Source organism: Cupriavidus cauae (assembly GCF_008632125.1).
In the GTDB taxonomy this organism is placed as follows: domain Bacteria; phylum Pseudomonadota; class Gammaproteobacteria; order Burkholderiales; family Burkholderiaceae; genus Cupriavidus; species Cupriavidus cauae.
On record NZ_VWRN01000031.1, the window covers coordinates 57,672 to 115,342 of the forward strand.

Annotated in this window: 45 protein-coding genes, 1 tRNA gene and 1 pseudogene (1 of these 47 only partly in view); 18 read left to right on the forward strand and 29 right to left on the reverse strand. The window is 66.2% G+C overall.

Translation table 11 applies throughout. The annotated features are described in order from the left end of the window. The first annotated feature begins 375 nt into the window (after positions 1–375). Together F1599_RS11235 and F1599_RS11240 are read left to right on the forward strand one after the other, a co-directional pair. Positions 376–654 carry an HU family DNA-binding protein gene (locus F1599_RS11235; protein ID WP_006579334.1) on the forward strand — a complete coding sequence of 93 codons (279 nt, stop codon included), beginning with the start codon at positions 376–378 and terminating at the stop codon, positions 652–654. 295 nt (positions 655–949) lie between these two features. Then, on the forward strand, positions 950–1,993 hold the full coding sequence (locus F1599_RS11240) for a DUF2272 domain-containing protein (RefSeq protein WP_149317451.1): 1,044 nt from the start codon (positions 950–952) through the stop codon (positions 1,991–1,993). A gap of 36 nt (positions 1,994–2,029) precedes the next feature. On the opposite strand, the gene dinB is transcribed toward F1599_RS11240, so the two are convergent. From dinB to F1599_RS11255, 4 genes are all read right to left on the reverse strand, one after another. Further along, positions 2,030–3,241 carry a DNA polymerase IV gene (gene dinB / locus F1599_RS11245; RefSeq protein WP_150083149.1) on the reverse strand — a complete coding sequence of 404 codons (1,212 nt, stop codon included), beginning with the start codon at positions 3,239–3,241 and terminating at the stop codon, positions 2,030–2,032. An 11-nt stretch (positions 3,242–3,252) separates the two neighbouring features. After that, positions 3,253–3,426: a hypothetical protein gene (locus F1599_RS25835; protein ID WP_190286341.1), complete on the reverse strand. Its 174-nt coding sequence runs from the start codon at positions 3,424–3,426 to the stop codon at positions 3,253–3,255. 16 nt (positions 3,427–3,442) lie between these two features. Beyond that, a complete protein-coding gene (rarD, locus tag F1599_RS11250) occupies positions 3,443–4,333 on the reverse strand; it encodes an EamA family transporter RarD (RefSeq protein ID WP_150083151.1) in 891 nt (296 codons plus the stop codon). A 95-nt stretch (positions 4,334–4,428) separates the two neighbouring features. Next, entirely contained in the window at positions 4,429–5,574 is a 1,146-nt protein-coding gene (locus F1599_RS11255; protein ID WP_149317448.1) for a TRAP transporter substrate-binding protein, read from the reverse strand. A gap of 551 nt (positions 5,575–6,125) precedes the next feature. Here F1599_RS11255 and F1599_RS11260 point away from each other — a divergent pair. Then, a complete protein-coding gene (locus F1599_RS11260) occupies positions 6,126–7,913 on the forward strand; it encodes a carbohydrate porin (protein ID WP_223819580.1) in 1,788 nt (595 codons plus the stop codon). Here the strand turns inward: F1599_RS11260 and F1599_RS11265 are convergent. From F1599_RS11265 to F1599_RS11305, 9 genes and pseudogenes are all read right to left on the reverse strand, one after another. After that, positions 7,897–8,766: an MIP/aquaporin family protein gene (locus F1599_RS11265; protein WP_223819581.1), complete on the reverse strand. Its 870-nt coding sequence runs from the start codon at positions 8,764–8,766 to the stop codon at positions 7,897–7,899. The two genes, F1599_RS11260 and F1599_RS11265, sit on opposite strands and share 17 nt — an antisense overlap. 335 nt (positions 8,767–9,101) lie before the next feature. Next, complete coding sequence (locus F1599_RS11270) at positions 9,102–10,226, reverse strand: WD40/YVTN/BNR-like repeat-containing protein (protein ID WP_149317446.1); 1,125 nt, start codon at positions 10,224–10,226, stop codon at positions 9,102–9,104. Between the two features lie 166 nt (positions 10,227–10,392). Next, a complete protein-coding gene (locus F1599_RS11275) occupies positions 10,393–10,662 on the reverse strand; it encodes a MoaD/ThiS family protein (RefSeq protein ID WP_150083155.1) in 270 nt (89 codons plus the stop codon). 493 nt (positions 10,663–11,155) lie between these two features. Then, on the reverse strand, positions 11,156–12,553 hold the full coding sequence (locus tag F1599_RS11280; protein ID WP_223129677.1) for a sigma-54-dependent transcriptional regulator: 1,398 nt from the start codon (positions 12,551–12,553) through the stop codon (positions 11,156–11,158). Further along, entirely contained in the window at positions 12,543–14,549 is a 2,007-nt protein-coding gene (locus F1599_RS11285; protein ID WP_190286342.1) for a sensor histidine kinase, read from the reverse strand. The genes F1599_RS11280 and F1599_RS11285 overlap by 11 nt, the downstream gene beginning before the upstream one ends. Before the next feature lie 283 nt (positions 14,550–14,832). Then, entirely contained in the window at positions 14,833–17,046 is a 2,214-nt protein-coding gene (locus F1599_RS11290; RefSeq protein WP_223819582.1) for a DUF6351 family protein, read from the reverse strand. A gap of 313 nt (positions 17,047–17,359) precedes the next feature. Then, a complete protein-coding gene (locus F1599_RS11295; RefSeq protein WP_149317442.1) occupies positions 17,360–17,686 on the reverse strand; it encodes a helix-turn-helix domain-containing protein in 327 nt (108 codons plus the stop codon). Next, positions 17,667–17,924: pseudogene (locus F1599_RS26185) on the reverse strand (type II toxin-antitoxin system RelE family toxin); the annotation flags it as partial. The gene F1599_RS11295 and the pseudogene F1599_RS26185, both read right to left, overlap by 20 nt. A 107-nt stretch (positions 17,925–18,031) precedes the next feature. Beyond that, the gene (locus F1599_RS11305; protein ID WP_150083159.1) at positions 18,032–18,859 is read right to left on the reverse strand and encodes a DUF2243 domain-containing protein; all 828 of its coding nucleotides are present in this window, start codon (positions 18,857–18,859) and stop codon (positions 18,032–18,034) included. Between the two features lie 1,044 nt (positions 18,860–19,903). Here F1599_RS11305 and F1599_RS11310 point away from each other — a divergent pair. From F1599_RS11310 to F1599_RS11345, 8 genes are all read left to right on the forward strand, one after another. Next, a complete protein-coding gene (locus tag F1599_RS11310) occupies positions 19,904–21,229 on the forward strand; it encodes a tyrosine-type recombinase/integrase (protein WP_150083161.1) in 1,326 nt (441 codons plus the stop codon). A gap of 259 nt (positions 21,230–21,488) precedes the next feature. Beyond that, entirely contained in the window at positions 21,489–22,253 is a 765-nt protein-coding gene (locus tag F1599_RS11315; protein ID WP_150083163.1) for a hypothetical protein, read from the forward strand. A 236-nt stretch (positions 22,254–22,489) separates the two neighbouring features. Next, positions 22,490–22,699 carry a DNA-binding protein gene (locus tag F1599_RS11320; RefSeq protein ID WP_150083165.1) on the forward strand — a complete coding sequence of 70 codons (210 nt, stop codon included), beginning with the start codon at positions 22,490–22,492 and terminating at the stop codon, positions 22,697–22,699. Continuing rightward, positions 22,699–23,163, forward strand: a complete 465-nt coding sequence (locus F1599_RS11325) for a helix-turn-helix domain-containing protein (protein ID WP_150083167.1) — start codon at positions 22,699–22,701, stop codon at positions 23,161–23,163. The genes F1599_RS11320 and F1599_RS11325 overlap by 1 nt, the downstream gene beginning before the upstream one ends. Further along, entirely contained in the window at positions 23,163–25,148 is a 1,986-nt protein-coding gene (locus tag F1599_RS11330; protein WP_150083169.1) for an AAA family ATPase, read from the forward strand. Before F1599_RS11325 ends, F1599_RS11330 begins: the two co-directional genes overlap by 1 nt. Before the next feature lie 569 nt (positions 25,149–25,717). Beyond that, positions 25,718–27,304, forward strand: a complete 1,587-nt coding sequence (locus F1599_RS11335) for a class I SAM-dependent DNA methyltransferase (protein ID WP_150083171.1) — start codon at positions 25,718–25,720, stop codon at positions 27,302–27,304. Then, entirely contained in the window at positions 27,294–28,607 is a 1,314-nt protein-coding gene (locus F1599_RS11340; RefSeq protein ID WP_150083173.1) for a restriction endonuclease subunit S, read from the forward strand. Before F1599_RS11335 ends, F1599_RS11340 begins: the two co-directional genes overlap by 11 nt. Beyond that, positions 28,604–31,726 carry a type I restriction endonuclease subunit R gene (locus tag F1599_RS11345; protein WP_150083175.1) on the forward strand — a complete coding sequence of 1,041 codons (3,123 nt, stop codon included), beginning with the start codon at positions 28,604–28,606 and terminating at the stop codon, positions 31,724–31,726. Before F1599_RS11340 ends, F1599_RS11345 begins: the two co-directional genes overlap by 4 nt. A gap of 431 nt (positions 31,727–32,157) precedes the next feature. Here F1599_RS11345 and F1599_RS11350 read toward each other — a convergent pair whose 3' ends face one another. The 12 genes from F1599_RS11350 to def form a co-directional block, all read right to left on the reverse strand. Further along, the gene (locus F1599_RS11350) at positions 32,158–32,781 is read right to left on the reverse strand and encodes a hypothetical protein (protein ID WP_223819583.1); all 624 of its coding nucleotides are present in this window, start codon (positions 32,779–32,781) and stop codon (positions 32,158–32,160) included. 248 nt (positions 32,782–33,029) lie between these two features. Continuing rightward, positions 33,030–34,004 carry a hypothetical protein gene (locus tag F1599_RS11355; RefSeq protein WP_150083179.1) on the reverse strand — a complete coding sequence of 325 codons (975 nt, stop codon included), beginning with the start codon at positions 34,002–34,004 and terminating at the stop codon, positions 33,030–33,032. Continuing rightward, positions 33,997–34,671, reverse strand: a complete 675-nt coding sequence (locus F1599_RS11360) for a DUF6932 family protein (RefSeq protein ID WP_150083181.1) — start codon at positions 34,669–34,671, stop codon at positions 33,997–33,999. Before F1599_RS11360 ends, F1599_RS11355 begins: the two co-directional genes overlap by 8 nt. An 835-nt stretch (positions 34,672–35,506) precedes the next feature. Further along, positions 35,507–35,582: transfer RNA gene (locus F1599_RS11365), tRNA-Phe, on the reverse strand. 66 nt (positions 35,583–35,648) lie between these two features. Beyond that, the gene (locus F1599_RS11370; protein ID WP_149317440.1) at positions 35,649–36,341 is read right to left on the reverse strand and encodes a response regulator; all 693 of its coding nucleotides are present in this window, start codon (positions 36,339–36,341) and stop codon (positions 35,649–35,651) included. Positions 36,342–36,397: 56 nt separating this feature from the next. Next, on the reverse strand, positions 36,398–38,857 hold the full coding sequence (locus F1599_RS11375; RefSeq protein ID WP_150083182.1) for a sensor histidine kinase: 2,460 nt from the start codon (positions 38,855–38,857) through the stop codon (positions 36,398–36,400). Beyond that, the gene (locus tag F1599_RS11380) at positions 38,854–39,849 is read right to left on the reverse strand and encodes a DUF4390 domain-containing protein (protein WP_395895447.1); all 996 of its coding nucleotides are present in this window, start codon (positions 39,847–39,849) and stop codon (positions 38,854–38,856) included. The genes F1599_RS11375 and F1599_RS11380 overlap by 4 nt, the downstream gene beginning before the upstream one ends. 22 nt (positions 39,850–39,871) lie before the next feature. After that, on the reverse strand, positions 39,872–41,257 hold the full coding sequence (rsmB, locus tag F1599_RS11385) for a 16S rRNA (cytosine(967)-C(5))-methyltransferase RsmB (protein ID WP_150083184.1): 1,386 nt from the start codon (positions 41,255–41,257) through the stop codon (positions 39,872–39,874). Positions 41,258–41,616: 359 nt separating this feature from the next. Further along, entirely contained in the window at positions 41,617–42,477 is an 861-nt protein-coding gene (gene htpX / locus F1599_RS11390; protein WP_149317436.1) for a zinc metalloprotease HtpX, read from the reverse strand. Positions 42,478–42,662: 185 nt separating this feature from the next. Next, the gene (locus tag F1599_RS11395) at positions 42,663–43,313 is read right to left on the reverse strand and encodes a LysE family translocator (RefSeq protein WP_150083185.1); all 651 of its coding nucleotides are present in this window, start codon (positions 43,311–43,313) and stop codon (positions 42,663–42,665) included. Positions 43,314–43,395: 82 nt separating this feature from the next. Continuing rightward, on the reverse strand, positions 43,396–44,400 hold the full coding sequence (gene fmt / locus F1599_RS11400) for a methionyl-tRNA formyltransferase (RefSeq protein WP_150083186.1): 1,005 nt from the start codon (positions 44,398–44,400) through the stop codon (positions 43,396–43,398). 141 nt (positions 44,401–44,541) lie between these two features. Continuing rightward, positions 44,542–45,048, reverse strand: coding sequence for a peptide deformylase (gene def / locus F1599_RS11405; RefSeq protein WP_149317433.1), 507 nt, complete (start codon positions 45,046–45,048; stop codon positions 44,542–44,544). A 371-nt stretch (positions 45,049–45,419) separates the two neighbouring features. Here def and F1599_RS11415 point away from each other — a divergent pair, with 371 nt between their 5' ends. The 4 genes from F1599_RS11415 (at position 45,420) to F1599_RS11430 (ending at position 50,466) form a co-directional block, all read left to right on the forward strand. Next, positions 45,420–45,788 (forward strand): hypothetical protein, encoded by a 369-nt coding sequence (locus F1599_RS11415; protein ID WP_150083188.1) that lies wholly within the window; start codon positions 45,420–45,422, stop codon positions 45,786–45,788. A gap of 21 nt (positions 45,789–45,809) precedes the next feature. Continuing rightward, entirely contained in the window at positions 45,810–47,006 is a 1,197-nt protein-coding gene (gene dprA / locus F1599_RS11420; protein ID WP_150083189.1) for a DNA-processing protein DprA, read from the forward strand. A gap of 138 nt (positions 47,007–47,144) precedes the next feature. After that, positions 47,145–47,570, forward strand: coding sequence for a thioredoxin family protein (locus F1599_RS11425; RefSeq protein ID WP_149317430.1), 426 nt, complete (start codon positions 47,145–47,147; stop codon positions 47,568–47,570). Between the two features lie 202 nt (positions 47,571–47,772). Next, positions 47,773–50,466, forward strand: a complete 2,694-nt coding sequence (locus F1599_RS11430) for a DNA topoisomerase III (protein WP_150083190.1) — start codon at positions 47,773–47,775, stop codon at positions 50,464–50,466. A gap of 134 nt (positions 50,467–50,600) precedes the next feature. Here the strand turns inward: F1599_RS11430 and F1599_RS11435 are convergent, their stop codons facing one another. Beyond that, entirely contained in the window at positions 50,601–51,557 is a 957-nt protein-coding gene (locus tag F1599_RS11435) for a LysR family transcriptional regulator (protein ID WP_149317428.1), read from the reverse strand. Positions 51,558–51,749: 192 nt separating this feature from the next. Here F1599_RS11435 and F1599_RS11440 point away from each other — a divergent pair, with 192 nt between their 5' ends. Then, positions 51,750–52,016, forward strand: a complete 267-nt coding sequence (locus tag F1599_RS11440; protein WP_149317427.1) for a hypothetical protein — start codon at positions 51,750–51,752, stop codon at positions 52,014–52,016. A gap of 534 nt (positions 52,017–52,550) precedes the next feature. Here F1599_RS11440 and F1599_RS11450 read toward each other — a convergent pair. The 3 genes from F1599_RS11450 to F1599_RS11460 form a co-directional block, all read right to left on the reverse strand. Then, a complete protein-coding gene (locus tag F1599_RS11450; protein WP_149317426.1) occupies positions 52,551–53,033 on the reverse strand; it encodes a hypothetical protein in 483 nt (160 codons plus the stop codon). Between the two features lie 280 nt (positions 53,034–53,313). Then, positions 53,314–53,517, reverse strand: a complete 204-nt coding sequence (locus F1599_RS11455; protein ID WP_006579436.1) for a YbdD/YjiX family protein — start codon at positions 53,515–53,517, stop codon at positions 53,314–53,316. Between the two features lie 58 nt (positions 53,518–53,575). Beyond that, positions 53,576–55,648, reverse strand: coding sequence for a carbon starvation CstA family protein (locus tag F1599_RS11460; RefSeq protein ID WP_150083191.1), 2,073 nt, complete (start codon positions 55,646–55,648; stop codon positions 53,576–53,578). Between the two features lie 391 nt (positions 55,649–56,039). Between F1599_RS11460 and F1599_RS11465 the strand changes: the two genes are divergently transcribed. After that, positions 56,040–57,479, forward strand: a complete 1,440-nt coding sequence (locus F1599_RS11465; protein WP_149317423.1) for a cache domain-containing protein — start codon at positions 56,040–56,042, stop codon at positions 57,477–57,479. Further along, positions 57,476–57,671, forward strand: the start of a protein-coding gene (locus F1599_RS11470; protein WP_150083192.1) for a response regulator. It continues 479 nt past the right edge of the window; only the first 196 of its 675 coding nucleotides appear in the window; its start codon is at positions 57,476–57,478; its stop codon lies beyond the right edge, outside the window. The genes F1599_RS11465 and F1599_RS11470 overlap by 4 nt, the downstream gene beginning before the upstream one ends.

Below are 57,671 nucleotides of genomic sequence, written 5' to 3' on the forward strand. Positions count from 1 at the left end.
CCCAAGCCGGCAGCGGCCGGGACGCGACCGGAAGGCTTCGGAGCCCCTCAGAGGCCTTCAGAGGCCGGTTAACGCCCTGGACGGCACATGGCACGTCCGGGGCAAGCCGAGGCCGCCACGGGGCGTATACGGCCCCATGGACGACAGCGTATACGGCAGCGCATAGGGCGGCTTGTGCCGCCCGTAAACCGTCGCGATCCCCCCTCCCACCCCGGCAGGCCTTGTCCAGCCAAGGGTTGCTGTAACAATGTCGCGCGGGGACCGGCCGGCGTGACACGGTATGATGTGGCCCGCAGCGCCTTTTCCGGGGCCACGTCCGGCACACCGGGCGGGCGGGAAGGCAATGTGTTTTTTCAACTCGATACGGAGTGAAGCATGACGAAAACCGAACTGATCGACGCGATCGCCGCGGGTGTGGATGGTCTGACCAAGGCCAAGGCCGAGCAGGCACTGAACGTGACCCTGAACGCCATCATGGACGCCGTTGCCAAGGGCGACACCCTGAGCCTGATCGGCTTTGGTACGTTCAGCCAGGGCGAGCGTGGCGAACGCATGGCCCGCAACCCGCGTACCGGCGAAGAGATCAAGGTCGAAGCCGCGAAGACGGTCAAGTTCAAGGCCGGCCAGAAGTTCAAGGACGCCGTCAATCAGTAAGCTGTCAGGCGGTACCGACAAGCCCGGTTCTGCATGGTCCCGCCGTGCCGCCGCCCGTCGCCGCAAGGCGAGCGTGGGGCACTGGGCGGGAAATGTTATCCACAACGTAGCCGCAAGGCTTTTCCCCGTTTTTCCACCGGCATCGGCCCCTGGGCCGTGCGGCGCCCGATGCGGTGCCGCGAAGCCTGCCGCGGCGTGCCGGTTCCGCGTTCTTTCCCGTGTTTTTCCCGCATTCCACGGGCCTTGCAGCGCCATTGCGCGCCAATTACTCGTCGTAGCCCGCCGTTTTCAGGTCATGCCGATGCGCGCCTTGCCACCCGGATTTCCACAGCGTTATTCACATCGTTTCTCACATGATTTTCCACAGCGCTCCGCGGGTTTGGCGGGACGTGCGTTGACCGTGCTGCGTACCCGTTTTTCCGTGCTTGCCGGCACGGTTGCCGCCTGCCTGCTGACCGCGTGCGCGACGCCCCCTTCCCAGCCGCCCTCGCCGCCGCCGACCGCGCGGCCGCAGGCGATGCCGTTGCCGCAGGCCCAGGTACAGGCGCCGGCACCGATGCCGGGCGCCACGCCGCGCCAGCGCATCGTGCAGATCGCGCTGCAGGAATGGCAGCGCTGGGGTGGCCAGACCATACGCATCGGGCGCGACGACACCGCCTGCGTGGTCAGCAGTCCGCTGCCACCGCCGCCGCCGGCGCTGCCTGACGGCATCGAGGAGCTCCTGCAGAACGGCTCGCTGAACGCCTCGTCGGCCGATACCGACGAGAGCTTCGGCACCACCGCCGCGCCCGGCTGCGCCGGCTTTCCGGACGGCACCGGCATGGAAGCGACCCCGCAGGGCTGCGCGCTGGCGCAGCGTTATTGGGCGATCGTCGGCAAGGAGGTCGATTGCCAGCAGATCACCGAGGGACGATGGGCCTGGTCCGCGGTGTTCATTTCGTGGGTGCTGCGCCAGGCCGGGCTGAACGAGCGCCAGTTCCTGACCGGGCAATCGCATTCGATGTATGTGGTGGACGCGCGCGACGGCATCCTGCCTGCGCCGGCCTTCCGCCTCGAGCCGCTGCCGGCCATGCCGCGCCCGGGGGACATCCTGTGCGCCGGCCGCGGCCGCGACAAATACCTGAGCGGCGTCGACGAAATCGGCTTCGGCACCACGCCGATGCACTGCGATATCGTGGTCGAGATCGATGCCACCGCCCGCGTGGTCAAGACCATCGGCGGCAATCTGCAGCAGTCGGTGTCGATGGAACTGATCGAGCTGGGCGATTCGGGAATGGTGGATGGCTTCACGAATTCGCACGCGCCCTGGCTGGTGCTGATGCGCAACCAGTTGCCGTAAGCCGGGACGGAGGCGGCGGGCCTCGGATGCCAGGCGTCAGCGGCGTTCGTGCCAGTCGCCGCCTCTGTCTCCGTCTCCATCGCGGCCGCCGCCCTCACCCCCGTTCTCGCCCTCACCGTCGTTGTCGTCGATCTCTGAATCGACATCCCCATCGACATCCGCATCGACATCGGCCAGATCGCGGAACAGGTCCAGCTGCGCGGTGTCAGGATCGCTGGTCGCCACGCCGACGCCCAGCAGCCGTACCGGCAGCCGCCTCCGCGCATGGCCCTCGGCCAGCAACCGCGCGTAGACGGCGCGGTCCGGCATCTGCCCGCGGCATTCGACCGTGGTCTGGCGAAAATCCGAGAAACGCAGCTTGACCGTGAGCTTGTGGATCACGTGCTGGGCGCCGGCCCGCGCGATGCGGGCCTCCAGCTGCGCGATCAGCGGGTCGAGCTCGGCCAGGCACGCCGGCAGGTCGGGCAGGTCGTCGGCATAGGTCTCCTCGACGCTGATCGACTTGCGCTCGCGCTCGGGCGACACGCGCCGCTCGTCGATGCCGCGGCACAGGTTGTAGAGCCGGCCGCCGAAACTGCCGAAGTGCCGATGAAACAGGTCCGGCGTCCAGGCCCGCAGATCGGCGCACGTCTTGACGCCGAGGCGGTTGAGCTTGGCCGCGGTAACCCGCCCGACGCCATGGATGCGCTCGACCGGCAAGGCGGCGACGAAGGCGTCGACCGCTTCGGGCCGCACCACGAACAGGCCATCGGGCTTGTTCCAGTCGCTGGCGATCTTGGCGATGAACTTGCTCGGGCCGACGCCGGCCGAGACCGTGACGCCGACCTCCTCGCGCACGCGCCGGCGGATCTCCTCGGCAATGCGCGTGGCGCTGCCCTGGTGCTGGCGGCACGCGCTGACGTCCAGATAGGCCTCGTCCAGCGACAGCGGCTCGACCAGTTCGGTGTATTCGCGGTAGATGCCGAAGATCCGGCGCGACGCTTCCTTGTACTTGTCCATCGCCGGCCGCAGGATCAGCAGCTCGGGACAGCGCTTGACCGCCTGCGCCGACGACATCGCCGAGCGCACGCCATAGGCGCGCGCCTCGTAGTTGCAGGTCGCGATCACGCCGCGCCGGTCCGGCGAGCCGCCGACTGCCATCGGCCGGCCGCGCAGCGAGGGGTCGTCGCGCATCTCGACCGAGGCATAGAAGGCGTCGCAGTCGCAATGGATGATCTTGCGCAGCGGCGGGACCGGCGTGCTGGTCATTGGGCGTTCGACTATTCGTGGCAATAATCAAACGCTGCCGAGCAGGCGCCGGCCACATCCGTCGCATCGATGAAAACGCATCGATTCGTTCGAAGTGCCGGCATGGCGATCGTCGCGGCCACCCGCTCGATAGGCAAAATCATGATGCCGAGGAATGATCGAGCTTCGTCGACAAGGCGGTTCATCGATACCGCCGATGGATCACTCCACCGCCACCGCGGGCGAACGGCGCCGCGACATCCAGAAACCCTCCAGCGCATAGAGCGCCAGCGATACCCAGATCATCGCGTAGCCCAGCTGCTTGTCGGCCGGGAACGGCTCGTGATACAGCCAGACGCCCAGCAGCAGCTGTAGCGTCGGGCCGGTGTACTGCAGCAGGCCCAGCAGCGACAGCGGGATGCGCCGCGCGGCCGCGGCGAAGAACAGCAGCGGCACCGCGGTGACCGGTCCCGCCATCGCGACGAGCAGCTGCACGCCCAGGCTCGCATGGGCAAAGCCCGCCTGACCGGTGGCGAACATCCACGCCAGCGCGCCGGCGGCGAACGGGAACAGCAGCAGCGTCTCCAGCGACAGCCCCTCCAGCGCGCCCAGTGCCGCGGTCTTGCGCAGCAGGCCATAGCCGCCGAAGGTGCCGGCCAGCGCCAGCGCGATCCACGGCAGCTGCCCGGCGGCGAAGGTCAGCCACACCACGCCGGCGGCCGCCAGCGCGATCGAAACCCATTGCGCCGGCCGCAGCCGCTCGCGCAGGAACACCACGCCGAGCAGCACGCTGAACAGCGGATTGATGAAGTAGCCCAGGCTCGCGTCGACCACGCGGTCGTTGGACACCGCCCAGATATAGAGGAACCAGTTGCCGCACAGCAGCGTGGCGCTGGCGACGAAGCCGAGCAGCAGGCGGCGATCGGACCAGACCGCGCGCAGCCAGTTCCACTGCCGGCGGATCGCCAGGATGGCGCCGAGCAGCACGAGCGACCACACCATCCGGTGCAGCAGGATCTCGAGGGGCGCGATGCCGTGGAGGGATTTGATGTACAGGGGCAGCAGGCCCCAGATGATGTACGCCAGCAGGGCGTAGAGTATGCCGGTCTGCATCGGAGAATCCTCTCAGAAGCAGGGGATTCTACCGGTGCGGACCGAGCCTTGCAGGCGGCGTGAAGCCGCCCGCAAGGAAGACAGCGGAACGCCGATTACAGCTTGCGGGCGAAGCTGAACTGCGCGAAGCCCTGCTCGGCGACGTTGAACCACGCGGCCTGGTTGTTGCGGAACACGCGCCAGTCGTCGTAGATCTTCTTGAACGACGGGTTCTTGGCGTTCTCCTCGGCGTAGGCGTCCTGGGTCGCCTTGAAGCACGCCTCCATGATCTCGCGCGAGAACGGGCGCAGCTTGACGCCGTTCTCCAGCAGGCGCGCCAGCGCTTGCGGGTTGACGGTGTCGTACTTGGCCATCATCGTGGTGTGCGCTTCGAAGGTCGCGGTCTCCAGCGCGCGCTTGTACAGCGCCGGCAGCTTCTCGAATTCGCTGGCCGAGGCGTAGAACGACAGCTGCGCACTGCCTTCCCACCAGCCCGGGTAGTAGTAGAACGGCGCGACCTTGAAGAAGCCCAGCTTCTCGTCGTCATACGGGCCGACCCATTCGGCGGCATCGATGGTGCCCTTCTCCAGCGCCGGATAGATGTCGCCCCCGGCGATCTGCTGCGGCACCACGCCCAGGCGCGACAGCACCACGCCGGCGAAACCGGCGACGCGGTACTTCAGGCCCTGCAGGTCGGCGACGGTGCGGATCTCCTTGCGGAACCAGCCGCCCATCTGCGCGTTGGTGTTGCCGCCCAGGAAGTTGACGACGTTGTATTCCTTGAAGAACTCGCGCATCAGCTTCATGCCGTTGCCCTGCACCATCCACGCGGTCTGCTGGCGCGCGGTCAGGCCGAACGGGATGGTGGTGTCGAAGCACAGCGTCGGGTTCTTGCCGAAGTAGTAGTAGCCGGCGGTGTGGCCGATCTGCACGGTGTTGTTCTGCACGGCGTCCAGCACCTGCAGGCCCGGCACGATTTCGCCGGCGGCGAACACCTTGATGTTGAACTTGCCGTCGGTCAGTTCCTTGACCCGGTTGGACAGCGTCTCGGCGCCGCCGTAGATGGTGTCGAGCGATTTCGGAAAGCTCGACGCCAGGCGCCATTCGACGGCCGGATTGCTGCCGACCACGGCAGGCGCGGCGGGCGTTCCGGGCGCGCTGGCCGGGGCCGGGGCGGCGGCCTGCTCTTGCTTGCCGCAGGCGGCCAGGGCACCGGTGGCGGCCACGGCCGACGCTTTCAACAGAAAGGAACGACGTTCCATCGACTACTCTCCTCGTTTTCGAATTTTGATCCGGCCGAAGGCGAGAGAGTGCGTCGACTCCAGCGCTGGCCGGGGACGCGCGGCAAGCCGTGGTACGACAGCGCGCAACAACGGGCCTGTTACCGGCGCACCCGCCGACGTGGCAGCTTGCGCCGATAACAGGCCCGGATTCACCCCTTGGTTGCCCGCTCATACCCGTTCCAGCAGGCTGATCGATTATAGCGGTGCCCAATTCGCCACGGGGCCGCGCCAGTGTCCGGGTTTTCGCTAGGAAAGTGCGGTATGACGCGCCCTGGCGGGCCGCGATTCGCGGCTGATTCCCTGCCCCTCCACGACCGATCCGCGCCGGTCCGCCGTGTTTGCCTCCGTGGCCGACCGTACGCTTTCGTTACCTGGAGTGCACGGCCGATGGATTTTGTAACCTCTCTTGCTGTCCAATCAGGCCGGCTGATAAAACCGTCGGTCCGGCACGGCCGAAGCCCGTAGCCTGCCGTTGTACGTTGCCGCTGCACCTCACCGTTGCACTTTTGCCGCTGTCCTGTTGTCACCGCATGCCGTTGTCCGCGTCGTCTTCCTCTCGCCGTCGTTCGCTGAACCGGTCCACCCGCCGTTCGTCAGTCCGATCGCCCGTACTGCCGCGTCCGCGCTGGCTGTATCTGGCCGGCCTGGCGGCCTGGGGTATCGCCGCCTGCGCGCAGACGCCGCCGGCGCCGGAGCCGATCGCGCCGCCGGTGTTTGCGCCCACCGCCCCGGTGCCCGCGGTGGCGCAGCTGTCGAGCTGGCCATCGAATCCGGCGCAGCATCCAGCGCGGAACCAGACGCAGCACTCATCGCAGAATCAAACGCAGACCAAAACGGACAACCAGCCGGCCGCTGCGGCGCAGGCGGCAAGCCCCGCACCCGGGCAGCCGCCGGCTGAAGCGGACCCGCTGGCGGGCCTGCTTCAGCGGGAAGCGCAGGCGACCGCCCCGGCCGACGCCGCCACCGAAAAGCTGAACCTGCCGCCCGCCGATACCCCCGAACAGACCGCGCTGGCCGAGCTCGACCCCGGCGTGGTGGGCCCGCCGGAGCCACTGCCCCCCGCGCCGCCGCCGGTGGTGCTGTTTCCCAACCGGCTGGGCGAGTTCATGCCCGAGGCCATGGCTTCGGCGGGCGGCGATGCGACGCCGAGCGATGCGCCGCCGGTGTTCGCCTCCAACCTGCCGAGCACCGAGCCGGCCGAGGAGACCGTCTGGAGCCTGTCGTACAGCGGACGCGCGGCCTACGAGGACAACACCCATGCGATGCGGGCCTGCCCGGGCGGCAGCCTGTCGACTGGCATCGGCCTTGGCGTGGCCTGCCAGAGCAGCGGCGAGGTCAAGCTGCGCGAGCAGCTGTATACGCTGGACGGCGGCGCTGCGATCGAGGTGGTCGCGCAGGCGCGCGGCACCAACACCACCACCATCGACGGGCGCCCCGCCCCGGTCGATCCCTATCAGCTGATCCCGCAGTTCTATACCGCGGTCAAGGGCATCGCCGCGCTCGACGGCGCCACCATGTGGGCCGGGCGGCGCGATACCTCGCCGTTCCTGATGTCGTCGGGCCTGCTGCCGCCGACCTCCAGCGCGCTGCGTTTCGGCGTCGACGACGCCAAGCTCGCCGGTGTCGGCCTGAGCTACCAGTACACCGCCCGCAACGACACCAACGGGCAGCATCTGCCCAGCTATCACTCGGTGCGCACCTCACCGATCGGCGTGAACGACAAGGGCACGCTGCAGCTGGGCTTCACGCGCGTCGAGGCCGACGCGCTGGCCGACGCCGCCGGCAATGCCTGGTGGGCGTCGGCGATGCACGAGCAGAAAGGCGTGCTCGCCGGCACCAACCGCTTCGGCCTGCAATACGGCACTGGCAGCCGTACCGCGATGACCGGCTACTCGGGCATGGGCGACACGCTGTCGCGCGTGCGGGTCGCCGAATCGATGGAATGGAAGGGCCGCTCGGGCCTGATCGGCTCGGTCGAATCGAGCCTGCAATACGACCGCTCGGCGCTGGGCACGCTGCAATGGATGACCACGCGCGTGCGCCCGGCCTACGCGCCGACCGAGCGCTTCCGCCTGAGCTTCGAGGTCGCGCACGACCAGATCTCGTCGGGCTTCGGCGTCAGCGGCCAGCGCACCGCGCTGACGGTGGCGCCGACGCTGACGCTGGGCAAGGCCGCCGGCAACGCCAATCTGCGCGCCTTCTACACCTACAGCCGCGCCAACGACGTCGACGGCATCAGTTTCGCGGCGCCGGCCGACGCCTGGGCCTCGCAGGCCTCGGGGTCGATCTTCGGGATCCAGCTCAATCGGCGCTGGTAGGGGCGGCGCTGCTGGCGGGGCTGCCGATGCGGCCGTCGACGGCGCCGCTGACGGGGCGGCGGACGGGACCGCGGACCGGACTGATCTCCGCGCGATCAGCGGCACTCGCGGCGGCACTAGCGGCGGCGCAACCGGCCCCGGTTCGGGTCGCACTGCGGCGCGGTGCGGGCCGCAGCAGCCAATGGAACACCAGCGTCGCCGTCAGCGCACCGGCGCATTGCGCCAGCACGAAGCCCGGCACATCGATCGCGCGGATACCGGTGAAGGTCGCGGTCAGCGCGCACGCCAGCGTCAGCGCCGGATTGGCGAACGAGGTCGAGGCGGTGAACCAGTAGCCCGCGGCGATATAGCCGGCGACCGCGAACGGCAGCAGCGCGGGCCGGGCGTGGGCGGTGCCCATCGCCACGCCGATCAGGCCGAAGGTCGCCAGGAATTCGCTCCACCACAGCGGCGCGCCGGTGCGCGCCTGCTCCGACCAAGCCAGCAGCGGCTCGCCGAACATCAGATGGACCGCCACCACGCCGGCGATCGCCCCCACCAGCTGCACGGCGACATAGCGCAACGCCTCGCGCGCCGGCAGCATGCCGCGCAGCCAGGCCGACAGCGTGACCGCCGGATTCAGATGGCCGCCCGACATGCCGCCGAAGGCCAGCAGCAGCGCGGCCAGGCCCGCGCCGCTGGCCAGCGAATTGACCAGCAGCGCCAGCGCGACATTGCCCGCCGCGAGCCGCTCGGCGCGCAGCCCGGAGCCGATCACCACCGCGATCAGCAGCGCCGTGCCGATGCCCTCGGCGACCAGCCTGCGCGCCAGCGGGACGGTCGCCTCAACCGGTGCATCAACCCGTGCATCCACCGGTGCATCAACCCGTGCATCCACCGGTGCATCAACTGGTGCATTAACGGGTGCATTAACGGGTGCATCGGCCCGTGCATCGACGGAGGCGGCATCTGCCGCGGACATGGCGCAAGGACGGCGGGTGGACATCGAACGCGGAGCGAAGGTGGACACGGATCCGCGCGCGGCACGGTGCGGTCCTGCGCGGAGCGCGCAGTGTTCCGTCCGCCCCGCCCGCCGTCAATGCGCGCCGGCGCAGTTGTGTCCTGACCCGCGGTATCGAATGCGCGGCGCACCCTCCGTCCTGCGCGGTGCGCCGCGTGTGCGGCCTGCGTGTGCGCCGGGCGTGCGCGCTAGCCGAAGCGCACGCAATAGACCGGCGGCAGATGCGCCGACACGCACGCCCACCGTTCGCCGCCGTTCTCCGAGACCCACAGGCCGCCGGTGGTCGAGCCCATCGCCAGCCGATCGCCGCTGTCGTCGACCGCCAGGCCGTGGCGATAGATGAGGTCGTAGGCCGGCGGCGTCGGCAGGCCTTCGTCGAAGACCTCGAAGCTGCGGCCGCCGTCGCGCGTGCGGGACACCACCAGCCTGCCGTCGACCGGCACGCGGCATTCGTCCTTGGTCGCCGGCGCGAACCACGCGGTCTCGGGATCGCGCGGATGCACCGCGACGGCAAAGCCGAACTTCGACGGCCCGCCTTCGATGCGCCGCCAGCTGGCGCCGCCATCCTCGGAGCGGAAGATGCCGTCGTGATGCTGCACCCACAGCGCATCGGGCCGGGCCGGGCATTGCACCATGTAGTGCGGGTCCTGGATGTTGGGGTCCTCGCTGCGCTCGGGCGGCATATAGCCCGCCTTCATGCCGCGCGTGGTGGCCTCCCAACTGTCGCCCCCGTTGCGGGTCTGCCAGACCCCGCCGCACGAGATCGCGACCGACACATGGCGGCTGTCGCGCGGATCGACGCAGATCGAATGGATGCCGGGATAGTCGTAGCCGCCGCCGAACCATTCGGCGCGCTCGGGCCGGTCCCACAGCGGCCGGTTCAGCGCCCAGCTTGCGCCGCCATCGCCGGAGCGGAACAGGCCGCCCGGAATGGTGCCGGCCCAGAGCACGCCGGGCTCGTCGGCGCCGCCCGCCTCGAGCACCCACAACTGCTGCAGGGACCAGGGCGCGGGCTTGGGCGCGTCCGGGTCCGTGGGGGCGTTGGCGGCCGCGGCCTGCTCTTCCGGCTGCGGCGGATAGACCGGCACCGCGCAGGCGGTCCACTCGTTCTGGCCGCGCGCGCGGCGCCACAGCTTGACGCCGAAGTGGCCCAGATTCAATGCGGCATAGAGCGTGCCGTCACGCGGGTCGGACAGCACCATGCTGACCGGCTCGCCGAGAAAATGCACCTGGGTTTGCTGCCACCGTCCATCGGGCTGGCGTTCGATTTCGAACAGGCCCTTGCGCGTGGCCACGAGGAGTCGGTCGTTCATCGTTCAGGTCTCCTGGTATCGGCCGCCGGTCGCGTGGCCGTCGGCGCGTTGGCTGCCGGAGCTTGAAGCTCGCGGTGTGAAGCGTCGATGCGTGATGGATTGATGCGTGACGTGCCGATGCGCGAAATGTCGACTCGCCTCGGGCCTTGTGCCTGCGCCCCGGCTGCTATCCACCGGACAGCGCCTGCACCACGTACACCTTGCTGTCTCCGCGCAATGCATCGCTGAGCCGTTGCCGGTCGCGGATCATGGTGCCGTCGATGAAGACGGTCACATGGCGGCGCAACTGGTTCTGGTCGTCGAGGATGTAGCCGCGCAACTCGGGCTGCTCGGCGAACACCGCGTCGAGCGCGGCGCGCACCGAGGCGGCGGACAGGTGACGGTCCGGCGTGGGGACATGGCGCTGGATCGCCGGCGCGAAGGTGATATGGGCCATGGTGCAGCGATGATGGGAGCGCAAAAAAACGGTCACTACAGTGTAGGCGCTCGGCGCTGCGCGGGAAGGAAGAATGCTGCGAAATGCGGCCCGCTCGAATGTGGACAGCGCCGTCAGAACCGGCGTCTTTGCCGCTGTCGCGACAAAGACGCCGCCTGGCAGTCCTGTCTTTTTTTCACGTCGTGTTACCGCTGCGACGGCGCCGGCAGACAGCCAGGCCCGGCACCGAAGTGCGCATGGTTTTCAGCCTTCCATCCCCGCGACCCATGCGCGCACGCAGTCTAGCAAGACTCGGTCGAACTGGCGACAGGCGAGGCGGAAAGTGGATGTGCTCGATGTGGACATGCGCAATGTGGACAGGTCCGATGTGGACGAAGCCAATGTGGACGAAGCCAATGTGGACGAAGGCAATGTGGACGAAGGCAATGTGGACGAAGGCAAGGTGGACGGCCCCGCTGTGAACAGCATCGGCGCGTACCGGCGATGCGGCTTCTCAGTCGGTGCCCGCTGTCGAGCGGAATGCCTCAAGATTGACGCCGAGCCGCTTGATCTTGTCGTACAGCGTTTTCTTCGGCACGCGCAGCAGATCGCTCGCCGCCGACATGCGTCCCGACGCGGCACGCAGCGCTTCCTCGATCAGATGCCGTTCGAACACCGCGACCTGCTCGTCGAGCGAACGCGCCTCGCTGGCGCCGCCATTGCCGGTGCCGTTGCCGCTGCCATGATTGCCCGTGGCGAGCAGGCCCGTGTTGCCGCCCTGCAGTCCCAGCACGAAGCGGTCGGCGGCATTGCGCAGCTCGCGCACATTGCCCGGCCACGGATGCATCATCAGCTCGCGCATATGTTGCGGCGATACCTCCGGCACCGGCCGCTCGTAGCGCAGCGCGGCCTGCAGCAGGAAGTGCGAGAACAGCAGCGGAATGTCCTCGCGCCGCTCGCGCAGCGGCGGGATGTCGATCACCGCGACGTTGAGGCGATAGTACAGATCGGCGCGGAAGCGCTGCTCCGCCGACAGCGCCAGCAGATCGACCTTGGTGGCCGCGATCACGCGGCAATCCATCGGCAGCAGCGTGTTCGAGCCCAGCCGTTCGAACTGCCGCTCCTGCAGCGTGCGCAGCAGCTTGATCTGCAGCGACATCGGCATGGTCTCGATCTCGTCGAGAAACAGCGAGCCGCGCTGCGCGTATTCGATCTTGCCGACACGCCGCCGCGCGGCGCCGGTGAACGCGCCGGACTCGTGGCCGAACACTTCGCTCTCGAACAGGGACTCGGGCACGCCGCCGCAATTGAGCGCGGCGAAGTTGCCCTGCCGGCGCGGACCGTATTCATGCAGGCAGCGCGCCACCAGTTCCTTGCCGGTGCCGGTCTCGCCGAGGATCAGCACGTCGGCATCGGTGCAGGCCAGGTCGAGGATCAGCTTGCGCAGCCGTTCGACCGCCGCCGAGCGGCCGATCACCTTGGCCTCGATCGCCTGCGTGTCGGCCAGCTGCCGGCGCAGCGCCTCGACCTCGAGCGTCAGCGCGCGCTTTTCCATCGCGCGTTGCACCACCTCGGTCAGCTCGCCGGGCGAGTACGGCTTCTCGACGAAATCGTAGGCGCCGCGGCGCATCGCCTGCACTGCCATCGAGATATCGCCGTGGCCGGTGACCAGAATCACCGGCAGCGCGGCATCGATCTCCAGCGCCCTGTCGAGCAGCGCGAGGCCGTTGATGCCGGGCAGGCGCACATCGGTGACCAGCACGCCGGCAAAGCCGGGCGTGAGGCGATGCAGCACCTGTTCGGCCGAGCCGAACGCCTCCACCGACAGCCCGGCGATCTGCAGCGACTGCGTGCTGCCCAGCCGCACCGCGGCATCGTCTTCGACGTAGAGGACCGACAGGTCAGTTCGCATCGGCATGGGTCTCCTGTGCGGCGGGCAGCTGGATGATGAAGCGGGCGCCGGCGATGTCGTTGTGATCCGCCGCGTGGCCGGGCACGTTGCCGGACACGTCGGTGGACACGTGGCTGGATACCTCGAAGGCACGGCGATTCTCCGCGCGCAGCGTGCCGCCGAACTCGCGCACGATGCCGGCCGAGATGGCCAGCCCGAGGCCGAGCCCCACGCCTTGCTCCTTGGTGGTGAAGAACGGTTCGAACAGCCGCGGCATCACGTCGTCGTCGATGCCGCAGCCGCGGTCGGCCACCTCGATCGTGACCCACTGCGGGTCGGCGTGCGTGCGGATTTCCAGCACGCGCGCGGCCGGGTCCTCAGCGGCGTCCGCGTTGGCGTCCTTCATCGCATCGAGCGCGTTCGACAGCAGATTGACCAGCACCTGCTCGAGCCGATTGCCCTCGCACAGCGCCAGCGGCGACGGCTCGGGCACCGACACCACCAGCTCCGCGCCCTCGGCGCGAATGCGCGAATCGAGCAGGAACAGCGCGTCGGCGATCACCGTGCCGACCGGCGTGGGCACCGACTGCACCGGCGTCTTGCGCGCGAATTTCTTCAGCTGCGCGGTGATCTTGCCCATCCGCTCGACCATCTGGCAGATCACGTTCAGGTTGGTCTCGACCGCCTCGGTCTGGCCGCGGCGAAAAAACACGATGGTGTTGGCCGACAGCGTGCGCAGCGCCGCCAGCGGCTGGTTCAGCTCGTGCGTGATGCCGGTCGACATCTGCCCGAGCGCGGCCATCTTGCTGGCCTGCACCAGCTCGTCCATCGCCGCCTTCAGCACCTGCTCGGCGCGCTTGCGCTCGGCGATCTCCTTCTGCAGCTTCAGGTTCGAGCCGGACAGCGCCTGCGTGCGCATCGCGACCTTGCGTTCGAGCTCGTCGTGCGCGCGCTGCAGCGCCTCCTTGGCGGCACGGTTCTGCGCGGCCGCGCGGCGGCGCTGCAGCACGTAGAGGATCAGCAGCAGCAGAAAGCCCAGCGCGAAGGCGCCGATCACCGCGCTGTTGCGCGCCAGCGTGCGGATCGGCTCCATGTCCGACAGCACGATCAGCCGCCAGTCGGTATCGGGAATGCGGCGGCTCTGCGCGAGGAATTCGTCGCCGTCCGGCATCTGCACCACGCTGATGTCGGGAGCGAAGCGGCGCTGTTCGCGAAAGCCGATCGGCTCCAGCGAATCGACGGTCGAGTACTGCCGCGTCGAGGCGAGCTGCCAGCGCGTCTCGCTGGGCAGTTCGCGCAGCGACTTGAAGCGCCAGTCGGGCTGCGAGCTCAGGAACACGATGCCGTTGGCGTCGACCACCAGGATGCGGTCGTCGTTGGCGAGCCAGGGCTCGTCGATCTTGTCGAGATTGACCTTGACCGCGGCCACGCCGAGCAGCGCGCCCTCGCGCACGATCGGCTGCGAGAAGTAGTAGCCCGGCTCGCGGCTGACGGTGCCGATGCCATAGAAGCGGCCCGGCTTGCCCTGCATCGCGTCGCGGAAATACGGCCGGTACGAGAAGTTGATGCCGACGAAGCTGGCCGCCTCGTTCCAGTTGCTGGCGGCCAGCGTCAGGCCGTGGGCGTCCATCACGTAGATCGCGGTCGATTTGGCGGCGGCATTGACCTCGGCCAGGAAGCGGTTGGCCGCCATCGGCAGGCCCGGTGTATCGGGTTCGCGCAGCAGGCGCTGCACGTCGTGATTCAGCGCGACCACCGCGGGCAGATATTCGTAGCGGCGCATCTCGCTGCGCAGTCCGCCGATATAGGCCTCGATGCGGTGCGCGGTGCCATCGCGCTGCGCGCGGATGCCGACGCGCTCGCCCCACAGATAGGCGATCGTGACACCGGCCGCCATCACCGCGCAGACGGCGGCGATCGTGGCCGCGCGGCGTGCCCGTCCGCGCGGCCATGCCGAAGGCGGCATCGCTTGTGCGGTGGCCGGCGGCGCAGCGGAAGTCGCGGAGGGGTCGGTCATATCGTGCGCGAGAATCGGCACCGGCGGCGGTGCCAATGGAGGGGCGCCAACAGCGCGGCGCCGACGACCGGCCATTAGGCAAAGCCGCGGCTTGACGCGTCAATCGGCGTAAACACCGGCCCGGCGAAATGCCGGCACCGGCGTGCAAGGCAGGCGTGCAGGACAGGCGTGAACGGAAGGCCAAGGCCCGAAGGCAAAGGCCCGCAGCCGGTCTCTCCGTCCGCGGGCCGATGCGCGCATCGTTGGCCGATGCATCGTCATCGATGCATCGGCGCGAGCGCCATCAGGGCTGCGTTACATCGAACAGCAGATTGACCGGCGACGGACCGAACGACAGCCACGTCCCCTTCAACGGCTGCTGCTCGACGCCCGGCCGCGACCAGTCGCAGACCCCGGTCGTGAAGATCGATTGCAGCCGCGCCAGTTGCGCCGGCGTCATCATCACCTTGTAGTCCGCGGGATCGACCGGCTTGAGCTGGCACTTGACGATATCGTCGGCCAGCGGGCCGCCGGCGACCATGCGCGGCGTGGTGCCGGCCGGATACAAGGTATTGCACTGGCCCGGGCCGTGCGCGGTCTGCGGCTCGATGATCTTGTTGCCGCCCGCGTCCCAGCACGCATCGACCAGGTCGGCCGGCTTGTTGCGCACCACCTTCTCGGCCTTGCTGCCCGGGCCGGTGTCGCGCAGCATCGCCGTCAGCCAGCGGTCCATCTGGTCGAAGTTGTCGTCACGGATGGTGCCCGGTCCGACGATGACCTGGTTGTCCGCATGCCCGTTGGCCGCGATCAGCCGCGCGCGCACCGAGTAGCTGTGGATCTTGTTGTGGATGTCGCCGTTGACGCGGTCGTCGTAGTAGTCGCGCTGATCGATGATCGGCGTGGTCGCCAGGCCTCCGCCGGTCGACGTGATGCGGCCCGACTGGTAGGCGCGTGCGATCGCGTCGAGGTCACCGGCCGTGCGCTGCGCGATCTTCTTGAAGTCGACGTCGACGCCGCCGATCTTCTCGTTCAGGTCGATGAACTGGTCCGGCGTGATCATGCCGTCGTTCAGCGCCTTCAGGCCGTACTGCACGCCGACATTGTCGATCGGCCGCTTGGCGAAGCCGCGCGCGTCCTTGCCGTAGACGTTGACCGTGTGGTCGTAGACGGTGGCGCGCACCCCGGTCGGGTTGTTGACCGGATGGTATTTCTGGTCGGCCGGGAAGCCTGCCGGGAACGACACCACCGGATCGAGACGGCCCGCGCTGCTGCTCATCGCGGCGATGTTGCCCGGCTTCAGGTAGCCGGAGATCGCCGAGCGCTGGGCGTCGCTGTATTGCCCTGGCGCGGTCTGCGTGAAGTACAGGTGCAGCAGCCGCGAATCGTGCAGCTTGAAGATCGTCGACGAGGTCACGTCCGGGAACACCGAGGTCACGATGATGCCGTCGAACAGGCCCGGATAGTTGTCGCCGGTCTGGTGGCTCTGGTAGGCGCCGCCCGAGCCGCCGGTGCCGATCGTGAAGAACGGCGTGCCGTAGTTTTCGATCAGCCGTTCCTTGACCATCGCGATGGTCTCGGACGACAGCAGGTCGTTGCAGTTGTTGCCGAAGGTATTGAGCGAGGCGCTGGCCACCGCGTAGCCCTTGCGCAGGTAGTTGTGGTTCAGCACCGCGACCGGCGTGCCCTGCATGTACCAGCCGCCCTGGCAGCCGCCGCCGAGCGGATAGATGACCTTGCGGTTCCAGCCGGACGGTGGCGCCAGCGGCGTCGGTTCGGCGTCCTTCAACGGGTCGTGCAGGATCGCGGTCTGGTAGATCGCGCGATTGATCGTGCCGGTCTCGACGCGGACGATGTAGGGCACGGTCGCGCCGGCGTTGTTGGTGGTGCTGGCCACATCCGCCGGATAGGCGGCGACCGGCGTCGGCAACGGCTTGAAGCTGTTGGCGGTCGAGCGGTAGACGTAGTGCACGCGGCGTTCGACCGAGCAGTTCTCGTCGAGCGGCGCGCCGAGCTTGCTGCCGTCCGGCAGCGTGAAGTTCTGCGTCGCGCAGATGTAGGGATGCTCGTGCGGGCCGGAGAAGACCGGGCCGGTGATCGGATAGTTGGTCAGCGTCACCGTGGTGCGCGCGGGGCCGTGCTTGACCTCGAGCGTGTTCTCGCCGAGCTTGAGCCCGCTGACGATGCCGAGCGCCTCACGGTCGGCGGTCGGCGTGAAGGCGTCGCTGACATCGACGCCGTTGAGGCTGACCTTGAATTTCTTGCCCGGTGCGCGCTCGCTGGCGCTCAGGCGGATCAGCGCATCGCCGCCCGTCACGCGTTCGGGCGCGGAGGACAGCACGGTCGCCTCGACCGTCGCCCGATGTCCCAGGCCCAGGCCGGGCGCGTTCTCGGCGCTCTGCGGCTGCAGGTTGCCGCCACCCCCATCGTCACCGCCGCCGCATCCGGCGACCAGCAATGCCGCCACCATCGCGCCAGTCCCCAAGGACGGCCGCTTCCACCGAGCTGCTGTTTGCCGCATCGTTGTCTCCTGTTTGGCCGGCCTCGCCGGCATTGCCTTTTCCACGCTCCGCACGGGAGCGGTCAGCGCGTCTGCCGTCTGTCGCGGCAGCTTGCGAGGCGCCAGCGTTGCAATGGGCGTGCCACTGCACGCCTCGGTCGGTGGCGGAGACTAAGCCTCTGAAACACAAGCGCTTTTGCGCGGGGGCAATGTCTGCATCGGGGCAGACATGGATGGGAATCCGCACAGCCGCGAGCGGGCGGCGTGCGGAAAGTCGCGTCGGTGGGGTTGTTGCGGTGCGGTTCGAAGGAGGTCCGGCACGGGTGTGCAGCGATCAAAAGTCGAGTTGTTGTGGCTGAATGCCCAGCGCCACGGCAATCTTTTCTCGCGTCGATTTGCGTAGACGCTCGCTGCGCTCCTGCTGCGCGTAGGCCGACTGGGAGATGCCGATACGCGCCGCGACGTCGGCCTGGGTCAGTCCGAGATGTTCGCGCCAGGCTCGCGCGGGCGTTGCGCCCTCGACCGTGCGCTGAATCACGGCATGCGGAATCAGACTCCGTTCCTCGGCGTGGCGAGCGATGTAGTCCTGATAGGGGATGACGACAAAGGCCGGCTTGCCATCGGGGTTCAGCAGGACCTGGATGCTGGTAGGTGCGTTCATCGCGCTTCCTCACTTCTTGAATCTCGACGATCCTGATGCGGCCATCCCAATCGAACAGCACGCGATGGTTGCCCACGCGCAATCGGTAGCCGTAGGTATGGTTGTTCAGGGCTTTGACGTTCTGGCATTGGGGCATCGCATGCAGTGCGCCGACCGCTTCCACAATGGCCCGTTGCTGGAGCTTGTCCATTTTGCGCAGCTGTTTGGCCGCCTTGCAGGTCCAGTTGATCGCGTTCATCCACGCGATTGTTCCGATCCTGCATTATAAGTCGATTATAAGTTTTAAGCGACTATAGCTTCTGAACTGTCGACGTCGATGAGACCGTGTGCGGACACGCGATCGCGCTAACGAACCCACGCGGAACACCCCGCCGGCGCCATCGTCCCGCTGACGTACATGGCGCCATGCCGGTACAGACGCAGGCGGTCCACCGCTTCGGCGCCGGTCAGCACCCACACGCCGCCGCGCGCGTCGGTCCACAGGATGCGGGCATCGGTGCCCTCGAGCGCGGCGAACAATTGCGATGGGGCAGCGCCGGGACGCAGCACCACGGTGGTGCTGTCGTTGGGCGCGGCGCGTACCGGGAACAGGTTCAGCGCGGCGCCGAGCAGCGCGCCGCCGACCAGGATGGCGGCGACCCAGCTGGCCGCGATGCCTGGGCCGCGCGGGCCGGCGCCGGGGCTCGCCGCGGTCCCCGTCCGTCGCATGCGGATGCCGACCAGCACCGGGATCACGCCGAACAGGAACAGCCAGATCAGATCCCACAGCAGCGGAGTGGGCGAGTCCATGCGGATGCGGTGGATGCCGGTGATCCAGTGCGACAGCACCGCGTCGACGACGTGCCAGACGCCGAAGCCGATCCAGAAGTCCGCCAGCAGGCGGCGAGGCGCATGGGGAATCGCGAAGGCCTCGCGCGTTCGATACAGCAGCCACAGCCCGATCGCGGCGATCACGTACATCAGCGCGTGGAACAGCCCGTCGGCCATCACCTGCACGCGCAGGTCGCCGAGCGCGCCGCGTTCGATCCCGGACAGCAGGTGGTGCCACTGCAGGACCTGATGCAGCAGGATGCCGTCGAAGAAGCCGCTCATCGCGAAGCCCAGCGCATAGCCAGCCCATGCGAAGGCGCGGGGGTGGACGGTATCGGCGGAGACGACGTGGGCGGTCGGCATGGCAACGCTCCTTCGAATCGAGTCGGACGCGGTGGCGGCTCAAAGCCAAGCGGGCCGCACCGACGTCAGCCGATGGGGCCCGCTTGAAGCGACTTGTCGTCGCGGATGGACAGCGGCGTTCAGCGGGTGCCGCTCGTACCCGTGGCGGATCCGCTCGAGGTGCCCGACGAGCTGCCGCTCGTGCTGGTTCCCGTGCCGGTGCCCGTCCGTGACGTGTCTGTCGGCGTCACGGCTCCCGAGCCGGAAACGGAGCCGGATCCCGACCCGGTGCCGCTGCCGGCGGCCGTACAGCCGGCGAGTCCGCATGCCATGGCAACAGCCAGGGCGGTGATGGATGCCATTGTTTTCATGTTGTTTTCCTCCAGCGGTGCGCTAAGTCCCCGTAGCGCTGACATGAACCCCGCGGTCGGGGGCCGTCCGTCAATATGCAATCGGCGTTCCCATGCGATGGCCAATGGCCTGGAGCGCTGCGATGGGTACGGGTCCGTCGGTGTCGCGGGAGGAAACGTTGCCGGCAGGGTAAGACATACCAACGCTTGTAAGCTTTGCCAGCGGACGTGGTGATCGTGATGCACGTGGCTGCCCAGCACGAAGCGCGAGCATTGCAGCGCAGGAGCGGGGCCGGGATGGTGAGCGCAGGCGGCTTGACGCTGGAACGCCGCGGCCACATTGCATGGCCCCGGGAAGCCGGAAAAAGCGAAGCACCAAAGATCAGGGCACCAAAGACCAGGGCACCAAAGACCAGGGCACCAAAGACCAGGGCACCAAAGACCAGGGCACCAATGAAAAACGGACGCCGAAGCGTCCGTTTTTCCTTTCAACCTGGTGGCCTGGGACGGAATCGAACCGCCGACACAAGGATTTTCAATCCTCGCATCGGAGGAATTTTTCCTAGCGCTGCATAGAAAAATGCTTGTTCTGCCCCAATACATCGCTGATTCGCTGTTGTACATGGTGATCTGGGTGGTTTAAAGTGCAAATAGATACCCGTGTGGCGCTTACATGGCGGTTACACGGACGACCACCAACATTGGGGAGGCAACCATGGCACGGGTCACGCTGACCGCCGGCCGCGTTCAATCGTTCCAGTGCGCGGAGGGCGCCAGTCAGTCGTTCTTGTGGGACAACGACCCGCCCCAACTCGCAGTCCGGGCGACGGCCAATGGCGCCAAGGCGTTCGTGTTCCAGGGCAAGATTCGCGGCCGCACGGTGCGCCTGACCATTGGCGGCGTGCGTATCTGGGGCATCGACGAGGCGCGCAAGGAGGCGCGCCGCCTGCAGCAGCTGATCGACGACGGCAAGGACCCCCGCCAGGTCAAGGCCGATGCCATTGCCGCCGAGCAGGCCCGGCGCGAGGCCGAGGAGGCGGCCCGTGCCGCCGAACTGGGCCGGCAGCAGCGCGAGTCGGTGACGCTGGGCGATGCCTGGACTGACTATGTAAAGGAGCGCACGCCGCATTGGTCCGAACTCCATCTGCGCGACCATCAGCGCATCATTCAGGCCGGCGGCGAGAAGCGCAAGCGTAGCGCCAAGCTGACCGAGCCGGGACCGTTGGCCTCGCTGGCCGGGCTACGCCTCGTGGACCTGACGCCGGCACGGCTCGAGGCGTGGGCGCGGCTGGAGGGCAAGCGCCGGCCGGCGCGCGCCCGACTGGCGCTGCGCCTTCTGAAAGCCTGCTTGGGCTGGTGCGCCGCGCACCCGGTCTACGCCGAAGTTGCTCGCGTTGACGTCGTCCGCAGCAAGAAGGCCCGTGAGTGCCTGGGCAAGCCGCAGAAGAAGGAAAACGTGCTACAGCGCGAGCAACTCGAGGCGTGGTTCGTCGCCGTGCGCCAGATCGACAACCCTATCATCAGCGCCTATCTGCAGGTCCTGTTGCTGACAGGCGCTCGCCGCGAGGAACTGGCCGGGTTGCGCTGGCAGGACGTGGATTTCCGTTGGAAGAGCATACGCATGGCGGACAAGATTGAGGGCCTGCGGATGGTGCCGCTGACGCCGTACGTGGCACGCCTGCTTGACACTCTCCCGCGCCGCAATGAGTGGGTCTTCAGCAGTCTGACATCGAAGTCTGGGCGCCTGACCGAGCCCAGCATCGCGCACCGCAAAGCCTGCGCGGTGGCGGGTCTCGATGTGTCGTTGCACGACCTGCGGCGCAGCTTCGCCACGTTGAGCGAGTGGATCGAGACGCCGGCCGGCATCGCCGCGCAGATTCAGGGACATGCTCCACAGGGGGTGCGGGAGCAGAACTACATACGCCGCCCGCTGGACCTGCTGCGCATGTGGCATTCCAAGATCGAAGCATGGCTGTTGGCGCAGGCAAGAGTAGCGTTCGACCCGGCGCAGAGTGACATGCGGTTGAGCGTGGTTGCCTGACTTTGCATGAGTGAGAGCGGCAGAACGTCGCCAGCGATACTGCCGGTTCGCTCGGACGGCGAGGCTACGGGCCGAGGGCCGTAGGTGTCGGCTCGGGCTTCGTCACCGCGTCCTCGGTTGCCCTATTCCGTCAGGTCGGCCATTGGTCAGACGAGCTGGCATGGTCGACCAGGGCCGTTTGGCCCGGCTGGCCGGCAGCCGTGCAGCATGCTTTAGGCGACCCGCCGCGCTCAGGTCCTCGATAAGGAGTAATCCGGCAATGGCTTTGGATGACTGGACGTCTCGCGATTCGCAGCGCATCACCATTCGCGAGCTGCTGGAAAGTGTCAGCGAGGCGAAATTCGCCCTTCTCGATCGCCGCTCAGGCGACGAGGATGAGCGGAGTGCCCTCAGATTCGACATGGCGGTTGCCCACGACGACTGGGAGCGACTGCTCCGGGCGCTCTGCGCATCGAGGCAAATCGTCGTTCGGGACGCGATGTCCGGCGTGCCGATCGGCGCTGTGCCTGTCGAGTCGGAGCGATGGTCGCGGTGCCTGGTGACGCTGGATGACGCTAACAAGTTCTGGCGCGAGCTGGGCCATGATGAAGACCTGTTCCAGGATTCCGCCGCGCACCGCGACGCCATGGTCACGCTTGAAGCTGAGCGGGGAGAGGCGATGCCGGAGGGACTTTCCACTCAAGAAGTGGCGGCAGTCTTTGACAACGTGGGTGGCTGGCAGGAATCGCACTGGAAAAACAACCTTGGCAAGTGCGGCAAGAAAGGGGGCGGGCAGTGGCTGCTGGACGCCCGGATGTCCGCTGGCTCTCGTGGCAAATATGCGGCTACGTGGAACCCGGTCCGGCTGGCTCAGCTGCTGCTGAGCAAAAAGCGCGCGAGCATGACGCAACTGAAGAAGTTGTTCGGAGAGCAAGCGTTGCTGCAGTCTTGGGACGCCGAGTGGAAAACGTTCCTCCAACACGATGAGTACTTCAACGACCCGACCTGGCGGTCAAGCATGCGCTCGTCGAAACGCGGCGCTTAATTAATTGCCTTCGAAAACTCTGCCCGAAGACTCTGGTTTCATAGCTTCGGAGAGCCTTCACCCCGCATAAAGACGGGGTTCTAAAACTCTCCCGAGAACTCTGACAGACACCGAGTTTCCAGAGTTGGCCCAAGCGATTCGCATGGAAGCGCGGGGCAACGCGGTGATTGGCAACGCCAGCCCGACTCCATGCAGCGCGAAACCGTCGTCCTGTTTCGCTCACTTGGAGTCATCACATGAAAGCGAACAAAGCCGTGGCAGCCATCCCCGGCGCCACGTCGCTGTCCACGGAAGAACTGGCCGTGGAACTGAAATGCTTGCCCCATTCGATCCGCAAGCGCTACAGCCAGACCGGCACCTACTGGGGCGTGCGGCCCATCAAGCTGCCTAATGGCCGCCTGTTGTGGCCCGCCGATACCGTCCAGCGCATCACGGAGGGGCGGTGATGAAGAAAGACCGCCACCACAACAAACCGGACGCAAGCGAGGCGCCCGCCCGCCATTCCGGCAACGTCTTCTTGAAGCGTACGAATACCGTCCGTGCCGGCGTGCTTGCGTGGATGCTGAAAGGTGAAGAGGTGACCGGCTTGGAGGCCGTCTTCAAACAGAGCACCACTCGCCTTGCCGCACATATTCATGCCCTCAGGAACAAGTACGGTTGGCACATTCATAGCCGGGATGTAGCGAAAGGTACCAAGGACGGTCGCGTTACCTGGGTGAAAGCCTACTCGCTGTCGGCGGCCACTCGTGAGGCTGCTTTTGCCGCTGGCGCGCGCGCATGGATCGAGGTGGTGGAGGCCGCCGCCGCCCACCGTCGTACGCAGGTCGGCGCCGCCAGGGCGAAAGCTCGTCGTCTCAATGCCAAGCGCGTGGACCCGCGTCAAGGTGACTTCTTTGGCGGGGTGGCCTGATGCAGGATGAAGTCGAGCGCGCCCGGTCCGCGCTGTTCTCGCTCGATCCCGGCTGCGCCCGGGCTGAATGGGTTCGCTATGGCATGGCAGCCAAGCAAGCAGGGTTGTCGTTTGACGATTTTCACTCTTGGAGTGCTCAAGCGCCCAATTACCGGGGCGAGTGCGACTGCCGGAAGGCGTGGGCGTCGTTTGGCGATGGTGCGGTAAAGACTGCCACGCTCTACCATGCTGCTCGCAGCTCGGGGTGGCAGCCAGGAAAAGGGGAGTCCCTCGGCTCGCAACTCGCTCGTACGCTGAACGTACATCCGCCGGTCTGCAGGGATGGGTCCAGCTTGCGGCGGCAGCGTAACAGCCTCGCATCGACGTTCGACAGCTACCCGCCTGCTGATGCAACCCATCCCTACATTGTGGCCAAGCGCGGCACCGCGGATGGTCTGCGTGTGGTTCCTATTGATGACCCGCTGACCATCAATGGGCATCGCGTCGCCGGTTGCCTGGCCGTGCCGGTCCGCTCTCTGGACGGCGCGCTGCTGACCATTCAGTACATCCCCGCGCCGGGCGGCGGCAAGAAGCTGAATGCGCCCGGCGCTTCGTTCGACGAGGGCATGTTGGTACTCGGTGAGGTGGTACCGGACGGCCGCGCCTATGTCTGCGAGGGCATCGGCACGGCATGGGCAGTGTTACGGGCCGACCCTGGTGCGGCTGCCGTGGTTGCCTTCGGGGCGGGCCGGTTCCGTATCGTGGCACTCGCCTTGCGGCGGCGTTACCCGCTTGCCAGCATTGTTCTGCTACCCGACCGTGGGAAGGAAGCCGAGGCACAGGCCATCGCGCGGGAAGTGCGTGGGGCCTGGGTCGAGATGCCGGCTGACAAGCCGCTGAACTACGACGCCAACGACTACGAGGCTGAGCACGATAGTGACACGCTGAAGCGGCTGCTGGCGGTAGTGAAGACACCGCCTATGCGGTATCGCTTGCAAGCGGGCGAGGAGCTGCTGACCGCGGCGCCGCTGCGCTGGCTGGTCCGGGGCGTCCTTCCAGCTGAGGGATTGGGAGCCTTGTATGGCCCGTCCGGCTCCGGCAAGTCGTTTCTGGCGCTGGACCTGTGCGCTGCCATTGCGGCCGGTGCGCCGGCGTGGTTCGGCCACCGTGTCAGCGCCGCGCCCGTTACGTATTGCGCGCTCGAAGGCGAGCGCGGCATGGGGAAGCGCGCGCGGGCATGGAGTACGCACTATCGGCAACCATTGTCCGGACGTCTTCGGTTCATCACGCAGGGCATTGATTTGCGCCAGCACACCGATACTAGCGACCTTGCGGCAGCCGTCCATGCTGCGGGCGGGCATGATGGGCTGTTGGTGATCGATACCTTGAATCGCGCTGCGCCGGGAGCGGATGAGAACGCCAGCAAGGACATGGGGCAACTCATCGAAGCCTGCAAGGATTTGCAGCGCCGTATCGGCGGTCTGGTTCTGTTGGTTCACCACACGGGCAAAGACGGCACGAAGGGCCTGCGCGGGCATAGCAGTCTGTACGCCGCCTTGGATGCTGCCATCGAAGTCACCCGCGCGGACAACCGCCGGGAATGGTTTGTCGCCAAGAGCAAGGACGACGAGGATGGGGAGCGTCATGCCTTCCTGCTTCGCGTCATGGAGCTGGACTGTGACGAGCACGGCGACCCGGTCACGTCTTGCGTTGTGACGGCGGACGAGGGGGTGGCGAAGGTCTGCCGCGTAAAGGTGCCGCAAGGGGGCAATCAACGGATTGCGCTCGACGCCTTGGCCCAGCCGCTGCGCGAGTCCAAGGTGTTTGGCCAGGGCGACGCGCCGCCGGGGCAGCCGTGCCTGAAGCTGGAGGAGGCGGTAGTAATTGTGGCCGGCGGCCTCACCTGCGACCCCAAGCGAAAGACCGAACGCGCCCGGCAAGCCATTGCCGGCCTCGTAACGCGCGGTATTTATGGGGTTAAGGACGGCTGGCTCTGGCGGCGGTAGTCCCAGCCTTCCCGTTCTCGCCCCCTATCTCTCTATAGGGGGCGGGAAAAAACGGGGAAGCGTGGGTCATCCCGAGAATCCCCATTTCGGAAAAAGCGGGAAAGAACGGGAATGAAGAGGGACGATCGGCTACGAGCACTGTCGGGGACGAGCCGAGTCGCCCTCCGTGAACGTGCAATCGGTACGCAACGTGGTACGCATGTAATGAGGCGTTTCGCGTGTTCGCAGTCAAGGCAGAAGCGCCTCCTGCCAGGTGCGGGCATTTTCGACATTCATCCAATAACGGCAGAGCAGCAGCTGGTCGCACGCCATCTCACGCCGACCATATTCCGGTAGCTAACGCCGACATCCCACCTACCGCGACGGCGCCTCTGATCTATACCCGCGGAGGTCAGCGCGTTCGTGCACATTTCGCGCTCGCCGCCCTCAAATCGCGTGTAAGCGAAGCCGTTGTCCAGCTTATGCCGCCTTCGTTGTGATGAGCGGAACGTGTCGGTCTGTGACGGCCAGGCCCGTTGGGCAGTATTATTCGCAAGTTTTCTTTACGTCTGACCCCTTTTTTACAGCGCATGAATCAAGACCTCAAAAAGACCTTGTGGGCCGCGGCCGACAAGCTGCGCGCTTCCATGGACGCTGCCGAGTACAAGCATATTGTCCTCGGCCTGATTTTCTTGAAGTACATCTCGGACGCCTTCGACGAGCGCCGGGCCCAGTTGCTGACCGCGTTCAAGGACGAAACGAACGACCTTTATCTGCCCGACGAGGCCGACCACGCTGACGCGCTGGAAGAGCGCGACTACTACACGATGGCAAACGTCTTCTGGGTGCCCGCCGCGGCACGCTGGGAGGCGCTTCGGGCCCAGGCCAAGCAGGCGGACATTGGTGTCCGGATTGACGCGGCGCTCGAAGTTATCGAAGCCGACAACCCGCGCCTCAAGGGCATCCTCGACAAGCGGTTCGGCCGCACGCAGTTGGAACCCGGGAAGCTCGGCGAGCTGGTGGACCTGATTTCGAAGATCGGCTTTGGCGAGGGGCACCACGCAAAGGACTTGTTAGGGGAAGTGTACGAATACTTCCTGGGGCAGTTCGCCACGGCCGAAGGGAAGAAGGGCGGACAGTTCTACACGCCTGCGTCAGTGGTCCGCGTCTTGGTCGAGGTGCTGGCGCCCCACCAGGGCCGCGTCTATGACCCGTGCTGCGGGTCGGGTGGCATGTTCGTCCAGAGCGAGAAGTTCATCGAATCGCACGGTGGCCGGGCCGATGACATCAGCATTTACGGCCAGGAAGCGAATCCGACGACTTGGCGCCTGGTTGCCATGAATTTGGCGATTCGTGGTTTGGCCGCTGACTTAGGTAAAGAGCCCGCGGATACGTTTCATCGTGACCAGCATCCCGACTTGCGGGCCGACTACGTACTCGCGAACCCGCCGTTCAATATCAGCGATTGGGGTGCCGAGCGGCTGGCTGATGACCGTCGCTGGGCGTACGGTACACCGCCCGCTGGCAATGCGAACTATGCTTGGCTCCAGCACATCCTGCATCATCTGAGTCCACGGGGTCAGGCGGGTGTGGTGCTCGCCAATGGCAGCATGAGCAGCAACCAAAACAGCGAAGGGGCTATCCGTCGCGCCATGGTCGAGGCCGATCTGGTTGATGTCATGGTCGCCCTGCCGCCGCAACTGTTCCTCAACACGCAGATTCCTGCGTGCCTGTGGTTCCTGGCCAAAGACAAGAGCGGGGCCTCCATCGCTGGTGCCAAGCCGGGTCGCGACCGGCGTGGCGAGGTCTTGTTCATTGACGCGCGGAAGCTCGGTCGCATGCAATCTCGCGTGGTCCGCGTATTCGATGACGAGGATATAGCCCGAATTGCCAAGACCGTACATCAGTGGCGTGCCGATGGGGAGGACGGCGCGGAGCAGCCGTATGCGGATGTGCCCGGCTTCTGCCGGTCAGTGAGGCAAGCCGAGATTGCGGAGCACGGCTATGTGCTCACGCCGGGCCGCTACGTCGGAGCCGAAGTAGCAGAGGACAACGACGAGGTTTTTAGTGAGGCGATGGACCGGCTAACAGCGCAACTTGCCGAGCAGATTGCAAAGTGCGCGGACCTCGACGCCGTGATTCGTGAAAAGCTCGGGAGGCTCGGATATGCAGTCTGAAGTCCGCCCACTTCGAGAGTTATGTAGCCTCATCGCGGATTGCCCGCACAGCACGCCAGTATGGACGGATGCGGGCTATATTGTCATCCGTAACCAGAACATCAAGAACGGACGGTTGGATTTGTCGTCGTCATCATTCACCGATGCACAGCATTTTGAGCAGCGGATTCGCCGCGCAAAACCCCGTGGAGGGGACATAATCTTTACCCGCGAAGCCCCGATGGGGCAGGTTTGCATGATTCCCAAGGGGCTGGAATGCTGTCTTGGACAGCGGCAAGTATTGCTAAGGCCCAACCCGGCGGTCGTTGATAGTCGATTCTTGTTGTATGCGCTGCAATCTCCTCAGGTACAGCACGAGATAGGATGGAATGAAGGCACTGGCTCGACGGTCAGTAATGTGCGCATTCCGGTTCTGGAATCGTTGAACATTCCGACCCCTTGCCTTAAGGTGCAGAAAGAAATCGCTGCCGTACTCGGTGCTATAGACGATCGGATAGATGTGCTTTGCGAAACGAATATAACACTAGAAGCTATCGCACAAACAGTCTTCAAAAGCTGGTTCATCGACTTTGACCCGGTACGCGCGAAGACTGAAGGCCGAGAGCCGGAAGGAATGGATGCAAAAATGGCGGAGTTGTTTCCGCATACATTTGCCAATTCCGCGCTTGGCGCTATTCCAGCCGGATGGAGAGTATCTCACGTCGGCCAAGAAATAAATTGTGTCGGAGGGGGCACGCCTAGCACGCAGGAAGGCAAGTACTGGGAACCCGCTATTCATTACTGGACGACGCCAAAAGATTTATCCCGCAACACATCCCCTGTGTTGTTAAGCACGGAGCGGCGCCTATCGGACGCGGGACTCGCGAAGGTCAGCAGTGGATTGCTCCCGGCTGGCACCTTGCTAATGTCATCGCGGGCGCCGATCGGCTATTTAGCTATTGCGCAGATTCCTCTCGCTGTGAATCAAGGCTACATCGCGATGCTTCCGGATGGAAATCTGCCCCCGCAGTATCTGTATTTTTGGTGCAAGGAAAATATGGATTCCATAAAGCAAAAAGCCAACGGCTCGACCTTCATGGAAATCAGTAAATCTATATTTCGGCAAATTCCTTTGATAGTTCCACCTCGCGGCATTGTCGAGTGCTTCATGGAGTTATCTGGCAGTGTGTTCGACCGCATTACAGCGGGGGAAAAACAACGGCTATCGCTGCAGGAATTGCGCGACTCGCTCCTCCCCCGTCTGATATCCGGCGAAGTTCGCGTCCCAGAAGGGGAGGCGCAACTGAACGAGGCATTGGCATGAGGGGTATCACGGAGGACGCAGTTGAACAGGCATTGGTTGAGTGGCTGGCCGCACTCGGCTGGCAGACCGCCCATGGACCTCATATATCGCCCCCAGACTCCAAGACGCCAGGCACGGAACGCGACACCTATCGTGATGTAGCACTGCGCCACCGGCTGGCTGCCGCCATTGCGAAGCTGAATCCGCACGTTCCCGCCGTCGCACGCGACGATGCGTTGCGCCAGGTGCTGAGCCCAAATGTGGTGGGCCTTGTCAACGTCAATCGTCAGCTCTACCGCTGGCTTGTAGACGGCGTGCCTGTCCAGTTCCAGAAGGACGGCGAAACGCGCGGGGACCGCGTCCGCCTCGTAGATTTCACCGACGTCGCCGCCAATGACTGGCTCGCCGTCAACCAGCTGTACATCCAAGGCCCGAAACGGCCTCGTCGACCGGATGTCGTGCTGTACCTCAACGGCCTGCCGATTGTCGTAATTGAACTGAAGAACCCCGGCGATGAGAACGCCGACATTTGGGCCGCCTGGAACCAGCTGCAGGCTTACCATCAGGACATCCCGGACCTGTTCAACACCAATGCCATCGAGGTCATCTCCGACGGCACCACCGCTCGTATGGGTTCCCTAACGTCGAACAAGGAGCGCTTCCTGGCCTGGCGCACCATCGACGGTCAAGAGACGGACCCGCTCGGCGCGATGCGGGAGCTCGAGACGCTGACGCGCGGCTTGTTCCGCCGGGACTACGTGCTTGAGTACCTGCGCCACTTCATCCTCTTCGAGGACGAGGGCCAACTTGTCAAGAAGGTCGCGGCATATCACCAATTCCATGCTGTACGCGCGGTCGTGCAGAGCGTGCTGCAAGCCTCCGCCCCGGGTGGGTCGCGCAAGGGGGGCGTCGTTTGGCATACGCAGGGTGCGGGCAAGAGCATTGAAATGACATGCCTGGCCGGTGCCCTGATGGCCCACGAGGGCATGGGCAACCCGACGCTCGTGGTCGTGACGGACCGCAATGACCTCGACAACCAGCTATTTGGGGTGTTTGCAGGCGCGAATGAACTGCTGCGTGAAACCCCCGTACAGGCCGACACCCGGCCCGAGCTACGCCGCCTACTGGCGAACCGTCCATCGGGCGGCATCATCTTCACCACTATCCAGAAGTTTACTCCCGGCGCAGACGAGGACACGTTCCCCGTGCTGTCCGACCGTCGCAATATCGTCGTGATTTGCGACGAGGCTCACCGAAGCCAATACGGCTTCGACGCGCGGCTGCCCAATACGAACAGCAAGGGTGAAAGCACGGCGGTCCGCTATGGCTACGCGCAATATTTGCGCGACGCGCTGCCAGAGGCCACTTTCGTTGCATTCACCGGCACGCCGGTATCGCTCGATGACCGTGACACTCGGGCCGTGTTCGGCGACTACGTCCACATCTACGACATCGAGCAGGCGGTAAAGGATGGGGCTACGGTGCCCATCTACTACGAGAGCCGCCTCGCTAGCCTGGAGCTGAAAGAGGAAGATGCCAGCGCACTCGATGACGAAGTGGACGAACTGACTGAGGACGAGGAAAGCGATGAGGCCAAGGTCGCGACGTTGCGCCGCTGGGCTGCGCTGGAGAGAATCGTCGGCGCACCGCCGCGTATCCAGAAGATCGCCGCCGACATCGTCTGCCACTTGGAGAACCGCCAATCCGTGATGGACGGCAAGGCGATGATTGTCGCGATGAGCCGCGACATCTGCGTGCATCTCTACAATGCGATTACGCAGCTTCGCCCGGAATGGCACAGCGACGACCCAACACAGGGTGCCATCAAGATTGTGATGACCGGCTCCGCATCCGACAAGGCAATGCTCAAGCCGCACATCTATCCCAAGAAGGTGCGCGACGACTTGGAAAAGCGCTTCAAGGACCCCCACGACCCCTTCAAGCTGGTGATTGTGCGGGATATGTGGTTGACCGGGTTCGATGCCCCGTGCATGCACACGATGTACATCGACAAGCCGATGCGCGGTCATAACCTGATGCAAGCCATCGCCCGCGTGAACCGGGTATTCAAGGACAAACCGGGTGGCCTGGTAGTCGATTACATCGGTATCGCCAACGAGCTGAAAGCGGCGCTGGCTACATATACGCAAGCCCGTGGGCGAGGCAAGCCGACTATCGACGCGCACGACGCATTGGCCGTCCTGATCGAAAAGATGGACGTGCTGCACGACATGCTCCATGGCGTCGATTACACGGCGTTTCGGACCCAGGCGTGGCAACTGTTGCCCGCTGTGGCCGACCATTTGCTGGGCCAGGATGATGGCAAGAAGCGCTTCGCCGACACGGTGCTGGCGGCGAGCAAGGCATTCGCCTTGTGTTGCACGCTCGAAGATGCGCTAGCCTATCGTGATGAATTGGCATTCCTGCAAGCCGTCAAGGCAGCGCTCATCAAGCATAGTGGTGCCGACAAGGCCCTGACGGACGAGCAGAAGGAACATGCTGTACGGCAGATTATCAGCCGGGCGGTGGTCAGCGACCAGGTCATCGATATCTTCTCTGCGGCCGGTCTGCAACGTCCGGACATCAGCGTCCTCTCCGACGACTTTTTGGAAGACGTGCGGCACATGCAGCAACGTAACCTGGCTGTGGAGTTGCTGGAACGCCTGCTGAAAGACCAGATCAAGTCCCGCTTCAAGGCCAACGTCGTGCAGAGCGCGAAGTTCTCAGAGCTCCTGCAGCAGAGCCTGACCCGCTACCGCAATCGCGCCGTTGAGACGGCCCAGGTCATCGAGGAGCTCATCGCCATGGCGAAGAAGTTCCAAGCTGAGGCAATGCGGGGCATGGAGTTGGGCCTGAGCCCCGACGAGATGGCGTTCTACGATGCGCTAGCCACTAACGAAGCCGCCGTGCGCGAGTTAGGCGACGAGACGTTGAAAAAAATCGCGGTGGAGCTGGTCGTGAAACTGCGCGGCTCCGTCACGGTAGACTGGGCGAAGCGGGAAGCTGTCCGGGCGAAGCTCCGCGTGATGGTGAAAACTCTGCTCAAGCGCTACAAGTATCCGCCAGACCGGCAGGAGGAAGCGACGAACGTCGTCATGAGACAGGCGGAGACGTTGTCGGCGGAGTGGGTTGCGGCGTAGACTCGCTCGACAAGTATCGGTATGGCAAGTAGCGCCCCCCCCCCCATTTACGAGACGAGTCACGATGACCCTTACCCGCGCAGTCGTTGACGGCATGGGAACAGATTAATGAGCCGAATTTCCCACGGCGTCATCCGGAGGATTGCTGATTTAAGGAGCGCTTCATGCCTATCGGTATCGTAAGCGCTTATTGCTTTTTCGCTTGGAGCCAAATCGCTTCGCCGCAGCGCATGCGGATTCGTCCTTGTGCTAACTATTCGCGACCGCCGTTCGGTAAAGCTGGGTGGATGACGGCTTCTCACGATTCGAAGGTTGCCATGTGAACACGGCCGAACGGCCTTCGAACTCAGATGAAAACATCTTGGCAACTGGTGCCACCTCAAAGCGAATAGTACGTAGGCGGTAGCGTATGCGCTGGCCCATCCGGTGAGTCAAGATCCCGGTGGATATGGAAGGCGAAGCTCCGCAAAGGTGGGTTGCTTCAATCGTGGGATTTCTGTGCGAGCAAAGTGGGTCGCGTATGTCTTGCCGTCGAAGCCGAGCGGAACAAGCTCTTTGGAGGCGAGCCATTTAGCGACTCGCGCGACAGCGCAAATGAAGACGGGGATTACGTTGACATAGATCTGATCTTGCGGATAGCGTCGTTGGGCTCCGTGGGAGGCAATGGAGACGAATGAAAGGTCTTCGTCCCACAGAGCGCGCAGCTTCTCGGGGTCTCGGATGGAAGCGTGTTCCAATCTCTTCGAAAAATCTTTGAGGAGCAGGAAATAATTCGAGGTGCCAGTCGCCACTCCACCATAGTTGGCAAGCAAGAACGCAGCCCCAGCCATTTTGACCAAGCCACCATTCATGTGCATTGCCTTGTTCCAACTGACGAAAAGGCTGTGGTCGCGATGATGGAGAGCATTGCGAAGGACGATCAATAGCGACGTATCGCCGTAGCCAAAATAGTCGAAGCCGGCAATCTTTTTCGTGACGTCGTAGAGGGTGTGAAAGGCCTCCAGCTTCGATTCGAAAGCACGATCAAGGTTGTTGATGGCCTCTTCCGGATCCACGGCGAATAGTCTATTGAAAGACACGCTTGCCTCAGCGTAAAGACGCATGCTGTTTGAAAGCGTTTCCCAAGCGTGCTGAGCGGGCTCCATTGCATCCCATAGTTTTTCTACGTCCTGTACATGCTACCAGGTATGTACTTGCAAACCCACGCCCGTGCATGTGATCTACCTAGAGGTCGAGGGTGCCAATGCGTTACAACTGTTCCCGGCTCATGAATGAAAAAGCCGCCTTGTAGGCGGCTTCCATTTCATTGGTCGTTGCCCGGCTCCGGCCGCACAAGCCGTTGCAGCGTATGCACTTGCCTTGGCGCTCGGTTACGCTCGCGCAGCTCACGGGTCTTAAGTTCGACGACCCACGGTGTTCGGGTGATGGCGCGCGGGTCGACTGGCGGATGCTCTTCGTCGCCTTGGCCATGAATCTGACGGAACACGGATGAGCTAAGTGTTCCCTTGAGGACCGCCTGCTGGCCGTCGACCATGGTGATGAGATCGAACCGTTTCGACTCGGGCAACACGAAAAGCGTGCCCGTCATTTCCACGTCGCGCTCTACGATTTCTATCGCTTGGGTACGCTCGCGCGCGCGCGATACCGCATGGCGATCGAGCAGGAAATCCCGCGTGCCATCGACGACCCGCATCGTTGCGCCGAAGTCGTCGAGACGTTGGAAAAATTGCCGAAGTGTGACCAGGAGTCGCTCATCCAGTTCAGATGCCGCTTCCTCAAACACAGCCTCATCGTCGGCACCAACTCGCGAAAGAATGTCAGCCACTTCGTCGACCGCTTCTTTCAGTGGCGTTTCGACTAGCTGGGCATCGTTGCCCGATTCCTCAAGCACAAAACCCACGGAGCCCCGCACGATGTTCGTTACGAGCATTTGTGAGGTATCGCCACCCGGCACAGGTCCGCGTTGGGCCAGTCGACCAAACTCACGACCAGAGTAACGCTTCGAAATTAGCGCCTGTAAATCCTCTAGTGCCTTGCCCGCGAAGTCAGCATTGATGCCGCGGGAGCCTTGGACGGGGCGCCCACCGAAAAACACGCCAAGCTCGGCGTGCGTGACCGGACGTGAGACAATCTGATCCAGTGCGTGTTTGATTTCTTCCTTGCGGGCGCTGAACTGATACCAGCCGATTGGGTCCTCTTCCTCGGTGAAGGACGTAAGCAATGCATCGACGGCAGAGAGATCGGCCTTGAGTGCGTCAACTTCGAGCTTCCTAAGCATCGTTGCCCCCCTGGTCATCAAACTGGAGGTTCTGCAGCATTATCCTCGCCTGTATGTCGTCAGACACCAGTGGCACCTGTACGATTCCCTTCCACAAGGCTGTTGCTCTTTGATGTGAGAACAGCCCAAACCAGTACCGCGTACGGTCAACAAGAAGTTCGGGACGCAGTTGCCTCATGTCGACAAAGAACGCATCACATTTATGTAGCCGTTTGGTCTCGCGAGGGTCGAACAACGCTTGGTTCTGCAAGACCCATGCGCGATAAGCGAGCGGGTCGGCGGATGGCGGCCCATAGGCAAAGGTGACGACGTCGATGTCGGCAGGCGGTCGCCCCCTCGAATGCTCCACGTCTTCGACAAAACTTCCATCAAACCATTGAAACCCTTGAGTAATGCCGATATTTCGCAGCGCTTCGCGGTAGGCGATTAGCCCATCAAGAAGATCGGCGCGATGCCGGGATGTTGCAAACTGCTGCGCAAACTCCAAAAACTCGGCCCGGTACGGCGACATAGTTGCCGACTGAGTGGGGTCGGCGCCAGTGTATGGCGGCAGGACCATCGAGGCATTGAATCGAGGTAGCACGCTGTTCCCATGATCAATTTTGGGATGGCAATTATCGCAAAAAGCGGTCGGATGCAGCCATTTACAGGGGTTACATTTGGTCATCTACGGTGCGCTGGCCCTGTCTCCGGCATCGAGCTGCCCCTAGCGCGCCTCTTCAGCCGTCATCAAGCGTGCCAGCCACCTCATCAACGTCCTTGATGACGACCATCGGCAGAGCGGCGTCCGCTTACGGTGCTCCGGGATAGCCATCACCCGCCAAAGGCGGGATAGCGCCCATGAAATGGTTAGGCGGTGATTCCCGCCCCTCGCGCGCTATTTTCGCAGGAATTCTGGTACTTCGGTGTCAACTGCCGAGGCGCGGAATTCCGAAGCTGCGCGACGTACGACCCAGTGGGTGCCATCAGGGCCGTGCTTGCACATGGTGATATACCCAGACCTTTCTCGCGCGGTCGCCTCTCGCCGGCGCTGCCGCTGGTCTACCAGGCACCACACCCGCACGATCAACCATAGGCCCGCCGCCCCAAATAGGATGGTGCCGAGAACAACAGCTGCAGTACTGTGCATGGGCGTCTCCTCCGGTCAATCAATCGATTGTAGGCGGAACCAGGTCGTCAGTAGCCGCCGAGCACCCTATTCGCCTTCTCGACTGGGCAGGCGCTGGGCTAGGTAAGTGGTGACAGCCAAGAGGAGCGGGCGGCGCCCCTCACCATGCCCGTTGCAGACGCGGGAGGCACCTCTGAGAGGCGCGGTGTCGTACCGCTGAACGCGCGGAGTGTCCCATCGGGGCGATGGTCGCCATTCCGCTATGCCACTAAGGGTTTTTTCAATGCCATGAGCTTGGAGGGAACCGTTGCCGCAACCGCTTACAAGGGGATTACACGGGACTACAAACGAACAAGGGGTTACAACGCGACGCGCTGTAACCCCTTGATAATACTGGTGGCCTGGGACGGAATCGAACCGCCGACACAAGGATTTTCAATCCTCTGCTCTACCGACTGAGCTACCGGGCCAAAGAAGCGAAACTATAACAGCGGGCATGGGACTGGTCAACCCCCCGCCGCGCCGAATCGTCATCCTTACTGCTCGGCCGGCTCCGGCTTGTTGCGGCTCAGCTCGACGCCGAGCTGCTTGAGCTTGCGATACAGGTGGGTACGCTCCAGGCCGGTCTTCTCGGCCACGCGCGTCATGCTGCCGTGCTCGCGCAGCAGGTGGTATTCGAAGTAGGCGCGCTCGAACATGTCGCGCGCCTCGCGCAGCGGCATGTCGAAGGAGAACTGCATTTCGGCTTCGGGTACGCGCTGCGGCGTGCCGTTGGCGGACGCTTCCGTGGGCGCGGTCTCGGCGGCGCGGGCGGCGGGCTCGGCGGCCGGGGCCGCGGGCGCGGCTGCCGCGCGCGGACGTTCCTGGCCGCGTGCCAGGCCCTGCTCGACCGCGGACAGCAGCTTCTGCAGCGCGATCGGTTTCTCCAGGAAATTGAGCGCGCCGATCTTGGTCGCTTCCACCGCGGTATCGATGGTCGCGTGCCCGGACATCATGATCACGGGCATCGTCAGCTGGCCTTGCGAGGACCATTCCTTGAGCAGCGTCACACCGTCGGTGTCCGGCATCCAGATGTCGAGCAGCACCAGGTCGGGCGTATTGCCGGCACGGTATTCACGGGCTTGTTGCGCGTTTTCGGCTACTTCGACTACATGGCCTTCGTCGCTGAGGATTTCCGAGAGCAGTTCACGGATACCCATTTCGTCGTCGACTACGAGGATGGTTGCCATACTTTCCTCTTAACCCCTCCGCGGCGTTCCGGGTCGGACCGCATCATCATGCATCGCTATGCCAGCTTGGCGAACAGGATGGATATCTGGGCGCCGGCGACTTCGGTGCCCTCCATGCGATTGCGCAGCTCGATGCGCGCCCCATGTTCGTCAATGATCTTCTTCACCATCGCAAGACCCAGACCGGTCCCCTTCGCCTTGGTCGTCACGTATGGCTCGAACGCGCGGCTGAGGATGCGTGGGGCGAACCCCGGACCATTGTCGGCGATGGTCAGCTTGACAGCCTGGCGGCTTTCGCCGGAGGCATCTTTGTATTCTACAGTCTCGGTGTGCAGAGCGATACAAGGCGCCGGACGGCCCGCCGCCACGTTCTCCGCCACCGCATCCTGCGCATTCTGCAGCAGATTGTGTATCACCTGCCGAAGCTGGGTCGGGTCACCCTTGATGTCGGGCAGATCGTCGGCCAGCGACGGATGAATCACGGGATGCTCGTGCAGGCCGGGATCGTCGATGCCGTACAGATGCAGGACCTCGGCCACCAGCCCATTGAGCTGCAGCGTCTGCAGCATCGCCGGCGGCGTGCGCGCGTAGTCGCGGAAATCGTCGACCATGCGCTTCATCGCCGCTACCTGGTTAACGATCGTGGTGGCGCCGCGCTTTAGCACGTCCGCGTCATTGCCTTCGAGCTTGGGCGCGAGCTTCATCTGCAGTCGCTCGGCCGACAGCTGGATCGGCGTCAGCGGGTTCTTGATTTCATGCGCGAGGCGCCGGGCCACTTCGCCCCATGCGACCGACCGTTGAGCCGAAATCACATCGGAAATATCGTCGAACACGACCACGTAGCCAGGCTCGGCATGGTCGGTGATAGCGTCGCCGCCCGGCAGCCGCGCGCCGCGCACCAGCAGCGTCAGCGGCTGTTCCTCGTCGCCGTGCGGCAGTTCGATCTGCTTCTGCCAGTGCGCGGCGCCGCCGAGCACCTCGCTGGTGCTCTGCTCCGAGAAGGCCTGCCGCACAATCTCGCCGAACGCCGCCATGCCGGGAATCGCCTCGACGGGATGGCCGATGGTCGGCCCGAGCGGCTGCCCGAAGATGCGCTCGGCACCGGGATTGGCGGTCACCAGCGAGAAGCGCCGGTCCATCACCAGCACGCCGGCAGTCAGGTTCTGGAGCACGCTTTCGAGGAAGGCCTTCGATTGCTCGAGCGCGGCGCGATTCTGCTCGACCGCCAGGCGCGCCTCGGCCAGCTGACGCGTCATCATGTTGAACTGCTGGGTCAGCATGCCCAGTTCATCGCGGCTCTTGAGCTCGCGCTTGGGCGACAGATCGCCTTCGGCGACTTCCTTGGTTCCCTGCAGCAGCATCAGCAGCGGCCGCGCCAGCTGGCCGCCGAGCAGCAGCGCCAGCATCACGGCGATGAAGACCGCGAGGAACAGCGTCAGCGTCAGCGTGCCGATATACATCTTGCGCAGGCCGGTGCGGCCCAGCGCCTTTTCCTGATAGTCCTGGTAGGCGCGCTGGACTTCGTCGGCATTGCGCGCAAGCACGGCGGGGACCGGATGCACGATCTGCAGATAGCGTTCCTCGCGTACCGTATCGCCGATCAGGCCGAAGCCCGACGAAGGATAGTCCTCGGCGCGCCGCTCCAGCGACAGCCCCGAGCCCGCCCAGCGATCCTTGCCGGCGGGACGTGGCGCCGCGCCCAGCGACGATTCGTCGGCCGGCGTCGCGGGGCCGAGCGGAATGATCACGCGCAGCCGGTACAGGTGATTGGCGTCGGCGCGCTCGGCCTGCGGATGGCCATCGCTGCCGCCGTCGGTGCCCGGATCGGTGCCGCCCTCCACCGCCGCATAGCCGCCCGCGAGCCGCGCCTGCTCGACCAGCACGCCGGACGGCAGGCTCGGCACCAGCATCGCGTAGTTGCTCGACGCGGAAGCGATCACGCGCCCGCCGCCGGTGAAGATCGAGGCCTCCTGCACGCCGTACTGCTCGCGCAGCCGGTTCAGCTGCAGCGAGTTGGTGGGCTCGCTGGCGCTGATGATCTGGTCGCTCATCTGCCGCGCCTTGGCCTGCAGATCGGCCAGCGCGCTGTCGATGGTAGAGCGGCCCAGATTCAGGCCCGCCTCGAGCGCGGTTTCGACACGCACGTCGAACCACGACTCGATGCTGCGCGAGACGAATTGCAGCGACACCAGATAGATCAGCACGCCCGGCAGCACGCCGACGATGCCGAAGAACAGCGCCAGCTTGGTCATCAGCCGCGTGCCGAACTTGCCGCGGCGATAGCGCACCCACAGCGCCACGGCGAGCGCGCCGATGATCAGCACCATCAGCACGCCGATCACCAGATTGATCTTGTACAGCAGCGTGAAATAGCGGTCGAAGAATTCGGTGTTGGCCGACGCGGCCGCCAGCAGCATCACCAGCACCAGCGCCAGGAAGACGATGGTGCCGGCGACCACGCGGCTCAGTACGCGGCGGAGCCGGCTGTCGAGCACGCTGTTCAGCGGGGAGATCATGACCTGGCGGCCGGCGACGACAGCGAGCCCGGCGCCAGCATGCCGGCGACCGGGCGCCCGAAAGCCGGCGACGGACGGACGTTACCGATGCCCGGGGCCGAGGCCGGCGCAGCATTGGGCGTGGAGGCAGGACCTGGTGCGCTGGCCGGAGCGTTGCCCGGCGCGGCACCCGGTGCGGACGGCGGCATCGACGCCGGAGCCGAGGCCTGTCCCGTTGCAGCCGCGGCCGGCGAAGCGTTCGCGGGCGAGGCCGCATGTCCGTTTGCCGGTGCGGGCGTTGGCGCGGCGGGCGAAGCGGGGGCAGCGGGTGCAGGCGGCGCGGCGGGTGCGGGCGGCGGTGCCGGCGGGGCTTCGGCCACCGGCGTATAAGCGAAGCGCCGCCAGTCGGACGACAGATTCCAGTCGCGCGTATTGACCGCGTTGATCTGGAACGGCTTGGGCAATTGCGACAGGTCGAGGCGCATGCGGACCTCGGCCTGGTAGGGCACGCCGAGCTTGACGTCGCCGCGCTCGAACACGCGCCAGCCACGCACCTGCTTGATGAAATCGAGCGCGCCCTTCAGGCGCATGAACGGCAGCTGCAGTCCGCCGGTCGAGACCCGGTACTGCCGCGTCAGCGGATGGAAGGTCAGCCTGACGCTGCGGCTGGTGCTGACCGGCTTTTCGTCGAACCAGTACCAGCGCGGGCGGCTCAACTGGAAATCCACCGCGAAATACAGAGGGATGCCCTTGTGCAAGGCGTCCTCCAATGCCGGCGACAATTCGAAGTCGAAGGCGGCGTTCAGTTCGAAGCCGCCGTCCTGATATTCGACGCGCGCCTCGCGGATGTCGATGTTCTGTGCGTGCCCGGCGCGGGGCGACAACGCGCTCGCGCACAGGACCAGCACCATCAGCAGCAGCCACGCCAGCCGGCGCAGCGCGGCCACGCCGATACCGGCATGGTCTGCTGCGGATCCGCACGCCTTGTCGTCATGGGCACGGAGGACGGACAAGCGAAGCGGTGCGAGCATCGGATCAGAGGCGTTTCTGGAAGCGGGCGTAGAAGAAACCGTCGTGGTCCGACGGCAGGCCATCGTGGCTGCCAGTCCCGCCATCAGCCACGCCATTTGGGATACTGCCGGGCAGCAGCTGGCCGGGCGCCTGCAATCGTATCGCATCTGGTAGCTGGGCACCAAACCACTGCGCCTGCTCCTCGCCCTCCGTTGGGAAAATAGAACAAGTCACATACACCAGAATGCCGCCCGGTTTCAGCAGCGGCCACAGCTGCGAGACGATGCGGCGCTGCTCGTTGACGAGCTTGCCCAGATCGCTCTCGCGGCGCAGCCAGCGGATATCGGGATGGCGGCGCACGATGCCCGAGGCCGAGCATGGAACATCGGCGAGGATGCGATCGTACGGCTTGCCATCCCACCAGGCCTGCGGCCGGCTCGCGTCGCCGATCACCACCTGCGCGCGCTGGTGCAGCCGCGCGAGATTCTCGTCGATGCGCTGGGCGCGCGCGGCATCGCTCTCGACCGCGGTCAGTTCCACGTCGGCCAGTTCGAGCAGATGGCCGGTCTTGCCGCCGGGCGCGGCGCAGGCATCGAGCACGCGCTGGCCATCGGCGATCTCGAGCAGCGGCGCGGCGAGCTGCGCGCCGGCGTCCTGCACCGAGACCTCGCCGCTGTCGAAGCCGGGCACCTGCGCCACCGGCAGCGCGCGCGCCAGGCGCACCGCCTGCGGGCCGACGCGTTCGGCCGCGATGCCCGCGGCGGCGAGGCGGGCCAGATAGTCGTCGAGCGCAACGCGCGCGGTATTGACCCGCAGCGTCATCGGCGGCCGCTCGCTCGCACTGCCCGCCAGCGCCTGCCAGCGGTCGGGATAGGCCTCGCGCAGCAGGCGCAGCCACCATGCCGGGAGGTTCCAGCGTGCCTCCTCGTCGCGGCGCACCTCGGCCAGCAGCGCCTCGCGCTCGCGCAGGAAGCGGCGCAGTACCGCATTGACCATGCCGCGCGCATGCGCGGACTTCGGATCGGAAGCGGCGGCGTTGACGGCCTGGTCCACCACGGTGAAGGCCGCATAGCCGCCCTGTCCTCCGCCCTGCGCGCCATCTTGCCCCTGTTCCTTGTCGCCCTCGATCAGCAGCGTCAGCGCGACCGCGAGCAGCGAATCGACCAGCGCGCCCGGCGGGCGCGACACCATGCGCGTGACCAGCGCACGCACGGTGCCGAACTGCCGCATGGTGCGATAGGCCAGGTCCTGCAGTGCGCCGCGCGCGCTCGCGTCACGCGTACGCTCGAGCCGGTACTGCGCGCAGGCGGCTTCGATCGCCTGCGGCAGCGCGCTGCCCTCGTTGACGCCACGCACCGCGGCCGCGGCGGCGAGCATCTGGAAGGCAAGGGAATCGGGAGGCAAACGCATGGATCGGACACCGTGAGGAAACGAACAAATAAAGGGCACTGCGGGCAAAACCGCGGGCACAACGGCGGGCGGCACTACGCGCAGAACTCGCGCGTGGAAATACCCGCGGAAACCGCGGCCGGGGCGCGCCGCGGATCGGCATCGCGCCGCGCGTGCGGGCATCGCCCGCGCATCAAAAAGCCCGCCGGCTCGCGAGGAGCAAGGCGGGCAGTTTACCCTGTCGGCGCGGACCGGCCGCCGTGGCGGCCGGCGCGCGGCTCCGAACGGATCCTCGAACAGGCCTTCTAACAGGCCCTTGATCACGCTCTTGATCAGGCCGTCAATGAGGCCGTCAACGAGGCCGCCGATCGGCGCTTCGATCAGACCGGATACGTACCGGTCTGCGCCATCTGCATCAGCCGCGCGACGCGCTCCTCGGTGGAAGGGTGCGTCGAGAACAGATTGGCGATGCCGCCGCCCGACAGCGGGTTCAGGATCATCATCTGCGCGGTGGCCGGATGCTGCTCGGCCGCCTGGAACGGAATGCCGCGCGCATAGCGGTCGATCTTGTCCAGCGCCATCGCAAGTGCCTGCGGATCGCCGCTGATCTCGGCACCGCCGCGGTCCGCCTCGAATTCGCGGGCGCGCGAGATCGCCATCTGGATCAGCGAGGCGGCCAGGGGCGCCAGGATCGCCATCGCGATGCTGGCGATCGGATTGGCCGGACGGCCTTCCTCGTCGCGTCCGCCGAAGAACATCGCGAAGTTGGCCAGCGCAGCGATCGCACCGGCCATCGTGGCCGCGATCGTCGAGATCAGGATGTCGCGATGCCGGACGTGCGCCAGTTCGTGCGCCATCACGCCGCGCAGTTCGCGGTTGCTCAGCACGCGCAGGATGCCGGTGGTCGCCGCGACCGCCGCGTTCTCGGGATTGCGGCCGGTGGCGAAAGCGTTGGGCGCGTCCTCGTCGATCAGGTAGACGCGCGGCATCGGCAGGCCGGCACGCTGCGCCAGTTCCTGCACCATGCCGTAGAACTGCGGGGCACTGGCCGCATCGACTTCCCGCGCGTTGTACATGCGCAGGACCATCTTGTCCGAGAACCAGTACGAGAAGAAATTCATGCCGAGCGCCATCAGCAGCGCGAACATCATGCCGCTGCGGCCGCCGATCATGCCTCCGATGACGATGAACAGCGCCGTGATGGCCGCCATCAGCATGAAGGTCTTGACCCAGTTGAACATTGCCGTGGTCTCCGTGGTGACGCCGTCGCGCGCCCGGGCGCCCTGCCTGCGCGGCCGCATTGCGACCCTGTTGTCGCAGTATCAGCCGCCGTATCGGGGCGTCCGCGCGCGATCGTGCGGTGACGGTTAGATAGGGGCCGGGCCGCTAAATTCAATGCCGGCAAGGGTTTTTGCCGGCCGCGGCGCTAGCGCTGCGTCATCGCCAGGCGCGCGCCCAGGCCGATGAAGGCGGCGCCGATCACGCGGTCGAGCCAGCACTTCAGGCGCGGCGCTTCGCTGGCCCGCCGCGTCAGCGTGCCGGCCATCCACGCCACCATCGAGTTCCAGACCGTCGACATCGCCACCATGATCGCGCCCAGCGCGAGGAAGGCCAGTGCCTGCTGGCCGGCGCGCGGATCGACGAATTGCGGGAAGAACGACACGAAGAACAGGATCACCTTCGGGTTCAGCACGTTGGTCAGGAAGCCCTGCATGAACAGCGCGCGCAGGCTGCGGCGGTCGGTGGCGGGCGCTTGGGCCGTCGCCTGGGTGCCGCCTGCCGGCGTGCGCCAGCTCGACGACAGCAGCCGCAGGCCCAGCCAGGCCAGATAGGCGCCGCCCGCGTACTTGATCACCGTGAAGGCCACCGGCGAGGCGGCCAGCACCGCGGTCAGGCCGAACGCGGTCGCCAGCGCGTGCACGCAGCAGCCGGCGCTGACGCCCAGCGAGGACATCACGCCAGCGGCGCGGCCCTGTGCCACGCTGCGGCCGACGATATAGGCGGTATCGGGCCCCGGTGTCACGTTCAGCAGAAACACGGCGCCGATGAAGAGCGGCAGGTCGACGATGCCCAGCATGATGGTCGGTCCTCGCGGAAATGGGTTCGACTTGACGAGCGGGGCGTGAGTCGCGCGCCCACCGCCCGGACGATCGCCGCGATTATGCCGCGCCGCCGGGCACCGCGCAGCGCGTGCCGGCCGGCAGCGGCGTGCCCTGCAGGAAGGCCTGCGCGGGCAGGCGCCGGCCGCCGGCCTTCTGCAGTTCGGTGATGCGCAGCGCGCCTTCGCCGCAGGCGATCACCACGCCCTGCGCGTCGGCGGCGAGCACCGTACCGGGTGCAGCGTCGCCATGCTCGGGCGCGCGAGCCAGCGGCTGCGCCTGCCAGCACTTGATCGCCGCGTCGCCGATCTGCACGCTGGCGCCCGGGAAGGGATTGAAGGCGCGGATCTGCCGGGCGAGTTCCACCGCGGCGCGGCGCAGATCGAGCCTGGCCTCGTCCTTGCCGATCTTCTCGGCATAGGTGACGCCCTGCTCCGGCTGCGGCTCGGCCGGCAGCGCGCCGTCGGCCGCCAGCCGCCGCAGCGCCTGCACGATCATGCGGCCGCCGAGCGCCGCCAGCGTGTCGTGCAGCGTGCCGGTGGTAGTGTCCTCGCCGATCGGCACCGCTTCGCGCGCGATCATCGCGCCGGTATCGAGGCCCTCGTCCATCTGCATCAGCGTGATGCCGGTCTGCGCGTCGCCCGCCTCGATGGCCCGGTGAATCGGCGCGGCGCCGCGCCAGCGCGGCAGCAGCGAGGCGTGGATGTTCAGGCAGCCATGGCGCGGCAGCGTCAGTACCTCGGCCGGCAGGATCAGGCCATAGGCGGCGACCACCATCACGTCGGGCGCCTGCGCGGCGAGCGCGTCGATCGCGGCGACCGCTTCCTCGGGATACTTGCCATGGCGGCGCAGCGAGCGCGGCTGCAGGATCGGACCGAGCCCCTGCGCCAGCGCATGCTGCTTGACCGGACTGGCCTGCAGCTGCATGCCGCGTCCCGCCGGCCGGTCCGGCTGCGTCAGCACCGCCACCACCGGAAAGCCGGCCTCGACGATGGCCGCGAGCGCGACGCGCGCGAATTCGGGCGTGCCGGCAAAGGCGACGCGCAAGGGGGCGGGGCTGGTCATGGAACGCTCCGGCTGGACGGTTGGACTCTGAAAGGCAACACCGGCCGCGAGGGCGGCCGGTGCGGAGACTGCAAGGGAGGCATCAGCATAGCAAACCCGCTGGCGCGGGCTGCCGCTGGATTGCGCGTGACTGGTGCGCGCTTACATCCGGGTACGCGCGCGCTTCTGCAGCTTGGACTTGATGCGGTTCAGCTTCAGCGGCGACAGGTATTCGACGAAGACCTTGCCCTTCAGGTGGTCCATCTCGTGCTGGATGCAGACCGCCAGCAGATCGTCGGCCTCGAGCTCGAAGGTCTCGCCGTTCTCGTCGAGCGCGCGCACGCGCACGCGGTCGGGGCGCTCGACGCGGTCGTAGACCTCGGGCACCGACAGGCAGCCCTCTTCCCAGACCTTGCGGTTGTCGCTGGCCCAGACGATCTCGGGATTGATGAAGACGCGCAGCTCGTCGCGGGTCTCCGAGATGTCGATCACGATGACCTGCTCATGCACGTCGACCTGCGTCGCCGCCAGGCCGATGCCGGGGGCTTCGTACATGGTTTCCGCCATGTCCTTGACCAGTTGGCGGATGCGGTCGTCCACCTGCGCGACGGGCTTGGCCACGATGTGCAGGCGGGGGTCCGGGTAGGTGAGGATGTCGAGTTTGGCCATGGTGCTGATGCGCGACGCCGATGCCGCCGTTGCTTGCCGCTGCTGTCGAATGGGCCGTTGTCGCATTGTCGCGGCAGGGGCCATGTCAGCAAAATCGGGGCGCGAATGGAAAAAATCAAGGCGCGCCGGCGGTCGCTGCGCGCTGTTGAGGTACCCGCTGTTGGGTACCCCGCTGTTCGGAACCCGTCAATCCGGCCAGGACATCCAACCGGCTCAACAAAGTGCGCGATCTTACCAAAGAACCTCAGGCGGCGCCGGTGTGGCGGTTGCGGCGGCAATGGCCTCTGTGGTGTCTGTGCCGTCTGTGGCGGCGGTGGTGGCTGTGGTGGCCGGCACGCCGGCCTGCGCGGAGCCTCGCACTCGCGGGGTTGATGGTCGCCCTGCCCTGCGTCGCGGGTCCCAGCATCGTGGCGCTACCCGATGGCCGGCAGTTCGGCGCCGACGGCGATGTTGCGTATGTGATCGGTATGCCGCTCGACGCCACGGTTGGGAGCCGCTGGCAGGGGTACGCACCGTCCGCCGCCGACCCGCGCGACCGGCGAGGCGGTGAGGTCTTGCCGCGGCTGCCGCCCGATGTGCCGGCGCAGAACCTGGTCGAATTGGTGTCGGGTTCCGTCGGCCTGGGCGGTATCGCCGTCGTGAACATCGTGTCTTCCGTCCGCGAGTTGATGCCGGGCAGCGTGCTGGTGCCGTTGCCCGCCGGTCGATCCGAAGCCGAACCGATCGCAGAAGTGGAATGAACAGCATATAGAACGCCGCCTATGCCGGAACCCTGCTCTGCTCCCGAAGCGTGCGCCGCCATGATCGACCCGGACGAGGTCGCGGCCTGGCTGCGCCTGGAGGCCGTGCCGGGCCTTGGGCGCCGGACCGCCCGGCTGCTGCTGGACAAGTTCGGGCTGCCGCAACAGGTGCTGGCGGCGGGGGAAGCGCAGCTTGCGCGCTGGCTGCCGGGCCCCGTGGCCAGGGACGTCCGGGCGCGGCCGGATGCGGCCCTGTCGGCCAGGATCGGCCGCACCGTGGCGTGGCTGCGCGAACCCGGCCACCACCTGCTGACACTGGCGGACGCCGCCTACCCCCGCCCCCTGCTCGACCTCGCCGACCCGCCGCTGCTGCTGTACGCTCGCGGCCGGCTCGAGATACTGCAAAGGCCGGCGCTGGCGGTGGTCGGCGCGCGCAGCGCCACCGTGCAAGGGGTGCGGGACGCCGAACTATTCGCCTCCACGTTTTCCAGCGCCGGAATCACGGTCGTGTCCGGCCTCGCGCTCGGCATCGACGCGGCGGCGCATGCGGGCGGGCTAGCCGGCCCGGGCGGCACCATCGCCGTGGTGGGGACCGGGCTGGACCGCTGCTATCCGGCCTGCCATCGCGCCCTGGGGCAGCGGATTGCCGCCGAAGGGCTGCTGCTCAGCGAATTCCCGCTGGGTACGCCGGCGCGCAGCCAGCATTTTCCGCAGCGCAACCGGCTGATCGCGGCGCTGGCCCGCGGCGTGCTGGTGGTCGAGGCGGCGCTGCGTTCGGGTTCGCTGATCACCGCGCGGCTGGCGGCCGAGCTCGGCCGGGAGGTGTTCGCGGTGCCCGGCTCGATCCACGCGCCGCTGGCGGCGGGCTGCCACCGGCTGATCCAGCAGGGGGCCAAGCTGGTGGCGTCGCCACAGGATGTGTTCGAGGAACCGGGTTTGTTTGCAGGTCCGTGGGCAGGTTCGCAGGGAGGTTCGAGGGCAGATTCGTGGGCGGGAGGCTCGCGTGCCGCCGGCAAGCCGGAGACCGCGGCGCGGTCGTCCGCCGCCGCCGATGCGCTGGGCACCGCGCTGGCGTACGATCCGGTCGATCCCGACACGCTGTGCATCCGTACCGGGCTGCCGCCGGAGGCAGTTGCCGCGGCGCTGCTGCAACTGGAATTGACCGGTGCGGTCGAGCGGATGCCGGGCAATCTGTACCGGCGTCTGGCCCAGGCGTAAACGCCGCCCAGCACGTCAGGCGGCCGGAGTCGCTACAATCGCCGTTCCTCGTGCCCGATCAGGCGCTTGTCACCGTGTCTGTCACGGCGTTGGTCACGTGCTCGATCAATCGCATGAAGGCTCATGTTTGGATGACCGATGGCCGTTTACTTTCCCGAACGCGATGCGGCCGCGATAGCGGCGGCGTTGCGGGCCCACCCCGAGGGTCGCCTGGTGGCGTGCCTGTGCGCCGAGTGGTGCGGCACCTGCCGCGACTATCTGACGGTCTGGCGCGAGCAGGCGGCGCGCCATCCGGGCGATTGCTTCGTCTGGATCGATATCGAGACGCATGCCGACGCGCTGGGCGACATCGACATCGAGAACTTCCCGACCGTGCTGGTGCAGGATGCCGCCGGCGGGGCGCCCCAGTTCTATGGCACATTGCTGCCCCACGCCGACACGCTGGCCCGGCTGCTGGGCCGCGGCGCGGCCATGCCGGCCGGCGCGGAACCGCCGCCGGATCTGCTCGGCTGGTTGAATCCTGACGGATCGGGCCGGTCACAGCAGGGAGAAAGCGGCGTTTGAAGCCCGCAGGGGCTGGGTCTGGAACGAGTCCGGCCCAAGGATGAGGCGCGAAGGCGGGGATGGAACTCGCCTTGCACCGTTGTCAATACCCCGCTTATTATTGGCGCCTCATGGCCCCCGGGGGGCCTCAAGTGTGCTGTTTACATATTAGTGCTGTGCCAAACGCGGTCCGCCAAGGGGCGGCCGGCAAGGATTCCCACCCATGTCCAAAGCTCTCATCATCGCGGAAAAGCCATCGGTCGCGGCCGATATCGCCCGTGCGCTCGGGGGCTTTACCAAGCATGACGAGTATTACGAGAGCGACGAATATGTGCTCTCGTCGGCGGTTGGCCACCTAGTGGAAATCGCCGCACCGGACGAATACGAGGTCAAGCGCGGCAAGTGGAGCTTCGCCAACCTGCCCGTGATCCCGCCGCACTTCGACCTGCGCCCGATCGCCAAGACCGAGTCGCGCCTGAAGGTGCTGAACCGGCTGATCAAGCGCAAGGACGTCACCCGCCTGATCAACGCCTGTGACGCGGGGCGCGAGGGTGAGCTGATCTTCCGGCTGATCGTGCAGCAGGCCAAGGCCAGGCAGCCGGTGCAGCGCCTGTGGCTGCAGTCGATGACGCCGCAGGCGATCCGCGACGGCTTCGCCAGCCTGCGCGAGGACGCCGAGATGCTGCCGCTGGCCGACGCCGCGCGCTGCCGCTCGGAGGCGGACTGGCTGGTCGGCATCAACGGCACCCGTGCGATGACGGCCTTCAACAGCAAGGGCGGCGGTTTCTTCCTGACGACCGTAGGCCGGGTGCAGACTCCGACGCTCTCGATCGTGGTCGAGCGCGAGGAGAAGATCAAACACTTCGTGCCGCGCGACTACTGGGAAGTGCGCGCCGAATTCATCGCCGCGGCCGGCCTGTACGAGGGCCGCTGGTTCGACCCGAAGTTCAAGAAGAACGAGTTCGATCCCGAGGCGCGCGAGTCGCGGCTGTGGAGCGAGGCCGAGGCCAAGAGCATCGTCGCCGCGTGCCGCGACAAGCCGGGCACCGTCACCGAGGAATCCAAGCCGTCGACCCAGCTGTCGCCGGCGCTGTTCGACCTGACCAGCCTGCAGCGCGAGGCCAACTCGCGCTTCGGCTTCTCGGCCAAGAACACGCTGGGCCTGGCGCAGGCGCTGTATGAAAAGCACAAGGTGCTGACCTACCCGCGTACCGATTCACGCGCGCTGCCCGAGGACTATATGGGCACGGTCCAGCAGACGATGGACATGCTGGCCGACAGCTCGCCGAACTATCTGCCGCATGCCAGGAAGATCCTGTCCAGCGGCTGGATCAAGCCGAACAAGCGGATCTTCGACAACAGCAAGATCAGCGATCACTTCGCCATCATCCCGACGCTGCAGGCGCCGAAGAACCTGTCCGAGCCCGAGCAGAAGCTGTACGACCTGGTCGTGCGCCGCTTCCTGTCGGTGTTCTTCCCGGCCGCCGAATACCAGGTGACCACGCGGATCACCGAGGTCGCCGGCCACCACTTCAAGACCGAAGGCAAGGTACTGGTCAATCCGGGCTGGCTGGTGGTCTACGGCCGCGAGGCGCAGGGCGACGACGCCAACCTGGTGCCGGTGGGCAAGGATGAGAAGGTCCGCACCGACAAGGTCGAGCCGGTCGGGCTGACCACCAAGCCGCCGGCGCGCTACAACGAAGCGACGCTGCTGTCGGCGATGGAAGGCGCGGGCAAGCTGGTCGACGACGACGCGCTGCGCGAGGCGATGGCCGGCAAGGGCCTGGGCACGCCGGCGACGCGCGCGGCCATCATCGAAGGGCTGCTGACCGAGAAATACCTGGTGCGCGAGGGCCGCGAGCTGATTCCGACCGCCAAGGCGTTCCAGCTGATGACGCTGCTGCGCGGTCTCGGGGTCCAGGAACTGACGCAGGCCGAGCTGACCGGCGAGTGGGAGCACAAGCTGGCGCAGATCGAGCGCGGCCGCCTCAAGCGCGACGAATTCATGCGCGAGATCGCGCAGATGACGCAGCAGATCGTCAAGCGCGCCAAGGAATACGACAGCGACACGATCCCGGGCGACTACGCGACGCTGCAGACGCCGTGTCCGCAGTGCGGGGGTCAGGTCAAGGAGAACTACCGCCGCTTCGCCTGCACGGCGTGCGACTTCTCGATCAGCAAGATCCCCGGCGGGCGGCAGTTCGAGATCGACGAGGTCGAGACGCTGCTGCGCGACAAGGAGATCGGGCCGCTGCAGGGCTTCCGCAGCAAGATGGGCCGCCCCTTCGCCGCGATCCTGAAGCTGGCGCGCGACGACGACGGCAACTACAAGATGGAGTTCGACTTCGGCCAGAACGAGGACGAGAACGACGGCGAGCCGGTCGATTTCAGCGGCCAGGAGCCGGTCGGCACCTGCCCGAAGTGCAGCGGCTCGGTGTTCGAGCACGGCATGAAGTACGTCTGTGAGAACGCGGTCGGGTCGCCCAAGTCGTGCGACTTCACCACCGGCAAGATCATCCTGCAGCAGGAGATTTCGCGCGAGCAGATCGGCAAGCTGCTGGACCAGGGCCGCACGGACCTGCTGACCGGCTTCAAGTCCTCGCGTACCGGCCGCAACTTCAAGGCCTATCTGGTCAAGCAGCCGGACGGCAAGATCGGTTTCGAGTTCGAGGTGCGCGAGCCGAAGCCCGGCGCCAAGACCGCGGCAGGCAAGGCCGCGGCCAAGTCCGCCGCGAAGACCGCCGAATCCGCCGGCGAAGCCGGCGCGGCGGCCGGCAAGCCGGCGAGCAAGACCGCCGTCAAGGCTGCGGCCAAGACCGCCGCCAAGACCGGCACCAAGGTCGCGGCCAAGGCGGCCAGCAAGACCCCCTCCAAGAAGACCGCCCGCGCCAAGACGGCGGCCAGCGCCAGCGAATAAGACGTACGAGCGAGGGACCGGCCGAGGCAGGCACACGCCGGCCTCGGTTGCTGGCGTTCTTCCGGGTCGGTCTGGGTTCTTCTGCGTTCTTCCGCGTTCTTCCGGGTTCTTCGGCGTTCCTTCGGGCTCTTCGGCTAGCTCGCCGCGTGATGGTCCGCGGCGACGGCCGCGGCTGCCGCCGCCCCACCCGCTCCGTCCGCGCTCTTCTTCTTCCCCTCTTCCAGCAGGAAGTCGATGAAGGCCCGCGCCTTGGTCGGCAGGAATTTGCGGCTCGGATACACCACGCTGATGTCGCGGCGCGGCAGCTGGTATTGCGGCAGGATGTGCTCCAGCAGTCCGGCTTCGATGCTGGGCCGGGCCAGATACGACGACAGCATCGCGATGCCGAGATCGGCCAGCGCCGCCTGGTGCGCCAGTTCGGCATTGCTGCAGACCAGCCCAGGCCGGATCGGCACGGTCACCTCGCCTTCGGGACCGGACAGCGTCCAGGCGTGCTCGGCATTGGTCAGCCGCATGGCGATGCAGCGGTGCTGGGTCAGTTCATGGGCATGGCGCAGCGGCGCGTGGGCGCGCAGATAGCCGGGCGAGGCACACAGGATCACTTCGGCCGACAGCAGCGGCCGCGCCACCAGATGCGAGCCCAGTCCGAGGTCGGACAGCACGATGCCGACGTCGCGGCCTTCCTCGACGATATCGATGCTGCGGTCCGACAGCAGCACATCGAATACCACGTCGGGATACATCTGCTGGAAGCGGGCCAGCATGTCGGGCAGCAGATGTAATCCGAACATCACTGGCGTGACGATCCGCAGCGTGCCGGACAGCGACTGGCTGCGTGCGGTGACCACCGATTCGGCCTCCTCGACGTCTTCCAGGATCTGCTGGCAGCGCTGCAGATAGGTTTCGCCGGCATCGGTCAGCGACAGGCTGCGGGTGGTCCGGTTCAGCAGCCGCGTGCCCAGATGGCTCTCCAGGTCCGCGACATAGCGGGTCACCACCGCGTTGGACATTTCCAGTTGCTGCGCCGCACGGGCGAAGCTGCCGAGTTCGACCACCTTGGCGAACACGCGCATCGATTGCAGCCGATCCATTGCACAGTCTCCCTTTTTTCTTCCCCATTTTTCCACAGCTTGGGGTTTTTGTTGTTCTTTATAGAACTAATCATTGTGTGCGGTAATGTTTATTCATATAAGGGAAATGCCTAATATGCAGCCATCGGATGCCGCACTGCAGCGAAACCCCGCCGGCGCGGACGTCCTCCCAAACAGAAGAAAGGACACATCATGACGATCTCCCGCTTTGCCCTGACCGCCGCCGCCACCGCCCTCGTTGCCACCCTGACCGCCGCTCCGGCGTTCGCCAAGGCCGGCAAGTTCGACCCGTACACCGACGGCGCGAAGGTCGGCCAGACCGACGTATTTACCGAAGGCTCCCGCCAGGGCCAGTTCGACGTGTTCAGCGAAGGCGCCCGCCAAGGCAAGTTCGACGTGTTCAGCGAAGGTGCCCGCCAAGGCAAGTTCGACGTCTTCACCGAAGGCGCCGCGAAGTAAGCACGCCGGCTGCCGGACTGCTTCGGCGGTCTGCCTGGTGTCCCGATGCCCGTGCCCCGCGCACGGGCATCGTCGTTTACGGCCTCGGCTTCGATGTCGGCTTGCGGCAGGATGATGGGGATCGACCGGTCGCCCCTACACCGGCCATCCAAACAGCAATCGCCCGCCGCCTGACGGCGCGCCCGCCCTGGCGCCCCACCCCCACCGCCTCACCGCTCGAGCCCGAGCCCGAGCCCGAGCCCGAGCCCGGGCGTCCGAGCGGCCGAGCACCCGCGCACCCGCGCACTCGAGCACCCGATGCATCCGATGCACCCGATGCACCCGATGCACCCGATGCACCCGATGCACCCGATGCACCCGAGCCCCCGAGCACCCGAGCACCCGAGTACCCGAGCACCCGATGCACCCGAGCACCCGATGCACCAGATGCACCAGATGCACCCGAGCACCCGAGCACCCGAGCACCCATCGCGCAAAACAAAACGGGCCGCTTGCGCGGCCCGTCGAACTGGCTGTCACTGCATCAATCCGCCATCAATCGTCCCAGTCACGATGGCCGCGGCGGTGGTAGCGGTGCTTGTTCTTGTACTTGCTCTTCTTGTAGTGGCGATCGCGGTAGTAGCGGTCGCGGTCGTCGGCGTACGAATTGCTGCGCGAGATGTTGCCGCCCAGCGCCGCGCCTGCGCCGCCGCCCAGGGCCGCGCCGACGAGGCCGCCGGTCCGGCCGCCCATCGCGTTGCCCGCCGCCGTACCCGCACCGCCGCCCAGCGCGCCGCCCAGGATGGCACCGGTACGCTCGCGGCGATTCGAGCTGATCGCGCCGCCGGCGCCACCGCCCACCGCGCCGCCGATCACGGCACCGGTGGAGCCGCCCAGCGCGCCTCCGACGGCTGCACCGGCGACGCCGCCGAGGGCGCCACCCAGTGCGTTATTCATGTCGCTCGCGAATGCAGGCAGCGTCGTCGATGCCGCCAGGGCGAGGGCCACGGTCATATTGCGAACGAGTCGGCGAGACATAGTGTTTTTCCTCTGGTTGCCAAACTGTGATGCAAGTGTAGATTTTGGGCACGGACATTGCTGTAACTGCCTGTAAGCCTTTATTAATGCTGCAGAAACGCAACAAAGGCTGCCCGTGGGCAGCCTTTGGCATGTTGACAGCTTGTCGTCTTCCCCAAGGTGGGGAACCCGGCGATCCCGTCAGGACAACGACACACCGGATCCCCCGCCCGGGAGCCTCGGCAGCTCGGCAGCTGCGGCTCAGGCGCTCAGTAGCTCGCGGGGTCAGCAGCTCAGCAGCTCAGCAGCACTTGCCCTGCCCGCCGCCGTAACGCGCCTCCTGCCGCTCGCGGAAGAACTCCTCGTAGCTCATCGGCTCGCGGTCCGGATGCGTGCTTTCCATATGGGCCACATAGGTCTGGTAGTCGGGCAGCCCGACCATCAGCCGCAGCGACTGGCCCAGGTAGCGGCCCATTTGGCCCATCTTGTTCAGCGGATCCAGCATGGCGTTCCTTCTGCGTGGGGTTTGACGTTACGGCGTCGGCATCGGCTTCACGCCTGACTCAGCGCTGCGCCGAAGCGGCCGCCGGCAGCGGCTCGAACGGCGTCTCGTGCGCGGTCGGCCGTGCCTGGGCGCCGGCGCGCAGGCCGGTACGCAGGCCGTAATAGACGATCGACAGCACCACCGCCATGAACAGCGCGCACAGGCCCGCGTCCAGGTAGTCGTTGAACACGATGCGGTGCATCTGCTCCATCGTCTTGGCCGGCGCCAGCACCGTACCCTGGGCGATCGCGTCGCTGAACTTGCTGGCGTGCGACAGGAAGCCGATCTTCGGGTCGGCATGGAACAGCTTCTGCCAGCCGGCGGTCAGCGTGCAGATCAGCAGCCAGACGGTCGGCAGCAGCGTGACCCACGCATAGCGGCCGCGCTTCATCTTGACCAGCACGCAGGTGCCCAGCACCAGCGCCACAGCGGCCAGCATCTGGTTCGAGATGCCGAACAGCGGCCACAGCGTGTTGATGCCGCCCAGCGGATCGACCACGCCCTGGTACAGGAAGTAGCCCCAGGCGCCGACGCACAGTGCCGTCGCGATCAGGTTGGCCGGCAGCGAGTCGGTACGGCGCATCGACGGCACGAAGCTGCCCAGCAGGTCCTGCAGCATGAAGCGGCCGGCGCGGGTGCCCGCGTCGACGGCGGTCAGGATGAACAGCGCCTCGAACAGGATCGCGAAGTGGTACCAGAACGCCATCATGGCCTGGCCGCCGACCACCTGGTGCAGGATGTGGGCGATGCCGACCGCCAGCGTCGGCGCGCCGCCGGCGCGCGAGATGATGGTGTTTTCGCCGACGTCCCTGGCGGTCTGCACCAGCACGTCGGGCGTGATCACGAAGCCCCAGTTCGACACCGCCTGGGCCACCGCCTCCGGCGTGGTGCCGATTGCCGCGGCCGGGCTGTTCATCGCGAAGTAGACGCCCGGCTCGATCACCGAGGCGGCCACCAGCGCCATGATCGCGACGAAGGACTCGGCCAGCATCGCGCCGTAGCCGATGAAGCGCGCGTGGGTCTCGTTCTCCAGCAGCTTGGGCGTGGTGCCCGACGAGATCAGCGCGTGGAAGCCCGACACCGCGCCGCAGGCGATGGTGATGAACAGGAACGGGAACAGGTTGCCCGACCAGACCGGACCGCCGCCTTCGGCGAACTGCGTGAAGGCCGGCATCTTCAGTTCCGGCGCGACGATCAGGATGCCGACCGCCAGCGCGATGATGGTGCCGATCTTCAGGAAGGTCGACAGGTAGTCGCGCGGAGCCAGCAGCAGCCACACCGGCAGCACCGCGGCGACGAAGCCGTAGCCGATCAGCATCCAGGTCAGTGCCTTGCCGTCGAAGGTGAACAGCGGCGCCAGCGTGGCGCTCTCGTGCACGTACTGGCCGCCGACGATGGCGAGCATCAGCAGCACGAAGCCGATCACCGACACCTCGCCGATGCGGCCCGGGCGGATGTAGCGGGTGTAGACCCCCATGAACAGCGCGATCGGGATCGTCACCGCCACCGTGAAGGTGCCCCACGGCGAATCGGCCAGCGCCTTGACGACGATCAGCGCCAGCACGGCGAGGATGATGATCATGATCATGAAGCAGCCGAACAGCGCGATCATGCCGGGCACCGTGCCCATCTCGGCCTTTACCAGGTCGCCCAGCGAGCGGCCGTCGCGGCGGGTCGAGATGAACAGCACCATGAAGTCCTGCACCGCGCCGGCGAACACCACGCCGGCCAGGATCCACAGCATGCCGGGCATGTAGCCCATCTGCGCGGCGAGCACCGGTCCGACCAGCGGTCCGGCGCCGGCGATCGCGGCGAAGTGGTGGCCGAACAGCACCGCCTTGTTGGTCGGCACGTAGTCCAGGCCGTCGTTATGGCGCCAGGCCGGCGTCATCCGTTTCGGGTCCAGCTGCATCACCTTGTCGGCGATGAAGCGGCTGTAGTAGCGGTAAGCGATCAGATAGATGCAGATCGCGGCGACCACGATCCACAAGGCACTGACGGCTTCGCCGCGCGACAGTGCAACGGTGGCGAAGGCAAACGCGCCGAGCACGGCGACGGCCAGCCACATCAGGTGTTGCCCGATGCGATTCATAGTGAAGGTCTCCTCAGACCACATGGAACAAAGCCCGCAGAGCGACAAGGGCCGGTGGACCGCTCGGCGCGCACGGTGGCACGCGCGCCGTCGGGCGGCGAATGGCGGGGGATCGGGGGCAAGCTGTCTCCAGATTTCAGCGGCGCCCGGTCCCTCGACTTCCGGTCCGGATCTTGTCTGGCAGGCGGGGCGATACGCCGGTGCGGGGCACTGGCGCATCCCGTTGCGAATGACGCCGCGCCTGGCCTGGCGGCCGGTCGCGCGTCGGCGTGTAGTATTGACACCCGCCAATCGAGGCACAAGCGCGTAACTACGCAGCGATCCTGCGTAGTACTACGCAACGGGACGGTGAGACGCCGCTTCCCAGGCATCCGTGTTTACCCTGGTCACGATGAAACTCCGCCAGAAGATTCTGCTGCTCGCGGTGGCGCCGCTGGCGATCGCCATGCTTGGCATCGCGCTGGCTGTGCACTATCAGGCCACCGCGCTGGTCCGCCACGAGCGCGCGCTGGTCGAGGCCGCCTATCTGCAGAGCAAGGAAACCGAACTGCGCCACTACGTGCAGCTGGCCCAGAGCGCGATCGCGCCGCTGGTCAAGTCGGGCCGCAACGACGAGGCCACGCGCCAGGCCGCGATGCAGGCGCTGGCGGGGCTGGACTACGGCCCGGACGGCTACTTCTTCCTGTACGACCTGAACGGCCGCAACCTGATGCACCCGCGCCAGCCGGACCTGATCGGCAGGAACCTGTGGGACCTGCGCGATCCCGAGGGCGCGCTGCCGATCCAGCAATTGATCGCGGCGGCACGCGCGGGCGGCGGCGCGGTGCGCTATCGCTGGGAGAAGCCGTCGACGCGGCAGATGGCGCCCAAGCTCGGCTATGTGGTCGCGGTGCCGGAATGGGGCTGGATGCTCGGCACCGGCATCTACCTGGACGATGTCGAACGCACGCTGCGCGAGCTCGACAAGCGCGCCGAGACCGATATCCGCGCCACGCTGGCGTGGATCGGCGCGATCGCCGCGATCAGCATCCTGCTGGTCGGCGCGGGCGGGCTGGCGTTGAACATCAGCGAGCATCGCGAGGCCGACGCCAAGCTGCGGCAGCTGGCGCAGCGCGTGGTGCGCTCGCAGGAGGACGAACGGGCGCGACTGTCGCGCGAGCTGCATGACGGCGTCAGCCAGCTGCTGGTGTCGGTCAAGCTGGTGCTCGAAACCGCGCTGAACCGGCTCGCGCAGGCGCCCACCGACGGCGGTGCGGTGACGCCCGTGCTGGGCATGGCGCTGAACCGGCTGGAGACGGTGTTCAACGAGGTGCGGCGCGTTGCCCGCAATCTGCGTCCGGCGCTGCTCGACGATCTGGGCCTGCAGGCCGCGTTGCAGCATCTGGCGCGCGAGATGCAGGGCGCGAGCGGACTGAAGATCGATATCGACTGCCACGGCGTGCCGCGGCCGCTGTCGGATGAAGCGGCCACCGCGCTGTACCGCATCGCGCAGGAGGCGCTGACCAATGTCGAGCGCCACGCCAATGCGCGGCGGGTCCAGCTGACGCTGTCGTATGCCGAGTCCGGCGTCGCGCTGGTGGTGCAGGACGACGGCAGCGGCTTCGATCTCGAGCGCGTGCAGCGCGACCCGCGCGGCGGCATCGGACTGCGCAATCTGCGCGAGCGCATCGCCAGCCTCGGCGGCGAATTCGATATCCAGTCCGCCCCGGGCGGCACGCGCCTGCGGGCGTATCTGCCGGCCTCGGCGTTCGTGCCCGACACGCGGGCGCTCGCCAGGACGGCGGACGCGCCGCCGGGCGCCCCGTCCCACTCTTCCCCGCTGTCCCGATGAGTTCCTTCTCCGAACCCTACCGTCCCGCGCGCGTGCTGCTGGTCGACGACCACACGCTGGTGCGCGACGGCATGCGCATGCATCTGGCCCTGCAGCCGAGTGTGACCGTGGTCGGCGAGGCCGACGACGGTGAAGCGGCGCTGGCCTGGCTGGCGCGCCGCCAGCCGGATGCGCTGCCCGACCTGCTGATCA

Excerpts from the sequence above, each read along its gene's own strand:
- F1599_RS11430 (WP_150083190.1), top strand. The coding sequence starts at position 47,773 with ATGTCCAAAGCTCTCATCATCGCGGAAAAGCCATCGGTCGCGGCCGAT.
- F1599_RS11340 (WP_150083173.1), top strand. The coding sequence starts at position 27,294 with ATGCAGTCTGAAGTCCGCCCACTTCGAGAGTTATGTAGCCTCATCGCG.
- F1599_RS11325 (WP_150083167.1), top strand. The coding sequence starts at position 22,699 with ATGAAGAAAGACCGCCACCACAACAAACCGGACGCAAGCGAGGCGCCC.
- F1599_RS11255 (WP_149317448.1), bottom strand. The coding sequence starts at position 5,574 with ATGGAACGTCGTTCCTTTCTGTTGAAAGCGTCGGCCGTGGCCGCCACC.
- F1599_RS11440 (WP_149317427.1), top strand. The coding sequence starts at position 51,750 with ATGACGATCTCCCGCTTTGCCCTGACCGCCGCCGCCACCGCCCTCGTT.
- F1599_RS11310 (WP_150083161.1), top strand. The coding sequence starts at position 19,904 with ATGGCACGGGTCACGCTGACCGCCGGCCGCGTTCAATCGTTCCAGTGC.
- F1599_RS11290 (WP_223819582.1), bottom strand. The coding sequence starts at position 17,046 with ATGCGGCAAACAGCAGCTCGGTGGAAGCGGCCGTCCTTGGGGACTGGC.
- F1599_RS11330 (WP_150083169.1), top strand. The coding sequence starts at position 23,163 with ATGCAGGATGAAGTCGAGCGCGCCCGGTCCGCGCTGTTCTCGCTCGAT.
- F1599_RS11395 (WP_150083185.1), bottom strand. The coding sequence starts at position 43,313 with ATGCTGGGCATCGTCGACCTGCCGCTCTTCATCGGCGCCGTGTTTCTG.
- F1599_RS11355 (WP_150083179.1), bottom strand. The coding sequence starts at position 34,004 with ATGCTTAGGAAGCTCGAAGTTGACGCACTCAAGGCCGATCTCTCTGCC.
- F1599_RS11275 (WP_150083155.1), bottom strand. The coding sequence starts at position 10,662 with ATGGCCCATATCACCTTCGCGCCGGCGATCCAGCGCCATGTCCCCACG.
- F1599_RS11450 (WP_149317426.1), bottom strand. The coding sequence starts at position 53,033 with ATGTCTCGCCGACTCGTTCGCAATATGACCGTGGCCCTCGCCCTGGCG.
- F1599_RS11320 (WP_150083165.1), top strand. The coding sequence starts at position 22,490 with ATGAAAGCGAACAAAGCCGTGGCAGCCATCCCCGGCGCCACGTCGCTG.
- F1599_RS11335 (WP_150083171.1), top strand. The coding sequence starts at position 25,718 with ATGAATCAAGACCTCAAAAAGACCTTGTGGGCCGCGGCCGACAAGCTG.
- F1599_RS11465 (WP_149317423.1), top strand. The coding sequence starts at position 56,040 with ATGAAACTCCGCCAGAAGATTCTGCTGCTCGCGGTGGCGCCGCTGGCG.
- F1599_RS11435 (WP_149317428.1), bottom strand. The coding sequence starts at position 51,557 with ATGGATCGGCTGCAATCGATGCGCGTGTTCGCCAAGGTGGTCGAACTC.
- F1599_RS11415 (WP_150083188.1), top strand. The coding sequence starts at position 45,420 with ATGGTCGCCCTGCCCTGCGTCGCGGGTCCCAGCATCGTGGCGCTACCC.
- F1599_RS11375 (WP_150083182.1), bottom strand. The coding sequence starts at position 38,857 with ATGATCTCCCCGCTGAACAGCGTGCTCGACAGCCGGCTCCGCCGCGTA.
- def (WP_149317433.1), bottom strand. The coding sequence starts at position 45,048 with ATGGCCAAACTCGACATCCTCACCTACCCGGACCCCCGCCTGCACATC.
- F1599_RS11240 (WP_149317451.1), top strand. The coding sequence starts at position 950 with ATGCCGATGCGCGCCTTGCCACCCGGATTTCCACAGCGTTATTCACAT.
- F1599_RS11455 (WP_006579436.1), bottom strand. The coding sequence starts at position 53,517 with ATGCTGGATCCGCTGAACAAGATGGGCCAAATGGGCCGCTACCTGGGC.
- F1599_RS11360 (WP_150083181.1), bottom strand. The coding sequence starts at position 34,671 with ATGACCAAATGTAACCCCTGTAAATGGCTGCATCCGACCGCTTTTTGC.
- F1599_RS11315 (WP_150083163.1), top strand. The coding sequence starts at position 21,489 with ATGGCTTTGGATGACTGGACGTCTCGCGATTCGCAGCGCATCACCATT.
- F1599_RS11425 (WP_149317430.1), top strand. The coding sequence starts at position 47,145 with ATGGCCGTTTACTTTCCCGAACGCGATGCGGCCGCGATAGCGGCGGCG.
- F1599_RS11235 (WP_006579334.1), top strand. The coding sequence starts at position 376 with ATGACGAAAACCGAACTGATCGACGCGATCGCCGCGGGTGTGGATGGT.
- rsmB (WP_150083184.1), bottom strand. The coding sequence starts at position 41,257 with ATGCGTTTGCCTCCCGATTCCCTTGCCTTCCAGATGCTCGCCGCCGCG.
- F1599_RS11370 (WP_149317440.1), bottom strand. The coding sequence starts at position 36,341 with ATGGCAACCATCCTCGTAGTCGACGACGAAATGGGTATCCGTGAACTG.
- htpX (WP_149317436.1), bottom strand. The coding sequence starts at position 42,477 with ATGTTCAACTGGGTCAAGACCTTCATGCTGATGGCGGCCATCACGGCG.
- F1599_RS11260 (WP_223819580.1), top strand. The coding sequence starts at position 6,126 with ATGCCGTTGTCCGCGTCGTCTTCCTCTCGCCGTCGTTCGCTGAACCGG.
- F1599_RS11460 (WP_150083191.1), bottom strand. The coding sequence starts at position 55,648 with ATGAATCGCATCGGGCAACACCTGATGTGGCTGGCCGTCGCCGTGCTC.
- dprA (WP_150083189.1), top strand. The coding sequence starts at position 45,810 with ATGCCGGAACCCTGCTCTGCTCCCGAAGCGTGCGCCGCCATGATCGAC.
- dinB (WP_150083149.1), bottom strand. The coding sequence starts at position 3,241 with ATGACCAGCACGCCGGTCCCGCCGCTGCGCAAGATCATCCATTGCGAC.
- rarD (WP_150083151.1), bottom strand. The coding sequence starts at position 4,333 with ATGCAGACCGGCATACTCTACGCCCTGCTGGCGTACATCATCTGGGGC.
- F1599_RS11345 (WP_150083175.1), top strand. The coding sequence starts at position 28,604 with ATGAGGGGTATCACGGAGGACGCAGTTGAACAGGCATTGGTTGAGTGG.
- F1599_RS11305 (WP_150083159.1), bottom strand. The coding sequence starts at position 18,859 with ATGCCGACCGCCCACGTCGTCTCCGCCGATACCGTCCACCCCCGCGCC.
- F1599_RS11285 (WP_190286342.1), bottom strand. The coding sequence starts at position 14,549 with ATGACCGACCCCTCCGCGACTTCCGCTGCGCCGCCGGCCACCGCACAA.
- F1599_RS11270 (WP_149317446.1), bottom strand. The coding sequence starts at position 10,226 with ATGAACGACCGACTCCTCGTGGCCACGCGCAAGGGCCTGTTCGAAATC.
- F1599_RS25835 (WP_190286341.1), bottom strand. The coding sequence starts at position 3,426 with ATGAACCGCCTTGTCGACGAAGCTCGATCATTCCTCGGCATCATGATT.
- F1599_RS11295 (WP_149317442.1), bottom strand. The coding sequence starts at position 17,686 with ATGAACGCACCTACCAGCATCCAGGTCCTGCTGAACCCCGATGGCAAG.
- fmt (WP_150083186.1), bottom strand. The coding sequence starts at position 44,400 with ATGACCAGCCCCGCCCCCTTGCGCGTCGCCTTTGCCGGCACGCCCGAA.
- F1599_RS11280 (WP_223129677.1), bottom strand. The coding sequence starts at position 12,553 with ATGCGAACTGACCTGTCGGTCCTCTACGTCGAAGACGATGCCGCGGTG.